Genomic DNA, 57,113 nt, shown 5'->3' on the forward strand with positions numbered 1-57,113 from the left:
CCCCACTCAGTTAGTTCTCTCCGTGCCGGAGCAAAAGGGGCAAGCCTTCGCCTCTGCCAAACTGCTGTACTCGACTCATAGCCAAAACGAGGCGAAGCCTTCCCCCTTCATCGGATTTCCACGACCCCTGAATCCTTACGAAAGATGAACTACAGCTCCATGTGGACTCACTTGTACGCAAGAATATAGTTCCAGCAAAGCCATTCCACATTTTGATGCTTCTTCAGTCTTTCGAGACAATGACTTCACACAGACTTGAACTTACTGCTTATGGACACTGTTATCAGTATTTGATCTACCAAGCACTAGAGCGTGTTCATGTAAAACAAACCGAAATTGATACATACTTCAATGTTTTATCAGAACTTGGGGGAGCAATTTTAGAGTCTTCCTCCGAGTCCACCGAGAGTCTTGATGAATCTGAATTGCATACATTCTTTGAAAAATATTCAAAGAATTTCCTTCCAGTTGATCAAAACAAAGTGATTGGAGATTTAGTCAATTCATTTATTCTACAACGCTCAGATAATATCTTAAAGTTTCGTTACCGTTATCTGTTTTACTTTTTTGCGGCAAAAAAAATAGCAGAATCTCTTCAAAAAGGAGAAGAAGCTAAAAAGAGAATAAAAAACTTAGTAAATAAAATACATCTTGAAAAGGCATCGAATATAGTACTTTTTCTTACATTTCATTCTAAAGATCCATGGATTATCGATGAGATTATACTTTCTGTGATGGATATCTTTTCTGACGAGAAAGCAGTAACACTAGAATCAGGTTCTCTATCTTTTCTTCAAGATTTTACTAAACAAATACCTGAACTTATTTTAGAAGAACGTGATGCCAGACAAGAACGGTTAAAACACGATAGGCAAAAAGACATTATTGAAGAACAACAAGAAGATCGCAATAGATATGTCGATGAGAATCAAGATCCATCAGAGTTGATAGAAAAAGTGAATAAAGTAGTCCGAGCCATTGAAGTCTGCGGACAAATTTTTAGGAATAGACTTGGTTCCCTAGAAAGAAGCCATCTAGAGTTAATCTATGAAGAATCACTCTCAGTTTCACTAAGATTCCTTAACGTATTTCTAAGATTTTCGGAATACGTGCGAGAAGAGTCAATCAGAAAAATAAAAAAGACAATAGAGCATAATCAAAATATTTCAGATTCAAAAATTATTCGGGAGATAGAGTATTTTTACTTAGGAATGAATTACCTGGTAATTTTGGGTATGCTTTACAAAATTTCGTTCTCTCTGGGATCTGCAAAAGGTCGTGAAATCTATATTAAAGTAACTGAAAGCAAAGGCAATCCTGCATGGCGATTGATTCAAGAAATTATTGAATTGCAGTTTGAGAAAAAAATAGATATTAATAAGATTGATAAATTGAACATTGAATTCTCAAAAAACTACATTTGCCAGCGTTTCTTAAAAGAGATTATTCTGCGTCACTGCTATATGCACGATATAGGATTTAGGGAGCGTCAGAAACTAGCAGATAAGCTCAATATTTCAATGCAGACACAGCGTTCAATTACAATGGCATCAAAGAGAACCCAGTGCTAGTTTGTAATCGTTAATCCGGATTTATCGCCACAATTGCCCAACAGTAACCATGAAATAACCAGTTTCTATTCGTAGGTCGCCCCTACAAGTTGTTCATTAACTCAGAAATAAAGTCTGAATCTTCATCGCTTGTCAAAAGTTGAATACATTGTTCGGCATTTAAATCTTAATGTCAACAACGGCAAAATCATTGTAATGCCAGCATCTTGCTCGCTACCCATTCCCAATTTAAATGCGTGACAGCTTAGAGTTGAGGAAAACCGTTAAAGTCTCTTTCCCGTCAGCCACCTGTCCAAACTGAGATAAAAAGCTTACGACTTCGACAGAAACAACCATCGGAGAACCGTCTAAGTCTAGCCGCGCCAAGATGCTATTCACTTGCACTACATTTGCCAACGCCTCTGCAACCAAGTCTGTGCGATCGCGCACATTGGCAAAGTCAGGTAAATTCTGAACAATGCGGGTGAGTTGTAGGAAGTCTGGCTGAGATAGCTGAATTGTCACAGTTACTACTCATACGGCAAGAAGACTGTTCTATTCTGGCTTAGGGTAATATTTAGTTATTACAGCTAGTATAATCCATCAGGTGTGCGTTTATTCGTCTATTTCAAAGACGACACCTTCATAGAGCAATTCAATCGGAAATTCAAATTCAATGCTGGATAGAGTGATGGTATCTCCCGCCTGGTAAGGATAGTAAAGCCACATTCTTCCCTCTCCGCGAGAGTAACGTTCGACAGAGATTGTTTCCGAGTCAATCAAGATATACTCTTGCAAACTGGGAATTGTCAAATAGTAAGTGAATTTTTCCCCTCTATCTTTAGCACTTGTACCAGGAGAGAGAACTTCTACAATAAGTTTAGGCTTTTGAATAAACTTGCGAGCGTTAAGGTCTTGAGGGTCGCAACTGACGATAACATCAGGATAGTAGTAAATGATCTTCGGACTCACTTGCACCTTTACGTCTGAGACATTAACCCGACAACCTCTGGAACCTAGATGAGGACGTAAGGCTGTGTAGAGATTCAGAGCAATATCGTTATGAGGAATCGTACTGCCTGTCATAGCAAAGACTTCACCCTTGACATATTCATAGCGAATCTCTTGCTGAGATTCCCATTCGAGATAGTCCTCAAAGCTCATTTTGGGCGATTTTTGGGGAGTGGCTATCATAACCAAAATTGTTCAAGATTGCTTTGATTGTAGCAGTAGGGGCAGGCTCAGTATCATGCGTGTCAACTTAAGCTGAAAAGTCCGGTGAGAGGGAGAGCCTGAATCATAGGGGTCAGTCGTCGGTACTCCGGCTGAGATAGCTGAACCGTTACCGTTGCTGCTCCTATAATGGTGTAAGTGTCGAGAGAATTTCTTGATTACCACAACTATTAACGTTTAGTGTGTACCCCAGGCATTAACTGACCTGGCAAAACTTTTTCTGCCACGTTAACGTTTTACAAAAGTTTACTTATTTTGATAAAATTTGTATATCTTAATACATTAATCAACCACGATTTCTGAACTGGTTTTCTAGTCCTAAGCCAATGATTGATTAATTAATCGCCAATAACCAATGACAAATAATCCATTAAGTATTAGTGCGATCGCGATTCGCCGCCATATCGGTACCCTCGTCTTAACCCTAGCGGTGATTGTGCTGGGGATATTTTTCATTCTCCAGATTCAGGTCGATTTATTACCCTCGATTACCTATCCCCGTATTGGTTTACGTTTGGGGGCGCCCGGTATCTCACCAGAGGTGGCGGTTGAGGAAATTACTAAACCCTTAGAAGAAGGATTAAGCGCGACTGAGGGCGTTGTCCAAGTCTTCTCCCAAACTCGCGAGGGACGGATCAGTTTAGACTTGTTTTTTCGACCAGGGGGTAATATTGACCAAGCACTGAATGATGCAACAGCGGCATATAACCGCGCTCAGTCTAATTTACCCGATATTATTGAGGAACCGCGTTTATTTAAATTTGACCCCTCTCAATTACCTGTTTATGAATTGGCGCTGAAATCTCCATCCCTAAAAGATGTGGATTTGCGCGTATTTGCGGATGAAGAACTCAGTCGTGAACTGAGTGTTGTTCCCGGAGTCGCCTCCGTGGATGTGTCTGGCGGGGTAACGGAAGAGGTCAGAGTTTTGATTGACCCGAATCGTTTACAGCGATTAGGATTAGGATTAACCGATGTCCTAGATGCCCTAGATGAGCGCAATCAAGATGTGGCGGGGGGACGGATACGGGGGGAAGAGTCAGAACCCTTGACGCGGACGATGGGACGTTTCCAAGATGCGGAAGAACTGCGGAATTTGTCCTTTGAAATAGACGATACAGACGCAACAAATCCTTCTCGTCGTGTCTATCTGCGCGATTTTGCTGAGGTTATTGATGGAACGGAAGACCAACGGGTATTTGTCTTTCTGAATGGAGAACCAGCGGTTAAACTTAGTATTCAGAAACAACCGGATGCGAATACCATCGAAGTTGTGAATGGGGTAAAAAAACGCATTGAACAGCTACGGGAATCTGGTTTAATTAAAGAGGATATTGAATTATTAGCCACCTTGGATGAGTCAATTTTCATCCAGAATTCTATTGCCAATGTGGCGAGTTCGGGGTTAGTGGGAGCCACGTTAGCGGCGTTTGCGGTGCTGTTGTTTTTGGGTTCATTGCGGCAAACCTTAATTATTGTAATTGCGATTCCCCTAGCCACCCTAGCCGCTGTGATTTTAATGCAGTTATTTGGCTTATCCCTGAACGTGTTTAGTTTAGGGGGATTGGCGTTAGGAGTCGGGATTGTCGTGGATAACGCGATCGTTATGCTAGAAACGATCGCAGCCGGGGTGTCTGATAATCCAGGTGTAGGGGCGGGTTTGACCGATACCATTGAAGAAAAAACCGATAACGGAACTAAACCCGCCCCGTCTCAATCCATCATTTCCCAAGCTGAACGGTGTTCCCAAGAGGTAGAATCAGCGCTCATTGCTTCCACCAGTACTAATTTAGTCGCTGTCCTACCCTTTTTGCTCATTGGTGGGTTTTTCTCCCTCCTGTTTAGTGAATTAATTTTAACCATTAGCTTTGCTGTCGCCGCCTCTTTGGTTGTCGCGTTGACGGTTGTACCAATGCTTTCGTCTCGCCTCTTGGCAATCCCTTGGTCAAGTGGCTTAAACCGATTTTGGCTATTGCAAGCCTTTAATCGTCGCTTTGCAGCCGCAACCCTTGGTTACAAAGGGTTCCTGGCGCGGGTGCTGCGGTATCGCCTTCTGGTAATCGCCCTGGCTGTTTTAATTCTAGGTGGGGGAAGTTTAGCCTTAGCTAGTCAAATTCCCCAAGAAATTCTGCCCCGAATTGATACCGGACAAGCCCGAATGTTTGCCCAATTTCCACCAGGAACTACCCTGGATCAGAATCGACAAGTGATGATGGCGGTGGATGATATTCTCTTAGCGCAACCGGAAGCCGAGTATGCGTTTACCACATCTGGCGGGTTTTTGTTTGGTGGGAATACATCAGAAAACCTGTTACGCGGGACGAGTACAATTGCGCTGAAATCTGATAGTAATGTCGAGACATTTATTGAACGAGTCAATCAGGAATTGCAGACGTTAAATTTAGTCCAAACTCGTCTGCGCCTGAGTCCCGGTGAAGTGCGGGGAATTATTTTAAGTAATTCGCCGGTGCGCGGGGCGGATTTAGATATTGGATTACAGGGGACAAATACGCAGCAATTAGAAGCCGCAGGGCGTCAAGTGTTAAAGGCGTTAGATGAGCGCGTTACCTTAGCAGCGTTTCGCCCGGATGCAGATGATCGCCAACCCGAAATTCAGATTCGTCCCGACTGGGAACGAGTCGCCCAATTGGGTTTAACCGCCCAGGAAATTGGCGATACGATTCAAACCGCGATCGCAGGTTCGGTATCGACTCAGTTACAACGGGGCGATCGCTTGGTCGATGTGCGGGTACAGCTTGATCAAGCGGCGATTCAGCGCGTGTCTCAGATCAAAGAATTACCCCTATTTACCAATAATAATCGTCAAATTTACTTAGGTGATGTAGCGGCGATTGATCAAGGACAAGCGCCGGGTGAAATTCAGCGGATAAATCAGCGCCAAGTGTTCTTAATAGCGGGGACATTAAATGAAGGTGCAACCTTGAGTGAGGCGTTAGCGGAAACTGATGCGGTGTTAGCCGAATTAGATTTACCAGATGGTGTATCTATTTTACCCAGTTCCGCTAGTGAAACCAATCAGCAACTCCAAAATTCACTGAAGGTGCTGGGAGGATTAGCCGCGTTTATGGTGTTTGTGGTCATGGCGGTGCAGTATAATTCCCTGATTGACCCCTTGGTGATTATGCTGACTGTACCCCTCGCCTTAGCCGGGGGAATTTTGGGACTGTATCTCACCCAAACCGCCATGGGCGCAACGGTTCTAGTGGGGGCGGTACTCCTGGTAGGGATTGTGGTAAATAACGCGATCGTGATGGTCGAGTTTGCCAATCAAATTTATGAGCGAGAAAAGGTTGACCGCAAAACAGCGATTTTGCAAGCCGCGCCTCAACGTTTACGACCGATTTTAATGACCACAATTACCACCGTTTTAGGCTTGTTTCCTCTGGCGCTGGGGATTGGGCAAGGGTCAGAGTTTTTACAACCGTTAGGTGTGGTGGTATTTTCGGGATTGTCCCTAGCAACTGGATTGACGCTATTTATTATTCCCTGTTTCTATACATTGCTTCATGATAGTTTTGGGGATAAGAATAGGAAAAAAAGAATGAAGGGAAGAACAGGGAAAAAGGTAGAGGTAACAGAGAACAGAGGTAAGACTAGAGCATCAGTGTAGTAATAGCCGTTAGAAGAAAATTATAATTGTTATAACCCGCGAAGGCGGGTTTGGTCTGTGTAGCTGCGGTTTAAACCGCCCAGCTTGATTCTCCCGCGATCGCACTTAAGGCTGGTGGGCATTGCCCACCCTACTCATCAGAATCCCCGTAAAGGACTAACTTCCAGCACACCATTCGGCTTAAACACCACCTGAAACTGAGCTAAGGGTTGGTCGGGAACAAATCCAGTTTCCTCACTGCCAATACCAGCCGCTTCTGGGTCAGCTAAATCTGCCAACGGTGTTTCCGCTACATAATCCCAAGCTGGTTGATTGGTCGGTTCGTAGTCCGCGATCGTGCCATCTTCAGTGACAGCCACTCGGTAATTTAATGGTCTTCGTGATAACGGTGTTCCTTCCCACCGTTCGTCTAACGTGCTGTAGAGTTGATTATTTAATTGTCTCAGTAACCTCCGCTCCGTGATTTCGGGTCCTAAACCAGGTTCTTCCTGATAGCCTTGCCAAGGACTGATTTGCAACACACCACCTGGGGTAAATACCACCCGGAACAGAGCAAAGGTTTCTCGGCTTGCTGTACCGCCTTCTGTGGGAATATAGCTCAACTCCGGTAAGGGAGTTTTTGCCGCACTATCAATAGGCGTATCATCAACAGGTTTATACCCTAGAATATCTCCGTCTCCGCCAACCGTAACCTGATACTCTAAATTCTGATTTAACCCTTCCCGGTTATCCCATTCTTGATTGAGTTCTCTGTGCAGATAACGCTTCAAATAACTCAACTCCGTTGGATTCGTAATCTCTCGAGTTGAGGTTAATTCGTCCTCCAGTTCAGCCGCCGAAGGGGGACTTGAGGTGGGGGTTGGGGTGACTTGACCTGGGCTATCTGGGGTTGGAGACGTTGTTTCCGTGACATCAGACTCAGAGGCTGGCTTGGGAGGACGCACTTCTGGGACGGGTACAAAGAATAAAGCCAACGCTGCTACAGCTAAACTCGTCACACCAATCGCAGTGGGTGCGGTTCGCTGGGCGACGGATTGGTCAGCTTTGCGATACCGTCGGGAAATCGGTTGTAAGGGTACAGCCAGATCAGGCAACGTGTGCTGATCCGCGAGGAACTGATCGATCGCCTCAACCAAATCAAATAGCTGTACCGTTGTCAAATCAAGCTGTACAGGATTTTTGCCATCTATCCCTCCCGCAGAAGTCCCTGATGCGCTATGGGAATCAGAAGTAACACCCGAAAGAACTTCTGCGGTTTGCCCCACCCTTAAATGGTGCAAGTTTTTATCCGGAAGTTGTTGTAACTGCACCAAAGGTGGTTTAGCGCCATCAAGTTGAGGGTGAGGGACGTGACTCAAAAATTCTTGAGCATACCGATTGACAGACTCAACCAAGCTCTCAAAAAAATCTCGTCCGCCGCTAATGGGCTGCGGCTGACCCATAAAACGGCATTCTGCATTAACCAGAATCGTCATCAGCGGGCGAGCATCAAGCTGGTCTCCCCCCCCTGCGGTTGTATCACTTAATCCCTCTAGAATCAGCGTACAGTTGGGCAAACTGTACTGGCGTCGAATTGTCATCGTTTTTTCCCTATGGAACCCACAACTATAGCTACGGACGCTCTCAACCTCTGGTTCGGATCATTCATCCAACTTCTCCATCAAACAAACTAATCCAAAATCGCTGCATACCAGAGGTTCCTGTACAAAACAGCAACTGAGCTAACAGCGACAATGCTAGCTCATTTAACTTTTCATCGGTATTGTACACAGAGACCTTTGCCCTTCGTGGGTTCATCCGGCTACGGAAATGCGCCCGGAACCGCTCTAGATAGGAGGACAAGCGAAAATGTTGTTCGATGGGAACCTGCTTTTGACTCAGTTGTTCGTAAGCCAGAAGCAGTTGTCGAATCACAACCGTCATGCGGCGAGCCAGATAACTGGCTATAATCACTAAGGCTTTAGCTTCTTCTAGATTCAGCGGACGGCGCGTGTGAGAGCGTCGCAAGGGATTGGTGCAGCGTAGACGCCAAAGAACCACACGATTATTGATAATGTCCTGAAGTTCTAGCTGTTTGGCGACTAGCAGCATCGCTTCAGAACCTCCCAGTTCCAACGCTTCAATGGCAAGTAAAATCAGGTCAATCTGCTGCCGACTTCGTGACGGGCATCCCCGATCTGAGATACCGGGATCGGGTAAATTATCTAAAATTACGGGATGGGATGGAGCAGTAGAACTGTTTGTCGGCATTACGCTTACAGAAAGAATCATTCTAAGTAGCGATTGTAGGTGAACTCGTCTTCTATACAGAAAGAATTTGCAAGTGAACTACCCAACACTGACCTGATCCTTTGTGATCCTTCGCTCTTCTCAGGACAGGAGGTGTAGTGTGGGCTTCTAGATTCAGGGGGGAATACCTCATGAGAGATTTACGTCCGCTCTTGGGTCTTACTTCCCCTCCACTAGCACAGACGGCTGTTCCATCCGCCTGTAATATTCTGATACCTTCTGCTCTAATATGGGTCGAGGCGTTACTATCTCTATGATGATGAGTCCCACAGCTCGGACAAGTCCACTCCCAATACTGCTCGGATAAGCCTTGAGCAGAAGGGCAGGTAGGTTGGGTTGAGGTAACGAAATCCAACGTTTTACTGGGTTTGTTGGGTAACGCTTGCGCTCTACCCAACCTACAATTTTTCTTAACCGAGCAGTATTGAGTCCGCTCCCTCATCTCCAGTGGCATCTCATCAACCTGGTAGTAGCAGTTAGAGCAACGTTTAGAGCGAGGAAACCATCTATCAATCTCAACTAACTTACCGCCCTTTTTCTCAAGCTTGTAAGATAGGAAGTTAATTAATATTCCCCAACCCACATCAGATATTGCCTTGGTTAGCTTATGGTTACAAACCATGCCCTTGACATGCAGATTCTCTACTACAACAACTTGATTTTTGTTGATGAGCTTACGAGAAAGCTGATGTAGAAAATCCTGTCGTGAGTTACTAACTTGGTTATATACCCTAGCTACGACTTTTTTATATCTGTTCCGTGAATTACCCACCTTCTTTTTTTTAGCTAATTTCTGCTGTTTACACTTTAGGTTTTTCTCATGTTTGGCTAAATGTTTAGGATTTACGTCGTTAAGTACAACCAGACTTTGACGACTTTACGCAGCACTTCATATAACCTCCTTATTGTCTATGTTACCATTACCACTTAGCTACAGTCGGTGTTAACACACTTACTGATTCGCCCTTTCCGATGCCATCATGGCACAAGGACTCACCATTGGTCTGCTTCCTTCCATTTAATTGTTAAACTGTTTAGTCAAGCCCCTTATCTACCTATGGATTTAAAGTCGCTGATTCGGGATATTCCAGATTTTCCTAAACCTGGAATCATGTTTCGGGATATCACCCCCCTGCTGCGCCACCCAGAGGGTCTACGCTACACGATTGACATCCTGGCTCAAACCTGTAAAGAAGCAGGACTCACGCCAGATTATGTCGTCGGGATGGAATCCCGTGGCTTTATTTTTGGTCCTCCCCTCGCCTATCAACTCGGCGCTGGGTTTATCCCTGTCCGTAAACCCGGTAAACTCCCATCCGCCGTGCATACCATTGAATATGAACTCGAATATGGTATGGATCGCTTAGAAGTTCATCAAGATGCCTTTGATTCCGGTTGTCGTATTCTGATTGCCGATGATTTAATCGCTACAGGAGGCACCGCCGCCGCTACCGCCAAGCTGGTGCAAAAAATTGGCTGTGAACTGGTGGGCTTTAGTTTTATCATCGAACTAAGGGATTTACAGGGGCGTCAGAAGCTGCCTGATGTGCCGGTTGTTACCTTGATTGAGTATTAAGGGCATGAGCAATGGGTGATGGGTTACATTCTTCAGTAAAGCAATAAAGACGAATGACTTCTTCAACACAGGATTCTTCAATTCGCCATGGCTTAAATGAGGCGTGGGCGGGGTTCATCCGGATTGTCTCCAGTGAGACGTTTCTCTACATCGTCAAACGTCTCTTGCAAGCCTTATTAACCTTATTTCTGGCATCGGCGCTCAGTTTTGCCATCATTCAATTGTCACCGGGCAATTACTTGGATACCCTGCGGCAAAATCCCCAGATTTCCCCGGAACGCATTGAGGAACTCCGACAGCAATTTGGCTTGGATCAACCTGCCTACAAACAATATTGGCGTTGGCTGGTGCGAGTTGTGACTCAGGGAGATTTTGGTGAGAGTTTTGTTTATTTTCGTTCCGTATCATCCCTACTATGGGAACGCATCCCAGCCACCTTACTGCTCGCCATTTCCTCGATTATTATCACTTGGGCGATCGCGATTCCTTTGGGGATTATTGCCGCCGTCAAGCAAAGCCGCTTTGCCGATCGCGCCTTACAGGTGATTAGCTATACCGGTCAAGGCTTTCCTAGCTTTATTACTGCCCTGTTGCTGCTCATTATCGCCCAATACACCTCACCGCTTTTTCCGGTGGGTGGCATGACCAGTATTAATCATGCCGATTTGTCACCCATTGGTAAAGTCCTCGATATTGGATGGCACATGATTTTACCAACCCTTGCCCTCTCAATCACGAGTTTTGCCGGACTTCAACGAATTACCCGAGGGGCAATGTTGGATGTTTTGCGGCAAGATTATATCCAAACAGCCCGTGCCAAGGGACTTCCAGAAAATCGGGTGATCTATGTCCATGCCTTACGGAATGCGGTTAATCCCCTGATCACCATCCTGGGTTTTGAATTTGCTAGTTTGTTAAGTGGTGCGTTTATTGCCGAATTTTTCTTTAATTGGCCCGGTTTAGGACGGTTGACGTTACAAGCCGTCACCGCCAAAGACACCTATCTGGTGATGGCAGCCTTGATGATGGCGGCGGTGATGCTGATTGTCGGTAATTTACTCGCTGATTTGCTGCTCAAATTTGTTGATCCGCGCATTCGCCTAGAAAATCTTAAATAATCGGAATATGAATTATAAATCCCCTGTTCCTTGACCAAGAACGTCGCTTACATATCAATGCTCGAATAAAGGACAAATTTTACCCTTCGCTACCCTCGATGAAACCTGATTTGTAAAGGCGGGTTTAGGGGCGGGTTTAGTCGCATCTTTTGTGAGGGAAGAAACGATAAGAGTGAAAAGAACCACTACAGAATGCATGAAGCACGACGTAGCTTGCTTCTCGCGAAGCGAGTATGATAAATGACAAATGACCCATCAAAATGTTTAGCCAAATCTATTACTTAATTCTTTCTCGAGTTGACGGGCGCTATCTTGCTGCCAAACCTACCCCTAGGGATAGTGAGATGGGAGCAGGGTACTTATTGATGTTTCGCGAACAGTTTGAAGCCCTCAGCTATCTGAATACCCACGCGGCTGATCTGAGCGATCGCTTTGCCGTTGAGTCTGTTTCCGGAACTCAGTTAAAAGGATTGCTCCAACGCTGGGGATTTCATGGCGTGGGTATTGTGCAAGACCCCCTGATTCCCAAAATAGAGTTTCTCTCTTATGAGGGGTGATATCAATCGCTTCGTTCTAAGGATAGATATTTTCAGCAGATTCTTAAAAAAAATAATTCAACATGGCTCTAAATTCTATCTTTAGATTAGCTACAAGACTGATGCCATTAGTCCAAAATGAACGAATATATTATCGCTCAACCAATATCCTGACAATCATAATCTGAGATTGATGACTGTAATGCCTGTAGCCGAATCTTGTACATGCCTCACCACAACAAACAACCGTTGGGCGGTTGCTTTTTTGCATCAGATGGTGTAATAAAGGAAGCCGTAATACCGCTTGACGACGTGCTTTGTAGGGAAAGCAGATGTATTTTTTAGCGATCGCAGCAACAAGGCAACGGAAACTTATACATAAGGCGTTGGGTCGCTTTAATTGAAACTCTTTATCTTTCAACTTACACCCCAGTCAAATCAGGACATTATGACGTTTCAAGTCAATCGGTTTGATAGCCAAGACTCTCGGCGTACTCAACCTAGAAAAGGAGTGAAGTCCAGAGGGCTAATCCAAAAACTAAAACACTATATCTTTTTATTGGGCGTAGGAATTTCTTGGGGAATCGCCACCCCCCTGAATGCGGCTGAACGAATCACCTTGCAATTAGGACCGTTTCAGCAATTGGTGGCAATCGAGGATCTAGAAACATGGGCGCAAACGGGTCAGTTACCGCCAACTCTCACACCCTACCGTTCCTTACTCACCCCCCAAGTCCAGCAGGTACTCAACAGACGCCTGCAACTCGACCCCAATCTGGCTGAGAAATTTATCAATGACTTGCTGCTTTCAGCCGATGGCGCCCGCTTACTGGATCAAATTGGTGGGGTACTTCCTGATAGCAGTCTCGATCAGTTAAAAGCCGCTCTATTTTTAGCTGCACGCCAAGCGAATGGATTGTCGGTGCTAAGTTTTTTAAGAGCTTACCCGGAGGAGACAGTCACGATCAATGCCTCATCTGCGATCGCGATTGTTTTGCAAATGAATAGACCTTACTTACAAAGTCAACTGGTCAATCCGATCCTGGAGGAGGAACTCACTGTTGCGGATACCCCAGAGTTTTCGGCGGACTTTGATCCGACGGTGACCGGTTATCAATATGTACGGGAACGAACTCTGAGGCTACGCGATCCCGATCGCGATCGTTCTATTCCTGTAGATATTTACTGGGTTGGTGATACTTCAGGACCTTTGGTCATTCTCTCCCACGGTTTTGGTTCTGACCGCAAATTTTTAACCTACCTAGCGCGTCATCTGGCGTCTAATGGTTTAACCGTTGCGGCTATAGAACATCCCGGCAGTAATTTTAGCTGGCTCAGTGGGGTTTCTCTAAGCGGTAACATTGGGGAGGTGCTACCCCCATCAGAGTTTATCGACCGTCCTAAGGATGTCAGCTTTGTCTTGGATCGTCTGGCGAGAATTAATCAAGGCTATGGAGCATTCCGGGGCAAATTGAATACGGAACAAGTTACTGTTATCGGTCACTCTCTAGGCGGCTACACGGCTTTAGCTTTAGCAGGAGGACAACTAAACCTAGAGGAATTGCGACAATTTTGTCACAAGCGTAGTCCTCTAGAACGCTCACCCGCTGACTGGTTTCAATGTTCCGCCACAGACTTACAGGAAGACAAGGTGGAGTTACGCGATCGGCGGGTGGTTCAGGTGATGGCTCTTAATGCCGTCACTGGACATTTATTTGGCAATACGGGTCTAGCTGAGGTAGAAATTCCTACTTTGATGTTAACGGGAACCGATGACGCGATCACTCCCTCTCTGGAACACCAACTTCGAGCCTTTGATCAGTTAAGCGGACCTAAGTATCTGCTGGTGGCGCTGGGGGGGACTCACTTAAGTGTGACAGATCGCGCCAGTCTCAATGAAGCGATAACTAACAGTACGTTGGTGAGGGAACTAACGGATAAAGAAGCAGAACCCCTGCGCCAGCTTTTTCGAGGTGTGAGTTTAGCCTTTATTAAACAGCTAACCCCTGAAGCCCCACTCTATAAACCCTTCTTGACACCAGCTTACGCCCAATCTCTTTCGAGTCCCAGCTTATCCCTACGCCTGAGTACTCAACTCCCGCCAAGCTTAACCACTTGGTTCCAAGTGTTAACCGTGAGTAACCAGAAGATTGCCATCCGCTTCCCCACCCTAAATCACGGTGCGATCGGGACGCTTTTTTCACCCTTTGCCAACTCTCCCAAGGTTCTTACCCAGACAGATTGCTGCACAGGACAACTTAATCAGATTTTTACGAATTTCATGAATACCTATAATCGGCGTTTAACGGGTATTAGCTAACCGCTTCTATCCCTTGCCAGCTTAAACTACACCCTCTAGAGCGTCGAGCCAGTAACCACTGGTGAACTGCTCAGGCTTCTACGAAGTAAGCCTGAGCTTCTGATCTCACAGGGGAATGCCTCAGCTTGGGCTTACGTCCTAGATGCTAAGATAACCATAGATTGCTTCCGTTCCTCTATAAATCCGCTGTCTATCCCTACCCTACTTCGCCCTTGGGTAGAGACTTCCGCGTCACGTTAACCGGGATAAGAAGTACCGGGACTAGCGCTCTAGGAGATTTCAGATGTGGACTCGATTGGCTTAATTGTACGCTATTGATATATAATTAAAGGCTGGCGATATTAAACGCTCTGACCCCAGGTAGGCTAAATAAAATTTATTTGTGATCGGACTTGCCAACACTTGGTTAAGTTTGCTACCTTAGTTAAGCGAGTTAAGCGCCAAGGATAACAAGCCGGGATAGCTCAGTCGGTAGAGCAGGGGACTGAAAATCCCCGTGTCGGCGGTTCAAGTCCGCCTCCTGGCATTCCCAAAAGCTTATTTATATAGATTTAGGTAGGGCGAGAACGGTTAGTATCCTGGAATTAATGGTGCATCTGTTTGATATAGATGCGACAGTTCACTGCCCAATCCCTAAACATGCTAATTGTTGTTATAATTTTCAATCTGCTGATCTCGCTATTTGGTTTTTATCTGGCGTGGCGGATTTGGAAGTTACGACGGGTGCTAGCAGCGGCGGCTGATATTGTCGCCTTGGCTGAACGAAGTACCTATAGGGTCTTACATGGCGCTCCCCAAGCCATCTCTAGAGGGCAGATCGGTGTCCATGGATTAAAAAAACGCTATCAGCATTTAGAGTTTCAGTTACAACGAGTGCAGCGGGTCTTGATGGTGTTGGGCTTGATCCAAAAGACCTATCGGTCTAGGCGACGCCGTCATGGGAAGCGATCGCCTGCCAAAAGTTGAAAACTCTGAACCTTGCGCCAATTTCCCCCCTTTATCAAAGTCCGGCAAGAAGACCTACATCATAATCTAAGATTTGATGTGGGATGAATCGTCAGTAATTGAGTTAAAATTGCAGCATGATAACTCTAAACTACTGCTACCGGATCTATCCAGACGTCGCTCAACAAAGGTTGATAACCGAGTGGCTGGAAGTCTGTCGTGGTACATACAACTATGGACGGCGACAAATCAAGGATTGGTGCAATAGTAGAAAGACTCCAATTGATAGGTGTTCTCTAGTCAAGGAGTACATAACCCCCGCCGATGAACCGTTTCCAGACGAGTACAGGCAGATAAACAGTTTGCCTAAAGCCAAGAAACAGTACCCTCAACTGAAGAAAGTGCCATCCCAAGTATTGCAGCAAGCGATTAAGCAGTTGCATAAAAGTTGGGAATTTTTCACAAAAAGAGGGTACGGGCTTGCGAGGTTTAAGAAATACGGGCAGGTTAAATCCTTACTGTTTTCCCAGTTCAAGGAAACTCCGGTAATTGGCAATCAATTAAAGCTGCCCAAACTAGGGGCAGTAATAATCAACCTGCATCGCCCGATACCCGATGGATTTAAGGTGAAGCAGGTGCGGCTGGTACGCAAGGCAGATAAGTGGTACGCGGTACTGGCAATTCAATGCAATGTAGACGTACTAGACTTTGAGCCGACGCCAGGGGGAAACGCCATCGGGGTGGATATTGGGTTAGAAAAATTTTTGGCAACCAGCGACGGTGAAATTGTCGAGCCAGCAGGCTTTTTCAGAGAACTACAGAGCAAGTTGAAATTACTGCAACGTAGGCTAGCCCGGAAAAGTAAGCGGTCAAGTAACTACGAAAAAGCCCGGTTAAAGGTAGGCTGGACACATCACCAAATCGCTAACACTCGCAAGGACTTCCATTATCATACTTAGAAGCCCTCACTATATTTTTAGAAATTAGTGAGGGAGAATGTCACGCTACAAGGGAGCTATCGAGAACACAAGTTAGCTGTGATCTGCGTTCTTGAGCAGAGTCTTCAGGGATTTCTCATCAAATTCCCCGAGCAAATCTGCCTAAAATTGGTGTAAGGATAGAGATCAAACGATGTCAAAAAAGAGTGCTGGAGCATTTATTGGGGGTTTAGTTGTGGGGGGTGTCATTGGCACTCTAACCGGATTGCTAATTGCCCCGCGTCCAGGTCGGGATACACGACGGTTGTTGAAAAAGTCCACAGATGCCCTACCTGATTTGGCTGAAGATCTATCAACAACTGTACAATTACAAGCCGATCGCCTTTCAGAATCTGCCCTACGCAACTGGGATGGAACCCTGACACGACTGCGAGACGCGATCGCAGCCGGACGAGAGGCTTCCGCCCGGACACGAGACGAACTCAACTCGTCTCCATCTGACGTGGGGACTGAATCCCCCATGTCCGCTTCTGACCATCAAGTGTAGGCAACCTGTCGGTGATTGATCCTCTATTTTGGCTCGGACTATCCATTTTATTAGTAGCGGTGAGCTTAACGGCTGTTTTAGTGGCAGCATTACCGGCGCTGCAAGAGCTAGCACGAGCAGCCCGTAGTGTGGAAAAGTTAGCGGATACGCTGCGGCGGGAATTACCGCCAACTTTAGAGTCGATTCGCCTGACGGGTTTAGAAATTAGTGATTTGAGCAATGATATGAATGAGGGCGTTAAAAGCGCCGGTCAAGTGGTGCAACAAGTTGATCAAAGCATCCAGGGTGCAAAAAATCAGGCGAAAAAAGCGCAAATCGGCACTCGTAGTGTTGTCGCCGGTGTCAAGGCGGCTTGGAAAACCTGGAGGAACCCTGCTACTAGGCGTCGCTCCCTTGATCGCTTACCTCTGTCTGAACGCAAGGCTGTTGATCTGCAAAAACAAGATGCTGAACTGGATAGGGTTGAACCGCAGTATGAGCGTTCCTACGAGGAAATTCAGGATAATGCTCCTGTTCCTCGGCAATATGAAGGTATCAAATCTTCTGAGGAACCCTTGGAGTAGGAGTGATCCTGGAGCGGAGGGGCTTCAGGAGCAGCGGAGCAAATAAAGGACGAATGACGAATGACAAATCCCAAATATTAGAGTAAAGTAAACAAGTGTAAAGAAATCTTTACCTTAACCTGACCTTATCTCCCGTTTAAGATATCCCGTCCCTGTCCATTGTTTTGTGTATCGCAATGCTGGATCTTTTAAAACGATTTTTGGTAATCTTGGCAGCATTTTGTATTGCTGGCTCTGTTTGGGCGATCGCACCATCCGCCCAGGCTTATAACAACCCAGACCTACTCCCGAAAACCCAGACTCCCATTATTGATTTGGCGAATCTGCTGCCTCAGCTTCAGGAAGAAGCCCTAATTCAAGACATAGAAACCTTTGAAGCACAAACAGGTTGGAAGCTGCGGGTATTAACCCAATATGACCGTACACCCGGTTTAGCCGTTCGCGATTACTGGGGACTCAATGATAAAAGCGTTTTACTGATTGCTGACCCACGAGGCGGTAATCTGTTGGGCTTTAATGTGGGCGACGATTTATATCAATTTCTACCTCGTACCTTTTGGGTAGAACTACAGACACGCTTTGGTAACCTCTACTTTGTACGCGAGAATGGGGAAAACCAGGCAATTGTCAATGCATTAGATACGGTTAAAACTTGCCTAAATAAAGGTGGATGTCAGGTTGTTCCAGGCTTGCCTCAAGAACAGTGGATTCTCACCCTGATTACCTCCTTGGTAGGTGGTGTGGTTTTAGGATTTGCGGCGATTCCTCGCAAAGATGGACAACTTGTGGCTTGGCAATGGGCGTTAATCTTTTCTCCCTTGTGGGGTATTCTGTTCATTGCTTTCGGAATCGGTCCAGTTGTCACTCGAACGGCTGAATGGTTGCCCTTATTCCGAAATGTCCTGGCTTTTGCACTAGGGGCGTTAGTGGCTTACCTGTCACCATTTATTGGTCAAACGACAGCGTCGGAAATGTAATTATGGGTTGGCTGAATCAGTAATAACTTGGTTGGGGCGCATGTCTATCCATGCTTGTCAACTTAAGCCACAACCCTTGCCAATCCTACATTTTCAGCGAGGGTGCCCCCTGCTCCCAGACGTGCCATGGCACGTCTCTACAAACCCTACTCCCCCTGCTTTTAGCGCTTAAGTTGACACCAATGATGTCTATGCGCCCTGATCATGTCTGCTTGCTGCTCTGGAGCCTTAGCTAACGCCGGAAGCCCCACGCCATACCTGTACCCAGGTTGGCGTTGGGATGGATAGGCGGTCAATCGATGGGGTTCAATACCCCTGAGATTGACAACTTGCGTATCAGTTCACGGATAACATCGGACTGGGTTCTCTCCGTTACTTGGCAAAATCTAGCTAGGTGTTCATATTCCCTATCTGATACTCGTGTTGTCACTTGCTTCATAGTTGTCAATCTGCTTTCCAATTGCTACTATGATACCGTACAGGTTAATCAAATAAAGCTAACCGCTTCCTGTACGCTGCACCTTGACAACCTGGAATATGAGGTTCCGTCCAGTAACAGGCTACACGTAGTCGCATCTGTGGACGGGTAAAATTCCAGCAGTACAAAGGATGAACAAAACTTTGTATTGTTCCGGCGCGGAGGGGCATCCCGTGTCGTCAGTAAAGCCAAGAGTCTCCTAAGCGATAGCCGGATTGTCTTGGAAGCCTGCACCATACTGTACTCAGTTGGTGTGGGAATATGTCACTTGCTGACAATTCCTGACCACTGCACATTTTTTTGCTGAGTGCGACGATAGGAGAAGAAATACTCCGGTTGCTGATAGGTACAGTGAGACGCGATCGCAACTTGCTCGTGATCTAAGCCGAGTTGTTCGAGTTGTATCGCGTTCACCCGTCGCACATCTAAGCGGACTCGTCCCGGATGGGGATCATCGAAAATGGGGGAATGGGGAAGCTGCTGTAATTCATCCAAAATCGATTCAGGGGTATTTGTTTTATCCTTAGGGATAATAGTAGAACCCACTTCTATGGCAACGGTTTCCGAGACTTGATACACTTCTGGCGCGATCGCAGGTCCCATGGCAACCCGGAGATTTTCTAGGCGGCTACCTACCTCCAGGAATCGCGCGATCGTATTTGGCACAATTCGAGTCGCGGTTCCTCGCCATCCCGCATGAATAGCCGCGACTCGTCCCGTTTTTTCATCTCCAATCAGCACAGGCGTACAGTCAGCCGTGCAAACCCATACAGCTTGCTGGGGCTTTTCAGTGAAGATACCATCAGCCGCAGGTTTTTCAGGTGTCTGATTCTCCCCTTGACCAACTGCACCAATCGTGATAAATTCCGACGGCGTTAAGACAGTATTGCCATGAACTTGGCGCACCCGATAAACCGTCGCTTCGGGTTGCAGGGCTTCAACGATTTGGTCAGGGGGACGGGGTGAAAAAGCGGAGGTGAAAAAGCCATGATGCCAAGGTTCTAGAAGGCTACAGGTTAGATACGGTAAGTTGTCCCAAGTTTGCCAGTGCCACGTATGCATTGTTCAGGATAAAAGGGTAGAAGAGCACTACAATAAGCTAGCTTAGCTAACCTTTAAGCTGTAGTGGTACTTAATCAACAAGCTCTGGAAATAGCCATCCAAACCGTCACGCAACAGTTATCCCATTCTGGACTCCCAGGACTTCAAGAAATCCGAGGGCTTCCCGTCTATTTATTTGATAGCCTCTCGTCTACAAATCAAACCCTTTGGGAATTGCTGGATAGAGGAACAACACCGCCCATCGTGGTTATCGCCGATCAACAGACGGCTGGACGAGGACAGTGGGGACGGCAATGGCAATCGGCTCCGGGTGGGTTATACTTATCCTTGGCTTTAACCACTAATTTGGCAGCATCCAATAGCGCCCAGCTCACAATGTGCAGCGCTTGGGGCGTTGCTACCGCGTTGAGAAGCTATGGTATTCCCGTCCTGATTAAATGGCACAATGACCTGCTGTTGCTGGGCTATAAGTTAGGTGGAATTCTTACCGAAACCCGCCTATCTCAGGGGCAAATCACCAAAGCTGTTATCGGTATAGGCATTAACTGGAGCAATCCTGTGCCAGAAACAGGGATTAATTTACAATCCTTTTTTGAGACTCAACCAACGAGTCCAGCCGTAACCTCAATAGAAATGTTAGCGGCAATCGTGATACAGGGATTGCGATCGGGGTATCACTACGGGTTAGAATCAGGCATTGACAATTTACGGTTGTCCTATCAAGGGTTACTGTTTCATCAGGGAGCCTCGATTCAGGTCAACGGAAATCCTGGCATCGTCAAAGGAGTCACGTCAAGGGGTGATCTAAGGGTTGGGTTGACCTCAGCTGATGCAACGGATGCAAATGCTGACGCCGCAATCAGTCCAGAAATTCACCTCAAGCCCGGTACAATTAGTCTGGGTTATCCTCAAGACGTGCCTTGAATGTCCTTGTCTGTCAAACGTCAACAAATCAGCTTGGAGTCGCCAATGTTACTGGGTTAAGACGCTTCAGTTTATGGTTTTGATTAATGAATCGGTGTTCTAGTCCAATTAAATCCCTTTAAATTGACTGAAAATTTTTACTCGATATTGATAGACAGTGAGGATGAGGAGTGAGTCGCAAATGAATAAAAAAACCGTCGCCAATTCCACCCCAACGGGCGTATTTTACCGATATCCCTGGCTTAAGCAAGGAATCAGTTTGATGGGAGGGCTGGGTGTGATCAGTAGTGGTCTAGTCGTTGCTCAAACCGATGCACCAATAGATACAGGTATAGCCCCAGCTGCACCGCCTGCTCCCCCTGTAATTAAATTTACCCCACCGCCCCCAGCACCTCCAGCCCAACCTAAACCCGCAGCGCCAGCAGTCGTTGTCGCCCCCCCAGCACCTGCACCTAAACCCGCGTACCAACCGCCTGCTCCCCCTGCCCCTAAACCCCCAGCCCCCGCACCGGTTAGTGTGAGCAAGCCTCCAGCACCTGCTCCGGCTCCCGCCGCACCTACACCAACAGTGGCGACACCCCCGGCTCCCAAACCAAGACTTGACGCGCCGAATCTATCGATTCCAGCTCCCGCCACCCTAGCCAAACCCCCGAAAGTTATTATTAATCCTTCCCCCACTCAGGAAGCCGCTCAAACCCCAGCCGCACCGAATAATAGCTATATTGACCGGACAAACTACAGCCTGGGCGCAACCCAAAGTCCTGCCAAACCAGCCGTGATTCTTACCGAGCGGTCAACGGGTTGTCAAACGGTGTCGCGCAATGGACAACTGGTGAGTGGGAGCTGTGGAGGTCAAGCTGCGCCAAGACAACAAACACAAACGGTTCAGGCGGGAGTTCAGAGGGGAGTTCAGGCGGGGGTTCAGGCGGGACGCATTCAACGTCAACCCCATCAACTCCCAGGAGGAACTGGAACCCAAATAACTCGACTCCCTGCACCTCCGGTTGCATTCAACGCCCGTGTGAGTCCGCCAGTCAGGTCAGTTCAACGGGTGACAGCGTATGTGAATCCTCGGAGCAGACAGTTTACTCGCCCTCCTGGTGTCTCCTCTATGCCCACAACGGCATCACCCAAAACCACTCCCACGGGTCTGACTTACTATAATTTCTCTAACCGACCTCTAGGGCGTCCTCTAGTCGGCAATGCCAGCTTTATCTTTCCCTTAACCATTCCGGCGGCAATTACCTCAGTATTCGGTTGGCGGATGCATCCAATCGCTGGGGCTTATCGTTTCCATTCCGGTACAGATATAGCCGCCCCGACAGGTACACCTGTTTTGGCTGTTGCTCCTGGTGAGGTGGCGACGGCTGATTTCTTGGGCGGCTACGGACTGACGGTGATCTTGCGCCATGAGGAAGGCACTCAAGAAAGCCGCTATGCTCACCTGTCGGAAATTTTTGTTCAACCCGGTGAATCGGTGGATCAAGGCAGTGTTATCGGGCTTGTCGGTAGTACTGGTTTTTCTACCGGTCCCCATCTCCACTTTGAGTGGCGTCACCAAACCACCGATGGCTGGGTGGCGGTTGATGCTGGCGCTCATTTAGAATATGCTATGGCTCAACTGATTGAGGCGCTGAAGGTGGCGCAGGCGATCCAGCAACCGGACTCCTGAATATACAGGTAATGTAGAGACGTTGCATACAACGTCTCTACATTCACAAGGGGCAGGTTCTGTACAAAGGTTTAGCGCCTTATTCAAGGCATCAGAAGCCCACGCTGTCCCGTAAGGGCAGCTCTGGGTACGTCACCTAGACTTTGGCTTCCAGAGACTTGAGATATTCGGTATTGACACCGGATTCGCGGATCAGGGCGATTTTTCCAGTCCGGGCTATTTCCCGAAGTCCGAACTTGCTTAAAATCTGGATAATCGCGACCATTTTTCCAGGGTCTCCCACAACTTCGATCGTCAGGGAATCCTCGGCAATATCCACCACCCGCGCCCGGAACACTTGGGCGAGTTCAATGATCTCTGATCGCGTGGAACTGGTGCCGTTGACTTTGATCAGCATCAATTCCCGCTCAACACAAGGGGTGGTGGTAATGTCTTGAACTTTGATCACGTTGATCAGTTTGTAGAGTTGCTTGGTTAGTTGCTCAATCGATGGCTCATCCCCAGGCACTACCATCGTAATCCGTGAAATCCCAACTTTTTCAGCAGGACCTACGGCGAGACTTTCAATATTGAAGCCGCGACGGGCAAATAAACCAGCGATGCGAGTTAAGACACCGGCTTCATCTTCGACTAAAACTGAAAGGGTGTGTTTCATCAGCTAACACCAAAATGGCACAAAGGCAATTGCCTCTTGCTTATGTATAATCGGGTCTTGGCTTGACACTCTCCGGTCTAAAGACACGGAGATTCTGCTGACGGAACGTATACGTTCCCGCTGCGACTGTCAAACGTCGCCTAAACAGGCTTTTATATCTTACCTTGGTCTGAAAAAATAACAAGACTTCAGTCCGGATAAATTTGTCATTCGTCAGGGTCAGTGACCCGATTTAGCCGAATAATCTCCCTGAACCCCAAACCCCGTCGTCGGGTATGGCAAAATTAAACGTAAAACCCACGATTTCCATGACAGCAACCACTCCCTCCCTACCCACTCAATACGATCCCACGACCACTGAAGCCAAATGGCAGACATTCTGGGAAGAACAGGGTGTCTTCCAAGCCCACCCTGAACAAGGTGGTGAACCCTATTCCATGGTGATTCCACCGCCCAACGTCACGGGTAGCCTGCACATGGGTCACGCCTTGGGACAAACGATTATGGATATCCTCGTCCGCTATAACCGGATGAAGGGGTGTAATACGCTGTGGTTACCGGGGACTGACCATGCGAGTATTGCGGTTACCACGATTTTAGACCGAAAACTGAAAGCAGAAGGCAAGACTCGTCAAGAGGTGGGACGGGAAGATTATTTAAATCGCGCTTGGCGATGGAAGGAGGAATCAGGGGGTTGGATTGTTAACCAATTGCGTCGCTTAGGCGTGTCGGTGGATTGGTCGCGGGAACGGTTCACTATGGACGAAGGTTTGTCTAATGCAGTACTTGAAGCCTTTGTCCAACTCTACGACGCTGGACTGATTTACCGGGGTGAATATATGGTGAATTGGTGTCCCCAGTCTCAGTCGGCGGTTTCGGATTTGGAGGTGGAAAATAAGGAGGTTAATGGACATCTGTGGCATTTTCGTTATCCCCTGACTGAGGGAAATGGGTCAGTGGAAGTGGCGACAACTCGACCTGAAACGATGCTGGGTGATACAGCGGTGGCGGTTAATCCCCAAGATGAACGCTATCAGCATTTAATTGGCAAAACCTTAACCTTGCCGATTATGGGGCGAGAGATTCCGATTATTGGGGATGAGTTGGTTGACCCTAGCTTCGGTACGGGGTGCGTGAAAGTGACCCCGGCTCATGATCCCAATGACTTTGAGATGGGCAAACGCCATGACTTGCCGTTTATTAATATCCTGAATAAAGATGGTACGCTCAATGAAAATGCTGGGTCTTTTCAAGGACAAGACCGATTTGTGGCTCGGAAAAATGTGGTGCAGCGACTAGAGGCGGATGGATTCCTGGTCAAGATAGAAGATTATCACCATACTGTTCCCTATAGCGATCGCGGCAAAGTCCCCGTTGAACCTCTATTATCTACCCAATGGTTCGTTAAGATTCGTCCCCTGGCTGATAAAGCGCTCGAATGGCTGGATCAGCATAACTCCCCCGACTTTGTTCCTGAACGCTGGAAAAAAGTTTACCGAGACTGGTTAGTAAAATTAGAAGACTGGTGCATCTCTCGCCAACTCTGGTGGGGACACCAAATTCCGGCTTGGTATGCGGTGAGTGAAACCGGGGGAGAAATTACCGATAGGACACCGTTTATCGTGGCTCACAATGAAGCCGATGCTCAAGAAAAAGCAATATCACAATTTGGCGAAGATGTCAAGCTCATCCAAGAACCCGATGTTCTCGACACTTGGTTTTCATCCGGCTTGTGGCCCTTCTCAACTATGGGTTGGCCCCAACAGACGCCGGATTTAGAGACGTATTACCCCACCACCGTGTTAGTTACAGGCTTTGATATCATATTCTTCTGGGTTGCCCGGATGACGATGATGGGGGGTTATTTTACGGATCAAATGCCATTCCAAACCGTTTACATCCACGGCTTAGTCCGGGATGAAAATAACAAAAAGATGTCCAAGTCGGCAAATAATGGTATTGATCCGCTGATCCTGATCGAGAAATATGGTACAGATGCACTCCGTTATACCTTAGTCCGAGAAGTCGCCGGTGCGGGTCAAGATATTCGTTTAGAGTATAATCGCCAGACCGATGAGTCGGCGTCAGTGGAAGCCTCGCGCAACTTTGCCAATAAACTGTGGAATGCGGCGCGGTTTGTGATGATGAATCTAGATGGCAAACCTCCCCAAGGGTTGGGTTCGCCACTGGAGAAGGAAAGGGATAAATTAGAATTAAGCGATCGCTGGATTCTCTCCCGCTTTTATCAAGTTGTCACTCAAACCCGTCAACAACTAGAGGGTTACGGTTTAGGAGAAGCCGCCAAAGGACTCTATGACTTTATCTGGGGTGACTTTTGTGACTGGTATATTGAACTGGTTAAACAACGGTTGCGACAAAAAGGAACTCAATCGCGGCAAATTGCCCAGCAAACCCTGGCATACATCCTCGATGGTATCCTGAAACTCCTGCATCCCTTTATGCCCCATATTACCGAAGAAATCTGGCATACCTTAACCCAAAAAACGGATGAATGTTTGGCGCTGCAACCTTATCCCGCCCTGCCCGACTCGGAAGCAGAATCAGGCGGATTCCCTATTGATCAACAACTGGAAAACCAGTTCGAGTTATTAATTGGGACAATCCGCACCATCCGTAACCTGCGTGCAGAAGCTGGGATTAAACCTGGGGCAAAAGCACCCGTGATTTTGCAAAGTGAAAATCCTGATGAACGTGAGATTTTAGACAAAGGTGAATCCTACCTGCAAGACTTAGGCAAAGTCGATACCTTAACCATTGTGCCAGCCTTAGAGGAAGAACTCAAAACCACAATGGCGGGTGTGATTGGCACCATTCAAGTGATTATTCCGCTAGCGGGTTTAGTCGATGTCGAGACACTTCGCGCTAAGTTAGAAAAAGACCTCAGCAAAATCGATGCCGAAGTCAAATCTCTATCTAGTCGTTTGGCGAATCAAAACTTTGTCAACAAAGCCCCCGCCCCTGTTGTGCAGGGCGCTAAGGATGCATTGAGTGAGTCTGTGCATCAAGCCGAAATTTTGCGCGATCGCCTAAAAAGACTCTAACTCTAAAGCGATGATAAATTATTCCTTCTTGACGATCAATTCCTTACTGATTAACGACCAACAACTAACAGGCTATGCTACATCTGGGTGAAGTGCAAAACAACGACAATGGCGGCGGCATTGAACTGCAATTGCTAGCCCGTCAAGAATCTGATGACTCCTGGGCACTCATTAATCCACCAAAAAGCCTTTCGTTCTCATCAAATGAGGCGAACTCCTTTAATCAAGGCTTGTTAGTGTTGGTAGATATTTCTGACAATCAAGACGTTGTGAGTATTTACTCGGCGAAAGAGTGGGTGTTAAACTTCATCCAACGATATCTAACTATCGGGATTACGCCCATCTTCTTACAGGAAGAATTGACTCGCACTGAACAATGGCGACAGGATTTGACCCTACAAAGTCAAGATTTAACCCGCCAGCGTGCCGAAATGGAAGCCCGTCGTGAAAACATTCAAGCCTTAGAAATTGAATTAAAACTCAAAGAGCAACAACTTGAAGAACGGGAAGCTAAGTTACAGGAGCAATTAAAAAATATTGAGCATCCCGATGAGGGAGATGAGGGAGATGAGGGAGCAGGGGAAGCAGGGGAAGCAGGGGAAGCAGGGGGAGCAGGGGGAGCAGGGGAAGCAGGGGAAGCAGGGGAAGCAGGGGAAGCAATGTAGAGACGTAGCATGCTACGTCTGGGAGCAGGGGGAGCTGAGACGTTCCGATGCATCTTTTGTAGGGGCGGGTTTTACTACTAACATTTCGTTGTCACCCTGATGTAACTAAACCCGCCCCGACCTAACCGTTCAATTATTGCAAATGATATCATGTCCAGACCCATCACCCCTACTAAAAATGTACGGGCTTGGTTACCAAGCCCCTACTTCCCATCACCGTAATTATGGGTATTCAACCGGACATGATATGACAAATGACCAATGACAAATGACCAATGACATAAGACAAATTACCAATCGCCGAACTCAGGATTATTTGAATCATCACGATTAGGATCAGATATAAACCTTGAGCGATGACGATTGACTGCAATCGCAAAGTCATCCTCAATATAAAATGTCACCTGCACCGGACCATATTGTTCCTCAATCATGCCCTTAATTCGTTCCACAAGTACGGAGGTTACTCCGGCAAATTCAGGATGTATGATCAGGTGCATTTGAATATACACATAACGCCCCACAATTCCCCGTGAGCGAATGTGATAACAGTGAGTGATTCCGCCAACTTGGTGAGCGATTTGCGCGAGAATTTCTGGGGCGATCGCAGTTGGCTCAACCAGTAGGGGAAACTGCCAATTCACAACCTGCCAGCAATTCCTCACCGCCACCAGAACCAGTACAATGGCTAACACCACATCCAGCCAAACTAACCCCGCCCCGACTCCCACAAGCCCAAGGAGTACGACGAGAGTTAGGCAGACATCCAGCAAGAGTTGTCGGGCATTAAACTGCACAGCCGCACTTCTGAGTAGTTTAGCTTGATACAGTCCCACTAATGCCAACCCTAAACTGGTAATTACCACGACGCCGATTAATTGAATCAGGGGTAAACTCACCCGAACCGGCAACGTCAGCAAGTCGTCGAAAGCCCAGTTAAGCAACTGTTGACTCGATATCCCCCAGACATTCAATCCGGTAAACCCGAAAAAGCCAATCAGTAAGAATAGGATCAGGGTTTCCCACTTACCATGACCATACACCGATCGCCGGATGGGATGCTCATTCGCGATCAGCTTATATAAACTCAGCAGGGTACTGAAGCTAACCAGCAACGTCTGCATCGATTCTGCCATGAGACTTAGCGATCGCGTCGCCCAAGCCGCAGAAACTTTTACCGATAAAATAAATAAGGTTAGCCAAAGCGTCGTGAATAGTATCAGACGAGTTGTCTGAATGCGATTTGATCCTTCACTCATCTGTCAGAAGGTAGTGAACCCAAACGGGGAAACTACCCAATAGTAAGCCCAATCTGTGCTTTCTTTCGCCAAGATTGCTAGGGATAGGGGAGATGAGGGAGCAATGTTCCATATTCTCGGTTTCCCATTCCTTGTCGTCTTTATGTTCAACCCTATTAAATCTTTCAACAGTATCCTAACTAACGTGGCGGGAAACCTTCCCTTGGGAACCGTTCTGATTGTACCTTTTGTGCTGCAAATTGTGGGAACGGTGGGATTGGTGGGGTATCTCTCCTATAAAAATGGTCAAAGGGCAGTTGAAAACATAGCCTATCAGTTAATCGATGAGGTGGACAAGCGCGTCGAGCAAAATGTGTACCATTATCTGGAAACTCCTCACCAGGTTACTCAAAACCTTGCCGCTGCTATTCGTACTGGAGTTGTAGACTGGAAAAATTTTCCGGGTTTAGAACGCTACTTCGCCCAGCAACTCCAAATCTATACCACGGTGAGTAGTATGGCAATCGTCACTGAGGAACGAGAATTCTTGAATGTAGGCAAATTATTAGCAAGTGATTCTTTAGTTATCCGTGTTTTAGATCAATCGACGAACTACGCCTTTCACTACTATACTGCCGATCTTCAGGGTCAGCGAATTAAACGAACCCAAGTTAGATATGACTTTGATCCCCACAATGATCCACCCGATGGTGATTCTTGGTATCAAGCGACAAAGCAAGCAGGTAAAGGAATTTGGCATCCGCTTGTTAGTTTATCCCAGGGCGTTGATCAACCCCTATTTCTGATCGCTAATTTTTTGCCGTTTAATGACTCAGAGGGGACGTTTCAAGGGATTTTGGTAGCTACCTTTTTTGTACCTGAGTTGGCTGAGTTTCTAGAGAATGTGGAAGTGGGACAAACGGGTCAAGTCTTCATTATTAATCAAAAAGGAGAACTGGTTGCTAGTTCTACGGGTGAAATCCCCTTTAAGCCAGATTTAAAGGCAGATTATCGGAAAAACTTAAATCCTCAAGACTGGCGGATACCTGTTCAACAGAGTAGGAATCCTCTGACTAAAGCGTCTGTAAAATTTCTATTGAATCAGGTTAATAACTGGTCTGAAATCAAGCAGGCTCAAGAATTTAAGTTTACGTTTAAGCACAATCACTATTACTTGCATATTAATCCGATTCAGGAGCAATCTGGGTTGAATTGGTTAATTGTCACCGTTGTTCCTGAATCTGACTTTATGGCAGAGATTCATGCCAATACTCGCACCACGATAGGATTGTGTGTTGCGGCATTAATCCTGTCTATTATTATGGGAATTAGTACCGCTCGCTGGGTGACGAAACCGATTCTACAATTAAATAAAGCCGCTGACGCGATCGCACGGGGAGAATGGCAGCAATCAATCGCCATGAACCGGGGGGATGAAGTCGGTCAACTGGCAGAATCATTCCAGACTATGGCAGCGCAACTACAACAGTATTTTACTCAACTTCAATCCTCCAATCAAGCCTTAACTGAAAGTGAAAGCCGATTGACTCAAATTCTGGAAGCGATACCGGTAGGGATATCCGTTCATGATATTAACGGACAATTAACGTATGCCAACGAAAAGTCAAAAGAATTACTGGGAATTGAGACATTACCCGACGCCAAAACTGAGGAATTAGCCGCGACTTATCAGGTTTATCAGAGCGAGAGTAATCAATTGTATCTGGTGGAAAATCTGCCCGTCGTTCGCGCTCTGAACGGGGAAAAAACAATAGTGGAAGACCTGGAAATTCATCAACCGGATCATATTGTTCCCTTGGAAGTTTATGGAACACCGCTATTAGATCAAACCGGGACAATTATCGGCGCGATCGCAGCCTTCGCTGATATCACAGAACGCAAGCGAGCCGAGACTCTCCGACGGAATTACAATCGTACCCTAGAAGCCAACGTCGCTCAACGAACTGCTGAATTAGTTGAAGCTAACCAACGATTACAACAAGAAATGGCTGAGCGTCAGTTACTCGAAGGCAAACTTTATAGTTCTGATCAACAAATCCGGACAATTTTTGAAGCCATTAACGATATTGTCCTGATAATTGATCATCAAAAAAGCGTTCAAGTTGCACCGACGAAGCGAACGTACTTGTCCCCGGAAGACAGTAACCTGCTTAATGTAATTATTGAGCAATTTTTTGAGGATGCACAGGATTGTTGGTTTACCCAAGTTCAACAGGTATTAGAAACCGGGCAGACAATTTATTTTGACTATAATTTAACCTGGGATAATCGCCAGACTTGGTTCACTATCTCCATTGCTCCCTTGTCTGATCAGTCGGTGATTTGGGTAGCGCGGGATATTAGCGATCGCAAACTTGCCGAAGACGCTCTCCGTACCAGCGAATACCTGTATCGCGCCATGGCTAGGAATTTCCCCAATGGGGCAATTTTCCTGTTTGACCCTAATCTACGCTATCTGGTGGCGGATGGTCAGGCGTTAGCACAAGCGGGATATAGCTGGGAAGCGTTGCACGGGAAAACCATCTGGGAGGTTTTACCCCCAGCAACTTGTGTCATGGTTGAGCCACTCTATCATGCTGCTTTGGCTGGAATTGAGCAGACTCAAGAAATTAGCATCGGAGGTTTAACCTATTTGTGTCAGAGTACGGCGGTGAGAAATGATGCGGGTAACGTAATCGCCGGGATGGTTGTTACCCAGGATATCACCGAGCGTAAGGAGTTTGAACAAGCTTTAATCAGGAGCGAGAACCGCTTCCAAGAAATTGCCAGAACCGTGAGTCAATTCTTCTTTGTCCGCTCCACGAGTTCCGGTAAGTTTCTTTACGTCAGTCCAGCTTACGAAACAATATGGGGACGCTCCTGTGAGAGTCTATCTCAAAACCCCGAATCTTGGATAGAGGCGGTACATCCAGAGGATCGCCAATTGGTTCTCGATTCCCTTAGCCAACAGTTTCAAGGACATCCGGTGACGCGAGACTATCGGATCATTCGAGCCGATGGTGAACAACGCTGGATTAACGCTGATATTTCCTTGGTGCGAGATGAGACAGGAGAACCGTTGCGGTTTGTCGGTTTGGTAGAAGATATTACCGAACGGAAACAGGCGGAAGAAGCCTTACGCTACAGTGAGCAACTGTACCGTACTATGGCAAAACACTTTCCCAATGGGGCAATTTTCTTGTTTGATCAGGATCTCCGGTATTTAGTGGCAGATGGTCAAGGATTAGGTCGCTCCGGCTCAGGATATAGTCGAGATGTACTAGAAGGAAAAACAATTTGGGAGGTTTTATCTGACCAAGAATGTGCCGTAGTTGAACCCCTGTATCGTCAGGCTTTAGCCGGGATAGAAAAAAGCCTGGAAAGGCCCTATCGAGATCGGATTCAGCTCCTGCAAACGCGGGCGGTGCGAAATGAGGCGGGAGAAATTCTTGCCGGGATGGTTGTCGCCCAGGATATCACCGAACGTAAACAAGCCGAGGAATCCCTCAGAGAAAGGGAAGCATTTTTACGCAGTATTTACGAGGGCATTGAAGCGGCTGTCTTTATCGTTGACGTTCTGGAAACGGGTGAATTTCGCTATGTTAGCATTAACCCGACTCATGAACGGATGTCTGGTCTTCGCTGCTCAGAAATACAGGGAAAAACACCACAAGAAATATTAGCACCAGACATTGCCGAGGCGGTGTGCCAACGGTATCATCACTGTCTGGCGGCGGGAGAGCAGATCACTTATGAACATTCGCTACAAATTAACGAAAAAGACTCTTGGTGGATTAGTAATTTAACTCCCCTGAAAGACAGTAACTCCCGCATCTATCGACTAATTGGCACGAGCTTGAATATTAGCGATCGCAAACAGGTTGAACTCCAACTTAAGGAAAATCAAAGGTTTATCGAAAAAATCATCAATACTTCGCCACAACTGCTCTACCTGTTTGACCCAACAGCGAGAACAGATCTGTATATTAATCGACAATCCCTCGATATATTAGGTTACACCCCCGAAGAAATTATCTGCCGGGGGATAGAGTTTTTCCTGGATGTTCTCCATCCCGATGACTTGCCTTTGATTGAGCGGAATATAAACTTTTGGCAAACGGCATCAGATAGCGATATTTTATCCACCGAGAGTCGATTTCGCCACAAAGATGGCTCTTGGCGCTGGTTACTGTCACGGGAAGTGGTGTTTGAGCGGGATGAAACGAATCGGGTGATTAAAATTTTGGGAACCTCTCAGGATATCACCGAACTCAAAGAAGCCGAAGATGCTTTACGACGGTATGAACGGATTGTTTCATCGACAACCGATGCCATTTCTTTGCTGGATATGAATTACACCTATCAAGTTGTCAATCAAGCCTATCTAGATTGGAATCAAAAAGGATCTGACGAGATTGTCGGATATTCGGTGAGTGACTTGATGGGAGAGGAGGTATTTGAACAGGTGATTAAACCGAATTTAGATCGATGTCTGGCGGGGGAAACCATAAACTATCAAGAGTGGTTTGACTATCCGGGGGGGAAACAGGAATTTATCAGCGTCACCTATATCCCTTACCTGGATGCTAATCAGCAGATTTCCGGAGTTATCGTCAATTGTCGGAATCTCACTAAATTGAAACAGGTGGAAACCAAATTGCGGCAAACGAATCAGGAAATGCAAGCCATTTTTGATGCGTTTCCCGATATCCTGTTTCGTCTGGCGGCGGATGGTACGATTCTAGATTTTCGTACCAAAAACTCTGAGTTCTCTACCTCACCAGAATCATGTCTGAATCATAACATTCAAGAGGTATTACCGACTTCAGCAGGCGCAAAACTATATGGGGCGATTCAGCAAGTTTTGGCAACGGGATCACTGATCAGTTTAGAGTATTCTTTACCCATTAATCAGGGGGAACAATACTTCGAGGCGCGAATGGTTCCCCTGAATCACAATGAGGTAATTGCCCTGACTCGCAATATTAGCGATCGCAAACAAGCTGAACTTGCCCTAGAAGCCTCTCAAGCTCGATTTTCTGGAATTTTAGACATTGCTAATGATGCGATTATTTCTGTCAACGAACAGCAACAAATTACCCTATTTAATCAGGGTGCGGAAAAAATGTTTGGCTACAAAGCCGATCAAGTATTAGGTCAACCTCTAGATTTACTCTTACCTCCTCGCGCCGCTAGAATTCACCGCCATCACGTCAGTAATTTTGCTGAATCTGTCGGTACAGCACGACAAATGGGAGAACGCAACGAACTTTTTGCTCGCCGTCAGGATGGAACAGAGTTTCCCACAGAAGCCTCAATTTCCAAGCTGGAGATCAACGGCGAAATCTTATGTACAGCCATATTACGAGACATTAGCGATCGCAAAGCGGCTGAATTGCAACTGAGCCAGCAAAAAGAAATTCTCCAGACAATTTTTGATTCTATTCCGATCATGTTGTGCTTCTATAAAGAAGGGGTTGAGGTAGAATTCATTAACCCAGCATTGGAGCAAACATTGGGATGGTCACTGGCAGAAATGCGAGGTATTGATATTATGGCAGAGATTTATCCTGACCCAGACTATCGCGCCTCAGTGTTAGAGTTTATGATCAAAGCCGATGGAACTTGGCAAGACTGTCAGACTCGAAACCGCAGGGGTGAAGTTCTCGAAATTACTTGGGCAAATATTCGCTTACCCGATGGTTCTACTGTGGGAATCGGTCAAGATATTACCGAACGCAAACAGGCAGAATTAGCCTTACAAGAGCGCGAATATAGGCTGCGTACCTTGGCAGATAATCTACCGAATGGTTTAATTTATCAACTCGTTAGAGAACCCAATGGCAACTTTCACTTCTCCTATATCACCGCCGGAATTGAACGATTAGTCGGAATTAAACCAGAGGTAATTATCCAGGATGCTAGTGTTTTGTTTAATCTAATTGTTGACGAAGATCGCCAGCTTAATTACCAACGAAATGAAGAATCCTGGCGTAATCTTTCGCTTTATGAGATGCAGATGCGAAAGCGAACACTTAGCGGTGATATTCGATGGTCTTATGTACGTTCCGCCCCCCGTCGCTTAGAGGATGGAAGCACCGTTTGGGATGGCATTGAAATTGATATTACTGAACTCAAGAAAACCGAGATAGAATTAGCCAAAGCCAAAGACGCTGCTGAAGCCGCTAATCGTGCCAAAAGTGCGTTTTTGGCGGCTATGAGTCATGAACTTCGCACGCCCTTGAATGGGATTTTAGGCTATGCTCAAATTCTCAAACCCCATTCAAATTTAACCCAAAAACAAAAGGATGGAATTGAGATCATCTACCAGTGCGGTCAACATTTACTTACTCTCATTAATGATATTTTAGACCTGTCAAAAGTGGAAGCTGGCAAACTGGAACTCTATCCCGAAGAGTTTCATTTCCCCTCCTTTATTGTCGGACTCTGTGAAATATTCCGCCTCAAAGCTACTCAAAAAGACATTACCTTTATCTACCACGCTCCCACACCCATGCCCCAAGTGATTTATGGGGATGAAAAGCGACTGCGCCAAGTCTTAATGAACCTGCTTTCTAATGCGGTTAAATTCACGGATAAAGGGAGTGTGACTTTTACAGTCATTGTTGAAATTATCACCACTCAAGACTATGGAATTGAGCCAAAATTCACTCAGGGCGGGTTGAGTCACATCCGGGCGAGTCACGAAACGATAGAAGTGAAACCCGCCCCTACAGACTCAACAATGGCGGGTTTTGAACAAAGCTTATCATCAACAGATCCACAAGATAGGCTAAACCCGCCCCGACACACTCAAAAATTACAAAAGATTCGCTTCCAAATTGAAGATACGGGAATTGGCATGAGTTCCGAAGACTTAGATAAAATCTTCTTACCCTTCGAGCAAATTAAGGATAGTTCTCGCCGCCATGAAGGAACCGGATTAGGATTAGCAATTACTCACAAACTCGTCGCCCTCATGGGGAGCAAAATTGGGGTTGAGAGTACTCTTGGCGTGGGGAGTAAATTCTGGTTCGAGGTTGATTTACCCGAAGTTCCTTCTTCAGCAGAAGTCATCCTCGCAAAACCGATGGATATGATTGTGGGTTATTCTGGTGCTAAACGCAAAATCTTGATTGTTGATGATCGGTGGGAAAATTGTGCCGTTCTCAAGAGTATTTTAGAACCCCTTAGCTTTGAGGTTCAAGACGCCACGAATGGACGAGAGGGATTAGAAAAAGCATTGGCATGGCAACCCGATTTGATTCTGGTTGATATTGTGATGCCGGTTATGGATGGACACCAAATGACGCAACAGCTACGCCAACTCTCTGAGTTTAGAAATACGCCAATTATTGCGATTTCTGCCAATGCGTTTGCCAATAACCGCGTTGAAAGTTTGGATGCAGGCTGTACGGATTTCCTGACTAAGCCGATTGCTACAACAGATTTGCTCCAGAAAATTCAGGTGTATTTAAATGTGTCCTGGGTTTATCAGGCGAAAGCAGAACAATCAAAACTATCTTCTGAATCTGGCGATATGGTAATCCCCTCTCAGGAGGAGTTAGTTGCTCTCTATGAAGCGGCGAGTATGGGGGATGTCGCTGGCGTTGAACAGGAAACTATGGGACTCCAGGATATGAATCCTGATTATATTCCCTTTGCCCTGGAAGTATTGGAAATGGCGGCTAATTTTGACTATGAAAAAATTGTTGATTTATTGGATAATTGTTTTGGAGATTGGTGATTTGTCTTCCTTCGTTATTTTTAGCCCTGCCTTTTGCTATATGTTTTATGGCTTTCTGATAGACAAGCAGCAAGACATAGAAGTCTGGAACCGGGCTGTCGATTGGGACATAAGGATAGTCGAATAGATGCTGGGAAAGTTAAATAAATTTTGAGTAAATTCACACTTCCCTATCTTCCCGATAGTTGGGCGAAGCGAATAGAATAGCAGTGCTGGGCAAGGGAAACTAATATAAAATGTCACTTTATCAAAAATCTCAGTTAAATCCAGATTCCCTCAACGAGTTGACGAACGTCTGTGGAGAGATGGGGAATTGCTCTAGAGAGCCACAAATTCTCGTCATCGACGATACGCCCGAAAATCTGAAACTGGTTTCGGACTTTTTGAGAGACGCTGGCTTTGAGGTGCGGATAGCTAAAAGTGGTGTGCAAGGGCTCAAACTCTTAGAGAAACTTGATCCCGATTTGATCTTACTCGATGTGATGATGCCGGAAATGGATGGCTTTGAAACCTGTCGTCATCTCAAAGCATGGGAGAAGACGCAGGATATCCCCGTCATTTTTATGACAGCGGCGGTGGATACGTCGAATACTGACGCAAAAGTCAAAGGATTATCCTTAGGGGCAGTAGACTATATTAGTAAACCGATTCAACTCGATGAGGTATTAGCGCGGGTCAAAATTCACCTGCATCTCAAATTATTAACCCAGCAACTCCAGGAACAAAACGCCCAGTTGCACCAAGAAATTCGCCATCGCCAACTTGCACAAGCACAGTTGACGGAACATGCGCGGCGCTTAGCCTTGCGTTCAGATATCGGATTTGCCTTGAGTCAGGAAAGTGATTTATCCACGATGCTGTTTCGCTGTACTCAGGCTTTTGTTCAACATCTCGATGTCGCCTTTGCCCGAATTTGGACGCTCCACCCAACTGAAAATATCCTGGAATTACAAGCCTCGGCGGGACTATACACCCATCTTAATGGCACTCATGCTAGAATCCCCCTGGGTGAGTCGAAAATTGGTCGCATCGCCAGTCAACGCCAACCCCATTTTACCAATGATATCCTTCGTGATCCCGAACTCAGTGATCCAGAATGGGCGCAACGGGAAGGTATTGTATCCTTTGCTGGTTATCCCCTAATTGTTGAAGATGAACTTGTGGGGGTAATGGGGATGTTTTCCCGTCATCCTTTATCCCCAAACACCCTGGATACCCTCGCCTCGGTTGCGAATGAAATCGCGGTAGGAATTGAACGCCAGCAACTGGCTCAAGCTTTGCAAGAGTCTCAGCGCTGGCTACAGGCGATTAATGATGCTAATCCCAATATTATTTATGTTCATGATTGGATAAAGCAGCGCAATGTCTATGCTAACCGGGAAATCTCTACTACTTTAGGCTACACCCCCGCCCAAATCCAGGAAATGGGGAACCAGGTTCTCTTAATGCTGATGCATCCCGATGATTTGGCTATCCTCACGGATCATCAAAACCGGATTAAATATGCCCAAGTGGGTGAAGTCTTTGAGTTAGAATACCGGATGCGCCACAAAAATGGGGAATGGCGTTGGCTATTTGCCCAAGAGATGGTGTTTAAACAGGATGCAGACGGGACAACGCGACAAACCCTGGGTGCTGCGATTGATATTAGCGATCGCAAAGAAGCGGAGATGTTGCTGGCACAACAAAATTATATCTTGCAGTGCATCGCTTCAGATGCGTCACTCCCGGATATTTTGGCAGCCTTAGCTCGGTTTGTTGAGGAACAGTCTGAGCAAATGCGCTGTTCTTTTCTCTTAGTCGATGAACAAGGTAAACTGCGCTTAGGTGCTGCTCCTAGTTTACCTCAGGAATACAACCAAGCGATCGATGGTGTGGAAATTGGTGAGGGCGTAGGTTCCTGTGGTACGGCGGCTTATCGCCAAGAAACGGTTATTGTCACCGATATTGCTACTGATCCGTTATGGGCAAATTATAAAGACTTAGCCTTATCTCATGGACTCAGAGCCTGTTGGTCTGTACCGATTTTATCCCGTGATGGCAACATATTAGGCACCTTTGCCGGGTATTATGACTACCCGCAAGCCGCAACTAACCTCGATCAAGCCTTAATTAACCAAACCCTCTACCTTGCCAAGATTGCCATCGAACGGACGCGATCGCAAGCCGCCTTACGCGAAAGTGAAGAACGCTTACAACTCGCCTTAGACGCTTCAGGAGATGGGTTATGGGATTGGAATATTAATACCGGAGATGTGTATTTCTCCCGTCACTGGTTTGATATGCTCGGCTATGAGTATGATGAACTCTCAGGACATGTCAATACTTGGCAAAAACTGATCCATCCCGATGATCAACCTGGGGTGATGGAACTATTGCAGGCGCATTTAAAAGATCACTCCATTCCCTACAAATTGGACTATCGACTGTTGACTAAATCCGGGGTGTATAAATGGATTTCCAATTATGGGAAAGTCGTCGCTGATGCTCAAAACGGTTTACCGATGCGGATGACGGGTACTCACCGGGATATTAGCGATCGCAAACAAATAGAACTAGCATTACAAGCATCGGAAACCCGGGAACGGGAAAAAGCTAAGGCGCTAGAAGAAACCCTGAAAGAATTGAAACGCACCCAAGCTCAACTCATCCAAACCGAGAAAATGTCCAGTTTAGGGCGCATGGTTGCAGGTGTGGCACATGAAATCAATAACCCCGCCAATTTTATCCATGGCAATATTACCTATGCCCACGCTTATTTCCAAGATGTATTAAAACTCCTACACCTGTATCAGCAAACCTATCCTCACCCCACCGCCGAGATTCAGCAACTGAGTGAGGACCTCGATTTAGAGTTTCTCGTCGGGGATTGGTATAAGCTGATCAACTCCATGCAAATAGGCGTTGAACGCATCGAGAAAATTGTGCGATCGCTCAAAACCTTCTCTAAGTTGGATGAAGCTCAGTTAAAACCCGTTGATATCCATGAAGGTATAGATAACACCCTCTTCATGTTACAGCCCCGACTCCGGGCTCAAGGCAATCGCTCGGAAATTCAAGTGATTAAACACTATAGTCAACTTCCCCAGGTTACCTGTTATGCCAGTCAGTTAAATCAAGTCTTTATCAATATCTTTGATAATGCGATTGAAGCCTTAGACTGCCAATCCGAACCTCGGTTTATTACAATCACGACTGAAGTCTCTAATAATACAAAAGCAGAACAGATAAGCCAAACCCATGCCCTTGAAAAAAGCGAAGGATCATGTATTCCTAGGGGCGTTAGTGAAGCGGTAGAGACAAAAGGAGCGTCAGTATTCACGCCCAGACATCCCGGTTTTCTGCCCACATCCCAATGCGAATGCTTCACCCAATCCCCAATCCCCAATCCCCAATCCATTATTATTCGGATTCGCGATAACGGAATTGGCATGAGTGAGAACGTGCGTCAGCATATTTTTGACCCTTTTTTCACCACCAAACCTGTCGGGAGTGGCACCGGTTTAGGCTTAGCGGTAAGTCATCAGATTATCGTAGACAAACACCAGGGTAAAATTAGCTGTATTTCTGGCTTAGGCAAAGGCTCAGAATTTATTATCGAAATTCCCGTTAATTTGAGTGAATCTAGGACATGATATCCAGCGCGATCGCATCTCCAACCTCCCACGATGGCGGCGTGACACAGCTAAAATGGTGGAATACATTTTACCATTGAATCGGGCGCACGCCATGCGCCCCTACGGTTTCCAGGTGGACAATCAAATCGGGTTTATTTGCCCAAAATCGACTGTTGCTCAACCGCTTGTTCCCATAACACCTCTGAGGATTCTGGAACTAAACTCAACTGCACCGCACAAGCTTTTAACTCCGGTTGTCCAGAATCCGGACAAGACTCTGGGTGTGTCAAGGTGTTTGCTTCTGAATTCGCTGCCCACAGCGCCCCCCAATGCATGGGGACAAATAGTGTCCCTGGCGCGATCGCAACAGTAACTTTCGCCGGAAAACGACTTTTGCCGCGACGCGATCGCACCTCTACCCAATTCCCCTCTTCAATCCCTAGTTTCTGGGCATCACGGGGATGGATTTCCAAAAACGGTTGTGGATGCATTTGCCGAATCTTGGGAATATGACCCGTCCGAGTTTGAGTGTGCCAGTGACCATAAAGGCGTCCCGTTGTCAAGACTAAAGGATAATTCGGATCAGGGGGTTCTGCCAATCCCCGTGAGTGATACGCGGCAAACTTTGCCCGTCCATCGGCGGTGGGGAAGCGCCAATCGGTATACAATCGTTTTGAAGGGGTCAGGGCGGGTTCAGTCACGTTAGGGGTTGTGGGCAAAACGTTATCAGTAAAACCCGCCCCTACATCCGGGTTTTCCTCTGGATGGGGCCACTGAATCGGACCCTCCTTTAACCGCTCATAGCTAATACCCGTCATATCGCAAACCCGCCCCTGGGTGAGTTGCACGAACTCCCGATGCACCGCCGCCGAATCCGCAAAGTCAAAGTGTTCCGTAAACCCTAGACGCCGCCCGACTTCGGCAAAGATTTCCCAATCGGCTCTAGATTCGCCAACTCGGTTGCGGAATTGAGGACATAAGGTTACCACCCGTTCAGAATTCGTCATCGTTCCCGTTTTTTCACTCCACTGGGCGGCGGGAAGGATGACATGAGCATAGGCTGCTGTTTCTGTAGGATAATAGGCATCCTGATACACCGTAAACGGTGACTGATTCAACGCCGCTTTCGTGCGTTCTAAATCGGGCATACTCACCGCCGGATTCGTCGCCGCAATCCAGAGGAACCCTACCGCCCCCGTCTCTAACCCCAGGATCATCTCCCAAGCCGTTAAACCCGGTTCTGGGGAAATTTGTCCCGGCTTGAGTCCCCACAATTGTTCCAATTCTGCCCGATGCTGGGGATTTTTTACCAAGCGATAACCGGGGAGAATATGTGCCAGTCCCCCAGCTTCCCGTCCCCCCATCGCATTGGGTTGTCCGGTGAGGGAAAACGGTCCCGATCCCGGTCTACCAATGGTTCCGGTCATCAGGTGTAAATTAATCAACGTGCGGACTTTGGCGGTTCCTTCCGAGGATTGGTTCATCCCCATTGACCACAGAGATAGCACCCGTTGGGAATCACCCCAATATCGAGCCGCCGTCTCCAGTTCATCTAACCGAATCCCACATTTACGCGCGACAAGTTCGGGGGGATAGTGGCGAATGATATCGGCGTAGAGGGGAAAATCTCTGGTACATTCATCAATAAATAGGGTATTAATTTTACCCCAACGCATGAGTAAGTAGGCAATTCCATTCAGCAGATCAATATCCGTACCCGGGCGAATCGCTAAATGTAAATCGGCGGCTTCTGCGGTGGGAGTACGCCGAGGGTCAACCACAATCATTTTCACCTTACGGTTCTTTTTACAATGCTTGTGCAGGCGATTAAATACGATTGGGTGACATTCGGCTGTATTTGTACCGATTAAAAAGGCACAATCGGTTTGTTCCAAATCCTCATAGCAGCAGGGGGGCCCATCTGAGCCGAGACTTTGGATATAACCCGATACGGCGGAGGACATGCAGAGGCGAGAATTGGCGTCAAAATTGTTTGTACCGAGACAGCCTTTGAGTAATTTTTGGGCGATATAATAGTCTTCGGTTTGAAATTGACCAGAACCATACATGCAGATGGCTTCAGGTCCTTGGGTAAAGCGGACAGTTTGCAGTTGCAAGACGATGCGCTCTAGGGCTTCATCCCAACTGACTTGTCGAAATGGCTGATCTAGGGAGTCTCGCATCATCGGATATTTCAGACGGTTTTTATCCAAGGATTCACTCACCGTTGCTCCCTTGACACAAACCTTTCCCTGGCTTGAGGGATGATCGCGATCGCCCCGCACTCGCCATATTGGTGTTCCTTCACTATCGCGATGGGTGGCTTGACCGAGTTGTGCGGGTGGTGTTACCTCTAAACCACAGCCCACACCGCAATAGGGACAAAGTGTTTTTGTGGAGTTAGTCATAGATTTTTTCAGGGAACAGGGAACAGGGAACAGGGAATTAAAATTTAGAAGTCATATCTTTTTGACTATCTTTGGGTTCAGGTTAAAGAAATTAATCAGGGCTTTTGGTATAAACAGCAACAAAAATTAAGGGGATATGAAAGAAATACATTGGAGAAATGCTAATTTTACAGAATGGTGTGAATCCCGTTACCGGGATTGAAACTCCAATACAAGCAAACTAATCCCAATTGCCGATAAGAGACGTAGCAGGCTACGTCTCTACAGATTTAACAATTAATAATTAACCATCAATGGTGTTGTTCATCCGCCAGAACCGGCAGACTTTCGAGTGCCATTTCGGTTTCTTCACCTTCATGATGCGTCGCAAAAGATCCTTTAGGTTCTCTGAGGAAGAACCAACAGAGGAAGGTAACAACTAATGCAGTAACTCCTAAGGTTTGGAAGAAAACTCGGTTACCGATATCGCCTTCGGGGAGCAAACTGAATAGAGTCAGATAAGCCACAGCACCAACATTACCATAAGCCCCAACATTACCCGCAATCTGACCCGTGACTCGGCGCTTGATTAACGGTACCATGGCAAAGGTAGACCCTTCACCGGCTTGGACAAAGAAGGAACACCCCATAGTGAGAATTACAGCCAAGGGTAGCCACCAACTCCCATTTACGGTACTCATCATCAGATAGCCAATTCCCATGCACCCTGTCAACACCGTCATCGTCCATTTACGGCTTCCTAAAGTATCTGAAATTAATCCGCCACCGGGGCGTGAAACTAGGTTCATAAACGCATAGCTAGCTGCAATCATTCCCGCTAATTGCCTACTTAACCCAAATGTTCCTTCAAAAAAGGCGGGAAGCATGGAGACAACCGCTAATTCTGAACCGAAGTTAACCACGTAAGTCATTTCCAGAAGAGCGACTTGAGAGAAGTTATACCGATCCTCAGCAGAATACCGTTTTTTACCCGTCATTAGCTCTTTATTCACATCCCAGCATTTGTAAGCTTGGAACAGATATAAACCCAACAGCGCTAACCAGGTAATAATTAATCCCGTTCGATCTAAGAAACCCACTTGACTCAAGCGCCAAGCCAAGACAGCCAGAATCCCCACCAGAGGAACATTCATCAGCATCAAGAATCCAAAGTCCCGCTTTGTGGTTACTTCTAAGCCACCGTGACGCTTGGGTTTCTGATAAACTTTACCAGGAGGGGTATCTTGAACGCTTCTGTAGTAGATGATGCCATAGATTGCTGCAATAATACCTGTAAGTGCGATCGCGAGTCGCCAGTTGACCATTCCACCCCCAGCGCCAATCGTCAATAACGCCGCGATTGTGGGTAGGGTAAAGGCGGATGCGGCGGAACCAAAGTTACCCCATCCCCCATAAATCCCTTCAGCCAAGCCAATTTCTTTGGGGGGGAACCATTCCGCCACCATGCGGATACCAATCACAAAGCCTGCGCCCACAATACTCAGCGCTAAACGGCTGATCACTAATTGGCTAAAGTTTTGAGCTAGGGAGAAGGCGATACAAGGAATTGCTGCATAAATCAGCAGTACGGAGTAGGTTAACCGTGGACCAAAACGGTCGAGTAACATGCCGATAATAATCCGAGCCGGTACAGTCAGCGCCACGTTACAAATCGCCAAGGTGCGAATTTGTGCCGCACTTAAACCTAACTCTTCTTGTACGGCTGTCGCTAGTGGAGCAAAATTGAACCAAACGACAAATGATAGAAAGAAGGCAAACCAAGTTAAATGTAAGATGCGGTATCGACCGCGAAATGACCATAATTCTTGCAGCATCAGTTACTTACCTATGTGTAAAAATTCCAGAATGGGGGTCTAATTTAATCGAGCAATTTTCTCATCCACTGAATGCGTCAATGGCTAAGGCAATCATCGCTCAAGGATAGACTTGTACCCTTTTCCATCGCTCTCAATTAACCGAAGTAATTTGTTTACGGTTCCCCGCTCTCAGGTACAACAATCACACCCTTGCCTGATATGTTTCGTATATTTAATTACAAAATTTGATTAAATATGCACTGACCGCATAAAATTAATTCTTTTATTGCATGATTATTTTCCTACATAACTGTTCCAGACGTAGCAGGCTACGTCTGGAACAGGAAGGCATGGCAAATCACCGTTGTGAATTATCCAAACAGGTAATCTGGGCGGGTTTATAGACATTTGTTAGGTGTCACTCAGTGTTAATCGTGAAACCCGCCCCTACCATTCCAATTAATCTGGGCGGGTTTATAGACATTTGTTAGGTGTCAATCAATGTTAATCGTGAAAGCCGCCCCTACCATTCCAACTAATCTGGGCGGGTTTAGAGGCATTTGTTAGGTGTCACTCAGTGTTAATTGTGAAACCCGCGTGTCAACTTAAGCCAAATCAGTTAGTGAGCAGGCTTCCAGGCACACTCTCGTTCCCAGGCTCTGCCTGGGAATGCCTCTGTTGAGGCTCCGCCTCCTTTGACAAGCGGCTGGAAACGAGAATGGGTAAGGGTTGTGACTTAAGTTGACACCAATGCACACCCCGTGCGCCCGATTTAATCGTAAAATCTATGCCACCATTTTAGCTATTAAATTCTGTACAAGATTTGGCGAATCGTTGATTGGGGATCAGGCTGAAATAAAGCCGTGATTAAATTGCCTCCTATATAAGGAATAGCACAGAAAACCCCCAGGATAGAACGCCATTTCTGCCAATTCAGCAAAGCGCGTCTGGTGGGATAAATGCGCCAGAATCGATTAACTGAACACATTATGGTATCATCAATTCCGCTGACATCATGCCACCATCCGGCAGGCAAATAAAGCGTGTCTCCTCGTTCTAGAATAACCTCTTGTTTATGTTCTAAGGCTTGCTTTAGTTTGGGAAAAGCAGCAAAATTTGGCTGCTCTAAGGACACCTGACTAAAACAGCACCGCAATTTCATCCCATGGCGTAAATGAGCGAGAATGGGAAAGGGATAAAGATTGTAGGTTTGAGAGGGAGGAAATAAGACGATTTTTTTGACCCCATGAACTTGGATGAGGGTATTGTCCATAATATCGTAATGCAATCCAGAGCGATGGATGCCTGAACCCATATACATCTTAAAATCAGTGACAGGATGAGTAAACCCCAGTTTTTTGCCCAAGGTTTTCCAGCCCGATGTATTCGTCAGGGTTGTATTTTTTAGGGGGATTTTTCCTAGATAAAGGTCATTCTCTTGAACATTACCACAGCGTAAAAGTTCGGCATATTTCGAGAATCCCATTGTTTCCAACCCAACGCTGCTGCCTACAGGAGAACGTTTAGACTGTCCGGTCTTATACTTAGCCCGCTCATAATTCCGAACCATAACCTTACGATCGCCAATCTTTGCACAAAGATACTCCAAAGTCCAGTCCGGTTCATTCTCCAGCAATCCGGTAATGACGACAGGTGTACCCGTTTGTTGATAGCGTTGGCTAAACTGTTCGGGTGTGAGTGTGGATATATCGACAAGCGGTATAGAAGAAATTGAAAGGTTCATTGGCATATCAAACTCCGCCAGAATAGATTGTCAATGGTTAGGTAAGCCACTGAAACCTCTAGCCTATGTCGGGAAGGTTAAACCGGGAATCGGGAACAAAAACTAAAGAAACCCCATCTTGGCAAGGGTTCAACTTCATCCCAATCAACAGTTTCACTGAAATTAAAGAGTAGGGGAGGGAAAGATGACTGAGAGGATGTTGAAAAAACTTGACAATTTATGTAAGCAATGACAAAAATGATGGAATTTGTGATCGGTCATTGGCAAACAAGGACATGACTATGGGCAAGGGTTCGGTATGAAAAATACCATAAAATGCCGGAAAATATCGGCAAAACTGCCAAAAACGGATTTGGCAGGCGAGAAATGCCCAATGTCCGCTCAAATGTAACTGGTGTGAGGATGTTATGTCAAATTATGTACTGCCCCTGTTAACCGCGCTAACCCGACGGGTTAAAGCCAATTTCGTGAATAAGACGCATCAGACGGAGGCGGTACAGGAACGGTTTCTGCTCACCCTGTTGCAAAAGTATCAGAACACGGAACTAGGGCGGAAATGGGGGTTGAGGGAGATTAGAACCATTGACCAATTTCGCGATCGCGTCCCGGTTTTGCCCTATAGTAGTTATGAACCCTACACGGAACGTATTTTCCAGGGTGAGTCGAATATCTTAACCCCTGATCCCGTTGTTTATATCAATCTCACCAGTGGTTCCACGGGTTCAAAGAAGCTGATTCCAGTAACTAAGCAGTTTCAGAATTCCTTGCGCGGGGCTAATCTAACCAGTATGGGTTTTTTAGACGATGCGCTGAGAGTTCGCAACCGTAAGTTTGGTAAACTCTTGATTACCAACTCTGTGCAACCCCTGGGACAAACCCCAGAAGGGATTGGTTATGGTTATGCTAGTGTTGGCGTACTGCGGATGGGAAAGTTTCTGTACCAACAACTGTTTGCCCATCCCTTTGAAACCCTACAACCGGGGGATAGCCTAGTCCGCCACTATGTTTGTTTACTCTTTGCTCTACGCGATCGCACCATGCGGGGGATCATTGCTAATTTTCCCATGCTCCTGCTGCGAACGGCAAGTTATTTGGAAACTTACGCCGAAGATTTAATTCGGGATTTAGAAAAAGGGACAATTGCTGGCTGGCTGGACTTAGAATCAGGGATTCGGTTACAACTAGAGCATCAATGGTCTGCTTGTCCCCAACGGGCGCAGGAACTACGAGACATTTTAAACCACGAGGGACGCCTAACCCCGAAACGGGTTTGGTCAGATTTATCCTTTGTCGCCACCGCACGCGGCGGTACATCGGATTTTTACTTTCACCGCTTTGGCGATTATTTTGGGGATACGCCTGTATTTGGGGCGGTTTATTCCTCCGCAGAAGCCACATTTAGTATCTATCCTGATGTAGACACCGATGGGAGTGTCTTGGCGATTGAAAGCGGTTTCTTTGAATTTGTCCCCGAAGATCAATGGGACGCCGAACATCCGAAAACTCTACTGGCGACTGAGGTTAAACTTGGGGAACATTATCGCCTTTTAACTACAAATTATAGTGGGTTTTATCGCTACGATATTGGCGATGTGGTGGAAGTTATTGGATTTTACAATAAAACGCCCTTAATTGTCTTCCGCTATCGTCGCGGCGGAACGATGTCGGCGACAACAGAGAAGACGACAGAACACCATGCAACTCAGGTGATGCAAGCCTTACAACAGGACTTTGACGTACCTTTAGAAGACTTTTTTCTGACGCTATCGGAGAGTATTACCACCACTCACTATTTAGTCAATATTGAGTTAGCGCCCGGTCAACATCTGGAAAATCCCCAAGCTTTTCTTGCCAGTTTTGACCGCCAACTGCAAGACGCCAATATGTCTTATGGGGTAAAGCGACCTGATAATTATATCCCAGCGCCCCGCCTACGGATATTAGCACCGGGTAGCTTTGCCATCGTGCGTCAGCGTCAGTTAGAACGCGGCGTTCCTGATTCTCAGTTGAAGTTTCCTCATATTAGCAATGATCGGCAGTTTTTGGCAGGGTTAGAAGTGTTAGAGGAAATCAGATTACCAGAAGATTGAAAAATGAAAAATGCCGTAGGGGCGAAGCTTATGCGCCCAGATTTCTCGGTTTTATACCAACGTACCAACGCATAAGCTTCGCCCAATCCCCATAGGCAAATAGTGTAGGGGCGGGTTTCACTATTATCTTTTCGGTTGCGCCCAGATTTATCGGTTTTATACCAACGTACCAACGCATAAGCTTCGCCCAATCCCCATAGGCAAATAGTGTAGGGGCGGGTTTCACTATTATCTTTTCGGTTACACCCAGATGTAACTCGCGCCCGCCCCTCCCGTGAAACCTTAGGAAGATAAGGGAACAAACAAAGGACGAATGACCAATGATTAAACACTATTGGCAATCTGCTATTCTCACAATTTTGTTAGGGGGTCAAATTTTTGGGCTCGGTGCTGTTCAAGGGACAGAAAGACCGAAACGCACCTCTTGTCAAACCAAGGATGAACTGTCTTGTGCTGGCGGGGTGATAACGCCGGATTCCCGATTTCTGGAGGAATTAGTCACCCATTACCTCAACCGCATCCCCCTAGAAAAGGCGTCACCCAACTTAACTGTAACTGAAGCCGAACAATTACGCGATCGCTTTATAGAAAGACTCACTCCTATTTTAGGACAAAGTATTGGTTACAAGGCAGGACTCACGAGTACAACCGCGCAGAAACAGTTTAATGTCTCTCATCCCTTACGCGGGATTCTCTTAGCACAAATGCTCCTACCCAGTGGGTCAATCGTACCCGCTAATTTTGGCACACGTCCACTGTTTGAAGGGGATTTAATCGTGAGAGTGGGGAGTGAGGCGATTAATGAAGCGACGACTCCCCAGGAGGTTTTAGCCGCCTTAGATGCGGTGATTCCGTTTATTGAATTGCCGGATTTAATCTATGAATCGGGGGTAAAATTAGACGCCGCTGACTTAATCGCGATTAATGTGGGTGCGCGTTTGGGGATTGTGGGTGAACCGATTCCCCTGACGGCTACTCCAGAATGGCAAGAACGGTTAGGTAATATTAAATTGGTGATAGTGGATGAAACCGGGAAAGAATTAGCCACAGGTAAAAGCAATGTATTATTAGAGCATCCCTTAAATATCGTTTTATGGTTGCGGGATGACCTGAAATCTGGGGGTAAGCGACTGAAAAAAGGCGATTTATTATCCTTAGGAACAATAACACCGTTAATGCCTGTAGAATCAGGAAAAACTATTCGCGCTCAATATTTCGGCTTAACGGAACAGGATGCTGTTGAGATATCCGTGAGTTTTGAATAGTTAAATTGCTTTGGGTTAAAACTGTTATAATTTATAAAATATATTTCTAGTTGCTATTTATGGTTGCTTCAATGAGATGATTATTAAACAGGAACCCGATTTATTGGATTGATGAAATAAGGCGGGGGAGCAGGGGGAGCAATGATACATTTTCCCTGATAGCGGTGCAAGGGTATGAAAGTGTCAAAACTTAATTTAGAGGCGGGTGTATAGGTAGCTCAATGATAAATTCTGTTCCTTGACCCGGTTCGGAAATATAACGTAGCTGTCCGCCGTGTTTTTTAACAATAATTGAATGGGAAATCGATAAGCCCAAACCCGTACCGACGCCCACAGGCTTAGTGGTAAAGAAAGGGTCAAAGATGTGTTTGTGTAAGGCTTTGGGGATACCAATACCATTGTCGGCAATGCGAATGATTACCTGAGAAGAATTGAGATGATTATCGTGAGTTCTAACACTGGTACGGATTGTGATGGTTTTGGTAAATTCTAAATTATCATAATGTTTTGTCTTCTGTTCTAAGGCATCAATTGCATTATTGAGTAAGTTCATAAACACCTGATTTAGCTGACTTGGATAACATTGAATCAGGGGAAGTTTACTATACTCTTTGATCACTTGTATTTCTGAAGAAAAGACAGTCTTTTTTAATCGATGTTGCAAAATAAGTAAGGTGCTATTTATCCCTTCATGAATATTGACGACCTTTTGATCTGCTTCATCTAAACGTGAGAAGTTACGCAAAGATAATATAATTTCACGGATGCGTTCTGCTCCCTCTTGCATAGACTTGAGGAGTTTGGGAAAGTCTGATCTTAAAAAATGCAGATCAATTGCCTCAATCTCATCTTGGATTTCTGGTATGGGTTCTGGATAGTGTTTAGCATAGAGTTCGATTAAATGGAACAGGTTAAAAGCATAGTCACGGGCATAAGTAATATTGCCATAGATAAAGCTGATCGGATTATTAATTTCATGGGCTATACCAGCTATCATCTGACCCAAACTGATCATTTTTTCATGTTGAATCAGTTGGGCTTGAGTTTGTTTGAGTTGGCGTAAGACTTGCTTGAGCTTTTGGTTTTTGAATTTCAATCGGCTTTCCGACTGGCGCAAAGCTTCTCGGGTTTTCTTTTGCTTACTAATATCACGACCTTCTGGAATTAGTAGCACAACTTGTCCGGTCTCATCTTTCACAGGTTTGAGGGAAAAATCAATCGTAATTACCCGTTCGTCAGCGCCGACAACCTCCACTTCATACCGCACAAATTCACCCGCCGCCGCCGCCGCGATCGCATCTTTTAATTGTTCCTGGATTTGGGAAGAATGACTCCACCATCGGGTTTGCCAGAATGGACGCCCCGCCACATCTTCGCGCTGCAATCCGCCAAAATTTAATGCGGTTTGATTGGCTTCTAAAACTGTACCATCGGGTTTAAGCAAACCAATAAATTGAAACATTGCATCAAAAATAGCCCGGAATCGCCGTTCACTCTCTCGCAATGCATTTTCCGCCTGTTGGCGTTGCGCGGATTCCTGATGGGTATCACTAATGTCGGTAATCATCCTCAACACACCGACAAACTCACCCTGAGCGTCTAAAATAGGCGTGGCAGAAACAATTGCCCATAACTCTGAGCTATCTTTGCGGCGAAACTTAAACGGGTGACGTTCTTGGATACCGTGGCGACGACGCAAGATATAGGTTCATGAACCGCGCCTTACTTCGTGAAGACGCGGATTGGCAGAGGGAACCTGCTCCGAAGTCATGAATAGGGCATGAGTTGGTAGGGGATAACCACAACAAGAGCGCTTCTCTAGCTTGGATTAGATGTAGGTTCAGGAATCTCTGAACACTGGGTAAGTCCAGGACACACCCTTATCAATGCCTTAAGAGACGTAAACATTTACACGAATGGATTATCTCTATGAATCGTGTTCCAGTAGTTAGCGAAGAAGGAAAACCACTGATGCCTACCAAGCCATCCAGGGCTAGACGGTGGGTCAAAGAAGGTAAGGCGGTGGGGAAGTGGTCAGACTTAGGGGTCTACTATGTTCAACTGACTTCACCGCCATCGGCAGAAGAAGTACAACCAATTACTGTTGGAGTCGATCCGGGTAAGTCCTACTCTGGTATTGGCGTTCAATCAACCAAAAACACCTTACTACAACTACACCTTATCCTTCCGTTTGGGCGGGTCAAAAAACGAATGGAAACTCGCGCCATGCTGCGAAGGTCTCGCCGTTCTAGACGGATTAACCGGGATGTTCCGTTCAAGCAACGTAACCATCGGCAGTGCCGCTTTGATAACCGTAAACAGTGCAAACTACCTCCATCAATTAAAGCTTCACGGCAATTGGAGTTAAGAGTAGTCAAAGAGTTGGCGGCGATATTTCCGGTAAAAGCGATTGGGTATGAACGAGTTAGAGCCGACATAGACTTTTCCCAACGCAAACACGCCAAGTCGGGTAAGGGATTCTCCCCGGTGATGACTGGTCAAAATTGGGCGATATCTCAGATGGAAAAAATCGCCCCTGTCTATGTCCGGCACGGCTGGCAAAAGGATGGGAACGGTACATCCCAGCTCCGAACCCAACTAGGATTAGAGAAGGATAAGGCTAACAAGTCCATAGCCAAACCGGAGACCCACGCGGTTGATGGGGTGACATTGGCTTGCGGATATTTTGTTAAATATGTTCAATTTACTGGCTTTAATTCTCGCGGTTACACCCACAGAGGCAGCGTCAACATCACCCCTTCCCCATTCAAAATTATCACCCGTCCTGGTGCAGTGAAACGGGGAAAAGAGTACGGCTTTTTCCGCCGTCAATTACACTTTGAAGTCCCGGATAAGTCAGGGATAAGGAAGCGCAAAGGTGGGACAATTACCCCAATGGAAGTGAGGATTGGTGATTTGGTAAGAGCAGAAAAAGCCGGAAAAGTCTACATTGGCTACGTTGGTGGGTTCACCGATACCAAAAAGACTAAAAATATTTCCGTTTGTGACTACACATGGAAACGAATTGGGCAATTTGCCCCCAGTAAAGTCAAGTTAATTAGGAGGAATAACGGCTTATGTGTAGCATAAAAGGGGAGATGGATGCCTCCATTCTTCCGGCATCCCGCTATCCCTCCCCACCCTGCTAGCGCTGAGGGTGGGGACTCCCGCGAACACGTTGACTGGATGGAGAATTTCTCTAAATTCCCGCAGGGTAGAGTAACTCCACTTATCGGGTTAGCTTAGATATTTGGTGCAATCCTGATCGACGCCGACACGCTCCTACCTGTGCTGTTGTCCGGGCTAACTATATTTAGACGAAACGGCTAACCAACTTTTTTCGCTGTAGGCACAACTGATTGTGTCTTGACCTGTTATCCTTCCCTCTCCAGTTTTAACCAATAATTTTCGGTCTTGTGGTGGCAGCTAAAAGGATCTCTTTATATTACTATTATGGATGACATTTAGCAACTATTTCATCAGTAATTACTATTCTTTCAATAGTTTAAATGTATGGTTATTTTAGGGTGGCTATGATAAATTAATATAAAAAAAGTCACTTAACCAATGTTTGTATAGAAACCTGAGTCGGGGCGGGCGCGAGTTACATCTCTTGTGCAACCAAAAAGATAGTCGTGAAACCCGCCCCTACAGAGGCACCACATACCGTGAAAAGTCAGAATTACCGTTCCCCTGAAGGCTGAGGCTTTTGGGCAACGAGTTGTTTGGCAACTCGAATCAGATGATAGGCACCTTCGTTATCAATGATGGTATATTCATTGGGTTTTAGCCAGTTTTCCTGGAGTTTATTGAATCGCTTAGATTCAATTAAAATCAGGGTCGAGGGAGGATTAGGTTTGGTTTTGGCAATTTTCTCAATGTAGGCAATCAGTTTATGTTCTTCGTCAAAATAATTAACCGATCGCTGGGCATAAAAAACGACACTGGGCTTTTCAAACCCCATCATCAGTAACTCTTCTGACGGTTGGTTCACCTCAGCCGCGATCGCAGATAATTCTCGTAGGGGAAGCTGACGTTGTTGATCCAATAGAAATGCAGCCGGTGAAACCACAAGGATAATAAACGCTACAAACGCCACCAAATTAATCATTCCTAACCAACGCCATCCCCGACGTTGCCATAATGCGATCGCCGTCGCTACCGCAGCCATTCCCCAAACAATACCTCCCCGTAAAGGTAATCCTGACGCTTGCAGGGTTTCCGATAAGTTCAGCGCGGCTGGATCATAGCCCACTATGTTCGGGCTGTATAAAATTGCCCCCGCGAGTACGAGGAGGAGGATCACATTAAACCCACCACTCAACCGTAACCCCAACCGAGGCTGAGGGTTTTGATAGGTGAGTAAATCACTTGCCAATAATGCCACCAAAATTGCTGCTGCGGGCATTAAGGGTAAGACATAGCTGGGGAGTTTAGTTACAGCGATAGTAAAAAAGCCAAACACACCCGCAAACCAACACAGAGCAAATAAACCCAACTGACTCGCGCGAGGGGAACAACGCCATTGTTGAACCTGCCAAAACCGCAACCGTGCGATCGCGAGGGGTAAATAACAGGACCAAGGGGCAAAGCCGACTAACACAACCAGAAAATAGAAATACCAAGGCGCCCAGTGGTGATTAACCACACCGACAAAGCGTTCAATGTTGTGATAGCCAAAAAACTTGTTGATATAGTCTTCGCCATTCGCCAAGGTAACTAACACATACCAGGGAATTGCTAGAACCCCAATAACGCCCAATCCCCAAAACAGGCGCATTTCCCGCACCACCTGCCAAAAATTCCCCAGATACACCAGAAATGCACCAATAATTAATCCAGGGAGGACAATTCCCACCGGTCCTTTGGCAAGGATAGCTAAGGCAATTAATATATAAAACGCTAAATACCAACCGGATGCAAAACCTAAAATGGGTTGGGGATCACCTTTTGCATTTCCACGGTATCGGCTATTTTGTTCCCCATCTCCCTGTCTTCTTGTCTCCCCTTGGACATAGGCGATAAAGAACGACAACAGAGCCGTTCCCATACAGCCAGAGAGTAGCATATCCGAAACCCCAGTTCGCGCCCAAACTAAGGTTATGGGATTAAAGGCAATCAGCGCAGCCCCGATTCCAGCAGATAACCAGCGTTGACGTTCTGGATTAGGGAGTTTTGGGGCGTCTTCTAATTCAGAGGAATTGTCATGAATCAGGGTACTAGGACGGGAAATGCCAAAATAGCGTAGCGTATAAAAGCCCAAAACTGTTAGCGCGATCGCACTCATTGCTGAGGGAAGTCGAACCGCCCATTCATTCACACCAATGAGCTTATAGCCAATCGCCATTAACCAGTAGACTAAAGGCGGTTTATCAAAACGAGTCTCCCCGTTAAAATACGGTGTAATCCAGTCTCCTGTAACCGTCATCTGGCGGGCGGCTTCCGCGAATAACGGTTCAGTTTCATCAACCAAACCCGTACTACCTAAGTGCCATAAAAAAGCCACCCAGCAAATCGCACTTAACCCTAAAACCGAGAACATCCACAAACGAGTTGGATGCTTTTCCCAAACATTCCACCACTTTGTCACCGTTTTAGCGACCCTATCCTTCATTCAACTTCAACCAGTTTGTCACGAAAAGCCAACATTAACCGTCACCGCCCCAAACTTAATCTAGCTGGAGCCGCGCTCATAATGTCCCCCTTCCTTGACTCGGACAACCCCATCAAGTTCCTGATCCAACAGTGTAGAGACGTTGCATGCAACGTCTGGTACAAAACCTAATACGGTTGTAAGACTAACTCCCATTCGCCCGTCTTTTGATTCCACCGGGGTACAGGCGTTTCCCCAATTACATAAGGTCCCCAATACAAACGAGAGCCATCTTGGGCAAATGCCACAATAATATCTCCCTTTTCCAAAATCAGATCATCTTGTGGAAGTGAAAGAATCAGCCCTTGGCTTCCTCCTTCCATAGGGGAAAAATCCCAGTGGGCGGGTTTGGCGTAAGCCTTTGAACCGGTTTGGCGTTCTAACAGCGCCACCCGCACCGGATGTTCTGTAGAATTGCTGACTCGCAACCCTCCTTTTTGCGCCGCTAGAGCAACGGGATCAAGGGGTGGAGAGGGTGAAGCCTCTGCGGGAGGTAACTTTGATGAGAGTGGTGATAGTGTTGGGGAGAGGGGTTGAGCCGTTTCCATCTCAGGAACCTCTGGTGATTTGATCACAGAGGGTAATGATGCTGTATCTGAGGATTGGGGTTCTATCCAAACCTTGAACTCAAATAATCCTAGTCCCAGTCCGGCAACACCTAAAAGGAGTACGATGATAAATACTGGATAAAGCTTATGGTTTAGTCTTTTCATTCGTTTTGAAGGGATTGACTCTGCACCACTACGTCTGTAGGGGGTGCTAACAAAACGAATTGCTAGCCCCTACTCTCATTGAAACAAGCTTGACCAAAACCGTGTTATTTTTCTCTTAAAGGCTAAGTGGTTATGGTCAGTGTGTGGTTGATTTCTGGTTGATCGATGCAAAATACTCGTCTTAATACTATCGTCGATGTGATCTTGGCAAGGTTAGCCCAGTGGTTTGCCAATCCCTGGCGACGCCTGTCCATAATCTTGCTAGGTTTGCTGTTGGGCATTTTCCTCGGAAGTGCCCTCTCAACGACAGCCGGTCAAACCGCTGACTGGGATGTCATTGCGGCTGGGATTTTAATTATTTTCACGGAAACGGTGAGCCGGATTGTTTATGGCAGAAATCGTCAGCGTTTGCCTTCTGTGAGCAGAGCTTCTAGATTTTCATGGTTCATTGAAACTGTGAATGCTCTGAAAATTGGTTTGGTTTATAGCATGTTTTTGGAAGCGTTTAAACTGGGTTCGTAATGTCATTCGTTTATGTCATTCGTCAGGTCATAAGGTCAGATATAATTTTTAATTCTGCGTAGGGGCGGGTTTGACTATTATCGTTTTTGACCTCACCCAGATGCAACTAAACCCGCCCCGACTAAGGGATAAGGGAGGGCGGGTTTTATTGATAGGCTATCGGTGACAAGCCAATTAAGTTCCTAAACCCGCCCATACAATTGTAATTGTGGCTAAACCCGTCCCTACCCTAAGACTTATGATTCATCCCGTTTCCTCGTCTCCCTCTTTCGGTGACATTCTTAACCAATGGATATCAGGAAAACCACCAAATTCATCGGCTTGGCAAAAATTATTAACAGCGGAATTAGCACAGCCGGAACGGGCTAAAGCGTTTGGAATTACGTCAGATAACGTGGAGGAAAAACTACAGGCGCGATCGCGTCTTTTTTTATCTGTCTATACTGATGTTCTTGCTTTGCCCTCGTTTGCTCATAAAATTCAGGATAATAGCGAAAATTTTGAGTCTATTCAAACTAATATTATCCTATCTCTGTGGCGCTTATGGCTTCCTTTGGCAATACAATTGGCGGAATCTAGACAACAGGTAGGGCGTCCACTAATTCAGGGAATATTAGGTGGACAGGGAACGGGAAAAACCACATTGGCGGTTGTGTTGAAGTTAATTTTAGCCCAGTTAGGATATCGTACCCTTAGCCTTTCCATTGATGACCTTTATAAAACCTATCAAGAACGACAGCGCCTGCGAGAGAAAGATCCGCGTCTGATTTGGCGCGGTCCGCCGGGAACTCATGATGTGGAGTTGGGGGTGCAGGTATTAGACGAGTTGCGATCGCACAATTCCTCAGATTCTATTCTAGTCCCCCGCTTTGATAAATCTGCTTGGGAAGGTGCAGGCGATCGCACAGATTTTGAACCTGTACAAAATGCGGATATTGTGTTATTTGAAGGGTGGTTTGTCGGTGTGCGTCCCGTTGCGGCGACTGTGTTTGCGGGGGCTACTCCAGCACCCATTGAAACAGAGAGCGATCGCGCTTTTGCACGGGATATGAATGAACGACTTAAAGCGTATTTACCCTTGTGGGAACGTTTAGACCGTTTAATCGTACTTTATCCCATTGATTATCGCCTGAGTTTGCAGTGGCGGCGTCAGGCGGAGGCGGAAATGATCGCGACGGGGAAATCAGGGATGAGTGATTCACAAATCAATGAATTTGTCAAGTATTTTTGGAAAGCGCTGCATCCAGAGTTATTTATTACGCCATTAATTCACAATCCGGATTGGGTGAATTTAGTAATTGAAATTAATTCCGATCATACACCCGATCGGGTTTATCAACCTGAGAATGACGAAAAAGGGTTGTAGGGTTGTAGGGGCGAAGCATTCGCGCCTAGATTTATCGGTTTCATGCCTAATTTTCAACGCGAATGCTTCGCCCAATCCCCAAATACCAATCCCCAAATACCAATCCCCAAATACCAATCCCCAAATACCAATCCCCAAATACCAATCCCCAAATACCAATCCCCAAATACCAATCCCCAAATACCAATCCCCAAATACCAATCCCCAAATACC

The 57,113-nt window shown here is 46.4% G+C and carries 34 protein-coding genes, 1 tRNA gene and 2 pseudogenes; 23 read left to right on the plus strand and 14 right to left on the minus strand.

Annotated elements, in window-relative coordinates; genetic code table 11:
- Positions 1-239: 239 nt before the first annotated feature.
- Positions 240-1,571 (plus strand): STAND family AAA ATPase, encoded by a 1,332-nt coding sequence (locus tag RID09_RS18150; RefSeq protein ID WP_446337328.1) that lies wholly within the window; start codon positions 240-242, stop codon positions 1,569-1,571.
- Positions 1,572-1,799: 228 nt separating this feature from the next.
- Here RID09_RS18150 and RID09_RS18155 read toward each other — a convergent pair whose 3' ends face one another.
- A complete protein-coding gene (locus RID09_RS18155; RefSeq protein WP_446337329.1) occupies positions 1,800-2,075 on the minus strand; it encodes a hypothetical protein in 276 nt (91 codons plus the stop codon).
- A 90-nt stretch (positions 2,076-2,165) separates the two neighbouring features.
- The gene (locus tag RID09_RS18160) at positions 2,166-2,744 is read right to left on the minus strand and encodes a Uma2 family endonuclease (protein WP_446337330.1); all 579 of its coding nucleotides are present in this window, start codon (positions 2,742-2,744) and stop codon (positions 2,166-2,168) included.
- 394 nt (positions 2,745-3,138) lie between these two features.
- Here RID09_RS18160 and RID09_RS18165 point away from each other — a divergent pair, with 394 nt between their 5' ends.
- A complete protein-coding gene (locus RID09_RS18165; protein ID WP_446337331.1) occupies positions 3,139-6,414 on the plus strand; it encodes an efflux RND transporter permease subunit in 3,276 nt (1,091 codons plus the stop codon).
- Between the two features lie 137 nt (positions 6,415-6,551).
- On the opposite strand, the gene RID09_RS18170 is transcribed toward RID09_RS18165, so the two are convergent.
- From RID09_RS18170 to RID09_RS18180, 3 genes and pseudogenes are all read right to left on the minus strand, one after another.
- Complete coding sequence (locus tag RID09_RS18170) at positions 6,552-7,994, minus strand: DUF4335 domain-containing protein (RefSeq protein WP_446337332.1); 1,443 nt, start codon at positions 7,992-7,994, stop codon at positions 6,552-6,554.
- Positions 7,995-8,058: 64 nt separating this feature from the next.
- Entirely contained in the window at positions 8,059-8,685 is a 627-nt protein-coding gene (locus RID09_RS18175) for a DUF3038 domain-containing protein (RefSeq protein WP_446337333.1), read from the minus strand.
- 31 nt (positions 8,686-8,716) lie between these two features.
- Positions 8,717-9,547 (minus strand): annotated as a pseudogene (locus RID09_RS18180) (RNA-guided endonuclease InsQ/TnpB family protein); the annotation flags it as partial.
- Between the two features lie 213 nt (positions 9,548-9,760).
- Here RID09_RS18180 and RID09_RS18185 point away from each other — a divergent pair.
- The 10 genes and pseudogenes from RID09_RS18185 (at position 9,761) to RID09_RS18230 (ending at position 18,223) form a co-directional block, all read left to right on the plus strand.
- Positions 9,761-10,279: an adenine phosphoribosyltransferase gene (locus RID09_RS18185; RefSeq protein WP_446337360.1), complete on the plus strand. Its 519-nt coding sequence runs from the start codon at positions 9,761-9,763 to the stop codon at positions 10,277-10,279.
- 53 nt (positions 10,280-10,332) lie between these two features.
- Positions 10,333-11,397, plus strand: coding sequence for an ABC transporter permease (locus RID09_RS18190; RefSeq protein ID WP_446337334.1), 1,065 nt, complete (start codon positions 10,333-10,335; stop codon positions 11,395-11,397).
- A 260-nt stretch (positions 11,398-11,657) separates the two neighbouring features.
- The gene (locus RID09_RS18195) at positions 11,658-11,954 is read left to right on the plus strand and encodes a hypothetical protein (protein ID WP_446337335.1); all 297 of its coding nucleotides are present in this window, start codon (positions 11,658-11,660) and stop codon (positions 11,952-11,954) included.
- A gap of 427 nt (positions 11,955-12,381) precedes the next feature.
- On the plus strand, positions 12,382-14,253 hold the full coding sequence (locus tag RID09_RS18200; protein WP_446337336.1) for an alpha/beta hydrolase: 1,872 nt from the start codon (positions 12,382-12,384) through the stop codon (positions 14,251-14,253).
- A 453-nt stretch (positions 14,254-14,706) separates the two neighbouring features.
- Positions 14,707-14,779 (plus strand) — tRNA-Phe (locus tag RID09_RS18205).
- 83 nt (positions 14,780-14,862) lie between these two features.
- The gene (locus RID09_RS18210) at positions 14,863-15,219 is read left to right on the plus strand and encodes a hypothetical protein (RefSeq protein WP_446337337.1); all 357 of its coding nucleotides are present in this window, start codon (positions 14,863-14,865) and stop codon (positions 15,217-15,219) included.
- 116 nt (positions 15,220-15,335) lie between these two features.
- Positions 15,336-16,148: pseudogene (locus RID09_RS18215) on the plus strand (RNA-guided endonuclease InsQ/TnpB family protein); the annotation flags it as partial.
- 181 nt (positions 16,149-16,329) lie between these two features.
- On the plus strand, positions 16,330-16,683 hold the full coding sequence (locus RID09_RS18220; protein WP_446337338.1) for a YtxH domain-containing protein: 354 nt from the start codon (positions 16,330-16,332) through the stop codon (positions 16,681-16,683).
- 11 nt (positions 16,684-16,694) lie between these two features.
- Complete coding sequence (locus tag RID09_RS18225; RefSeq protein WP_446337339.1) at positions 16,695-17,246, plus strand: DUF948 domain-containing protein; 552 nt, start codon at positions 16,695-16,697, stop codon at positions 17,244-17,246.
- A gap of 176 nt (positions 17,247-17,422) precedes the next feature.
- Positions 17,423-18,223, plus strand: coding sequence for a TPM domain-containing protein (locus RID09_RS18230; RefSeq protein ID WP_446337340.1), 801 nt, complete (start codon positions 17,423-17,425; stop codon positions 18,221-18,223).
- Between the two features lie 742 nt (positions 18,224-18,965).
- Here RID09_RS18230 and pgeF read toward each other — a convergent pair.
- A complete protein-coding gene (gene pgeF, locus RID09_RS18235; RefSeq protein ID WP_446337341.1) occupies positions 18,966-19,763 on the minus strand; it encodes a peptidoglycan editing factor PgeF in 798 nt (265 codons plus the stop codon).
- Between the two features lie 63 nt (positions 19,764-19,826).
- On the opposite strand from pgeF, the gene RID09_RS18240 reads away from it, so the two are divergent.
- Both RID09_RS18240 and RID09_RS18245 read left to right on the plus strand, forming a co-directional pair.
- Complete coding sequence (locus RID09_RS18240; RefSeq protein ID WP_446337342.1) at positions 19,827-20,687, plus strand: biotin--[acetyl-CoA-carboxylase] ligase; 861 nt, start codon at positions 19,827-19,829, stop codon at positions 20,685-20,687.
- A 181-nt stretch (positions 20,688-20,868) separates the two neighbouring features.
- The gene (locus tag RID09_RS18245) at positions 20,869-22,359 is read left to right on the plus strand and encodes a M23 family metallopeptidase (protein WP_446337343.1); all 1,491 of its coding nucleotides are present in this window, start codon (positions 20,869-20,871) and stop codon (positions 22,357-22,359) included.
- A gap of 136 nt (positions 22,360-22,495) precedes the next feature.
- Here the strand turns inward: RID09_RS18245 and ilvN are convergent, their stop codons facing one another.
- Positions 22,496-23,014 carry an acetolactate synthase small subunit gene (gene ilvN, locus RID09_RS18250; protein WP_446337344.1) on the minus strand — a complete coding sequence of 173 codons (519 nt, stop codon included), beginning with the start codon at positions 23,012-23,014 and terminating at the stop codon, positions 22,496-22,498.
- 308 nt (positions 23,015-23,322) lie between these two features.
- Between ilvN and RID09_RS18255 the strand changes: the two genes are divergently transcribed.
- Together RID09_RS18255 and RID09_RS18260 are read left to right on the plus strand one after the other, a co-directional pair.
- Positions 23,323-26,076 carry a valine--tRNA ligase gene (locus RID09_RS18255; RefSeq protein ID WP_446337361.1) on the plus strand — a complete coding sequence of 918 codons (2,754 nt, stop codon included), beginning with the start codon at positions 23,323-23,325 and terminating at the stop codon, positions 26,074-26,076.
- Between the two features lie 74 nt (positions 26,077-26,150).
- The gene (locus RID09_RS18260; RefSeq protein WP_446337345.1) at positions 26,151-26,741 is read left to right on the plus strand and encodes a hypothetical protein; all 591 of its coding nucleotides are present in this window, start codon (positions 26,151-26,153) and stop codon (positions 26,739-26,741) included.
- Positions 26,742-27,031: 290 nt separating this feature from the next.
- On the opposite strand, the gene RID09_RS18265 is transcribed toward RID09_RS18260, so the two are convergent.
- Positions 27,032-28,000 (minus strand): cation transporter, encoded by a 969-nt coding sequence (locus RID09_RS18265; protein WP_446337346.1) that lies wholly within the window; start codon positions 27,998-28,000, stop codon positions 27,032-27,034.
- 184 nt (positions 28,001-28,184) lie between these two features.
- Between RID09_RS18265 and RID09_RS18270 the strand changes: the two genes are divergently transcribed.
- Positions 28,185-35,726, plus strand: a complete 7,542-nt coding sequence (locus RID09_RS18270; RefSeq protein WP_446337347.1) for a PAS domain S-box protein — start codon at positions 28,185-28,187, stop codon at positions 35,724-35,726.
- 236 nt (positions 35,727-35,962) lie between these two features.
- Positions 35,963-39,361, plus strand: a complete 3,399-nt coding sequence (locus RID09_RS18275; protein ID WP_446337348.1) for a PAS domain-containing protein — start codon at positions 35,963-35,965, stop codon at positions 39,359-39,361.
- A 134-nt stretch (positions 39,362-39,495) separates the two neighbouring features.
- Here RID09_RS18275 and RID09_RS18280 read toward each other — a convergent pair whose 3' ends face one another.
- The 3 genes from RID09_RS18280 to RID09_RS18290 all read right to left on the minus strand — a co-directional run bounded on the left by RID09_RS18280 (position 39,496) and on the right by RID09_RS18290 (position 45,291).
- Positions 39,496-41,751, minus strand: coding sequence for a molybdopterin oxidoreductase family protein (locus RID09_RS18280; protein ID WP_446337349.1), 2,256 nt, complete (start codon positions 41,749-41,751; stop codon positions 39,496-39,498).
- A 290-nt stretch (positions 41,752-42,041) separates the two neighbouring features.
- Positions 42,042-43,565: an MFS transporter gene (locus RID09_RS18285; protein ID WP_446337350.1), complete on the minus strand. Its 1,524-nt coding sequence runs from the start codon at positions 43,563-43,565 to the stop codon at positions 42,042-42,044.
- Between the two features lie 787 nt (positions 43,566-44,352).
- Positions 44,353-45,291: a cupin-like domain-containing protein gene (locus RID09_RS18290; protein WP_446337351.1), complete on the minus strand. Its 939-nt coding sequence runs from the start codon at positions 45,289-45,291 to the stop codon at positions 44,353-44,355.
- A 407-nt stretch (positions 45,292-45,698) separates the two neighbouring features.
- On the opposite strand from RID09_RS18290, the gene RID09_RS18295 reads away from it, so the two are divergent.
- Both RID09_RS18295 and RID09_RS18300 read left to right on the plus strand, forming a co-directional pair.
- On the plus strand, positions 45,699-47,381 hold the full coding sequence (locus RID09_RS18295; protein WP_446337352.1) for a GH3 auxin-responsive promoter family protein: 1,683 nt from the start codon (positions 45,699-45,701) through the stop codon (positions 47,379-47,381).
- 320 nt (positions 47,382-47,701) lie between these two features.
- Positions 47,702-48,646 (plus strand): 2-keto-4-pentenoate hydratase, encoded by a 945-nt coding sequence (locus tag RID09_RS18300; protein WP_446337353.1) that lies wholly within the window; start codon positions 47,702-47,704, stop codon positions 48,644-48,646.
- Between the two features lie 190 nt (positions 48,647-48,836).
- On the opposite strand, the gene RID09_RS18305 is transcribed toward RID09_RS18300, so the two are convergent.
- A complete protein-coding gene (locus RID09_RS18305) occupies positions 48,837-50,345 on the minus strand; it encodes a PAS domain-containing sensor histidine kinase (protein ID WP_446337354.1) in 1,509 nt (502 codons plus the stop codon).
- Positions 50,346-50,575: 230 nt separating this feature from the next.
- On the opposite strand from RID09_RS18305, the gene RID09_RS18310 reads away from it, so the two are divergent.
- Positions 50,576-51,736, plus strand: coding sequence for an RRXRR domain-containing protein (locus RID09_RS18310; protein WP_446337355.1), 1,161 nt, complete (start codon positions 50,576-50,578; stop codon positions 51,734-51,736).
- A gap of 592 nt (positions 51,737-52,328) precedes the next feature.
- Here RID09_RS18310 and RID09_RS18315 read toward each other — a convergent pair.
- Both RID09_RS18315 and RID09_RS18320 read right to left on the minus strand, forming a co-directional pair.
- Positions 52,329-54,260, minus strand: a complete 1,932-nt coding sequence (locus tag RID09_RS18315; protein ID WP_446337356.1) for an ArnT family glycosyltransferase — start codon at positions 54,258-54,260, stop codon at positions 52,329-52,331.
- 167 nt (positions 54,261-54,427) lie between these two features.
- A complete protein-coding gene (locus tag RID09_RS18320; protein ID WP_446337357.1) occupies positions 54,428-55,012 on the minus strand; it encodes a hypothetical protein in 585 nt (194 codons plus the stop codon).
- Positions 55,013-55,177: 165 nt separating this feature from the next.
- Between RID09_RS18320 and RID09_RS18325 the strand changes: the two genes are divergently transcribed.
- Entirely contained in the window at positions 55,178-55,534 is a 357-nt protein-coding gene (locus RID09_RS18325; protein WP_446337358.1) for a DUF565 domain-containing protein, read from the plus strand.
- A gap of 238 nt (positions 55,535-55,772) precedes the next feature.
- Positions 55,773-56,900 carry a glycerate kinase gene (locus tag RID09_RS18330; protein WP_446337359.1) on the plus strand — a complete coding sequence of 376 codons (1,128 nt, stop codon included), beginning with the start codon at positions 55,773-55,775 and terminating at the stop codon, positions 56,898-56,900.
- Positions 56,901-57,113 lie beyond the last annotated feature (213 nt).

It is taken from the genome of Coleofasciculus sp. G1-WW12-02 (assembly GCF_040219735.1).
Lineage (GTDB): Bacteria > Cyanobacteriota > Cyanobacteriia > Cyanobacteriales > Coleofasciculaceae > Coleofasciculus.

Excerpts from the sequence above, each read along its gene's own strand:
- RID09_RS18150 (WP_446337328.1), top strand. The coding sequence starts at position 240 with ATGACTTCACACAGACTTGAACTTACTGCTTATGGACACTGTTATCAG.
- RID09_RS18160 (WP_446337330.1), bottom strand. The coding sequence starts at position 2,744 with ATGATAGCCACTCCCCAAAAATCGCCCAAAATGAGCTTTGAGGACTAT.
- RID09_RS18165 (WP_446337331.1), top strand. The coding sequence starts at position 3,139 with ATGACAAATAATCCATTAAGTATTAGTGCGATCGCGATTCGCCGCCAT.
- RID09_RS18170 (WP_446337332.1), bottom strand. The coding sequence starts at position 7,994 with ATGACAATTCGACGCCAGTACAGTTTGCCCAACTGTACGCTGATTCTA.
- RID09_RS18175 (WP_446337333.1), bottom strand. The coding sequence starts at position 8,685 with ATGATTCTTTCTGTAAGCGTAATGCCGACAAACAGTTCTACTGCTCCA.
- RID09_RS18185 (WP_446337360.1), top strand. The coding sequence starts at position 9,761 with ATGGATTTAAAGTCGCTGATTCGGGATATTCCAGATTTTCCTAAACCT.
- RID09_RS18190 (WP_446337334.1), top strand. The coding sequence starts at position 10,333 with ATGACTTCTTCAACACAGGATTCTTCAATTCGCCATGGCTTAAATGAG.
- RID09_RS18195 (WP_446337335.1), top strand. The coding sequence starts at position 11,658 with ATGTTTAGCCAAATCTATTACTTAATTCTTTCTCGAGTTGACGGGCGC.
- RID09_RS18200 (WP_446337336.1), top strand. The coding sequence starts at position 12,382 with ATGACGTTTCAAGTCAATCGGTTTGATAGCCAAGACTCTCGGCGTACT.
- RID09_RS18210 (WP_446337337.1), top strand. The coding sequence starts at position 14,863 with ATGCGACAGTTCACTGCCCAATCCCTAAACATGCTAATTGTTGTTATA.
- RID09_RS18220 (WP_446337338.1), top strand. The coding sequence starts at position 16,330 with ATGTCAAAAAAGAGTGCTGGAGCATTTATTGGGGGTTTAGTTGTGGGG.
- RID09_RS18230 (WP_446337340.1), top strand. The coding sequence starts at position 17,423 with ATGCTGGATCTTTTAAAACGATTTTTGGTAATCTTGGCAGCATTTTGT.
- pgeF (WP_446337341.1), bottom strand. The coding sequence starts at position 19,763 with ATGCATACGTGGCACTGGCAAACTTGGGACAACTTACCGTATCTAACC.
- RID09_RS18245 (WP_446337343.1), top strand. The coding sequence starts at position 20,869 with ATGAATAAAAAAACCGTCGCCAATTCCACCCCAACGGGCGTATTTTAC.
- ilvN (WP_446337344.1), bottom strand. The coding sequence starts at position 23,014 with ATGAAACACACCCTTTCAGTTTTAGTCGAAGATGAAGCCGGTGTCTTA.
- RID09_RS18255 (WP_446337361.1), top strand. The coding sequence starts at position 23,323 with ATGACAGCAACCACTCCCTCCCTACCCACTCAATACGATCCCACGACC.
- RID09_RS18260 (WP_446337345.1), top strand. The coding sequence starts at position 26,151 with ATGCTACATCTGGGTGAAGTGCAAAACAACGACAATGGCGGCGGCATT.
- RID09_RS18265 (WP_446337346.1), bottom strand. The coding sequence starts at position 28,000 with ATGAGTGAAGGATCAAATCGCATTCAGACAACTCGTCTGATACTATTC.
- RID09_RS18275 (WP_446337348.1), top strand. The coding sequence starts at position 35,963 with ATGTCACTTTATCAAAAATCTCAGTTAAATCCAGATTCCCTCAACGAG.
- RID09_RS18280 (WP_446337349.1), bottom strand. The coding sequence starts at position 41,751 with ATGACTAACTCCACAAAAACACTTTGTCCCTATTGCGGTGTGGGCTGT.
- RID09_RS18285 (WP_446337350.1), bottom strand. The coding sequence starts at position 43,565 with ATGCTGCAAGAATTATGGTCATTTCGCGGTCGATACCGCATCTTACAT.
- RID09_RS18290 (WP_446337351.1), bottom strand. The coding sequence starts at position 45,291 with ATGAACCTTTCAATTTCTTCTATACCGCTTGTCGATATATCCACACTC.
- RID09_RS18295 (WP_446337352.1), top strand. The coding sequence starts at position 45,699 with ATGTCAAATTATGTACTGCCCCTGTTAACCGCGCTAACCCGACGGGTT.
- RID09_RS18300 (WP_446337353.1), top strand. The coding sequence starts at position 47,702 with ATGATTAAACACTATTGGCAATCTGCTATTCTCACAATTTTGTTAGGG.
- RID09_RS18310 (WP_446337355.1), top strand. The coding sequence starts at position 50,576 with ATGAATCGTGTTCCAGTAGTTAGCGAAGAAGGAAAACCACTGATGCCT.
- RID09_RS18315 (WP_446337356.1), bottom strand. The coding sequence starts at position 54,260 with ATGAAGGATAGGGTCGCTAAAACGGTGACAAAGTGGTGGAATGTTTGG.
- RID09_RS18320 (WP_446337357.1), bottom strand. The coding sequence starts at position 55,012 with ATGAAAAGACTAAACCATAAGCTTTATCCAGTATTTATCATCGTACTC.
- RID09_RS18325 (WP_446337358.1), top strand. The coding sequence starts at position 55,178 with ATGCAAAATACTCGTCTTAATACTATCGTCGATGTGATCTTGGCAAGG.
- RID09_RS18330 (WP_446337359.1), top strand. The coding sequence starts at position 55,773 with ATGATTCATCCCGTTTCCTCGTCTCCCTCTTTCGGTGACATTCTTAAC.